The organism is Roseateles saccharophilus (assembly GCF_031458095.1).
Classification (GTDB): Bacteria; Pseudomonadota; Gammaproteobacteria; order Burkholderiales; family Burkholderiaceae_C; genus Pelomonas; species Pelomonas saccharophila_A.
Genome location: NZ_JAVDXU010000001.1, coordinates 1,517,380 through 1,572,064 on the forward strand (window position 1 = coordinate 1,517,380; position 54,685 = coordinate 1,572,064).

Below are 54,685 nucleotides of genomic sequence, written 5' to 3' on the forward strand. Positions count from 1 at the left end.
CTGGGCGGCTGTGCTGGCCGAGGTGCCCAGCCTCGAAGGCGCATAGACCCTTTCCGAGCAAGCAAATGCCCACCAGGCATCCGCTTCGTTCCTATCATCACCCCCTGCCCCCAAGCCACTCAAGGAGACCCACCATGTCCCTGCGCATCAACGACATCGCCCCCGACTTCACCGCCCAGACCACGCAAGGAACGATCAAGTTCCATGACTGGATCGGCGACAGCTGGGCCATCCTGTTCTCGCATCCCAAGGACTTCACGCCGGTGTGCACGACCGAGCTGGGCTATATGGCCAAGATCGAGCCCGAGTTCACCAAGCGCAATGCCAAGCTGATCGGCCTCTCCGTCGACCCCGTGGACAACCACCACCGCTGGGCCGCCGACATCGAGGAGACCCAGGGCCATCTGCCCAAGTACCCCATGATCGGCGACCATGACCTGGCCGTCGCCAAGCTCTACAACATGCTGCCCGCCGACATCGAGGGCACGTCGGAAGGCCGCACCGCCGCCACCAACGCCACCGTGCGCTCGGTCTTCATCGTCGGCCCGGACAAGCGCATCAAGCTGATGCTGACCTACCCGATGACGACGGGCCGCAATTTCGACGAGATCCTGCGCGTGCTGGACAGCATGCAGCTGACCGCCAAGCACAAGGTGGCCACGCCGGTGAACTGGAAGCAGGGCGAGGACGTCATCATCGCCGGCTCGGTCTCCGACGAAGACGCCAAGACCCTGTTCCCGCAGGGCTGGAAGGCGCCCAAGCCCTATCTGCGCATCACCAAGCAGCCGAGCTGAGCGCGGCAAGGTCTGTTACCAACAGGGGGTGATGCCGGCGGACATCGCGGTTAGGCTTTTCCGGCAGACCGGAGAACGCCCATGGCCCAGCTCACCCCCGCCGCCCAGTTCGCCGAGAAGGCCAACATCCCCTTCCCCGGCGCCTCGGCCGAGTATCTGCAGGCCCGCAAGGCCCTGCTGGCCGAGGAGATCGAGTTCCGCCGCCACATGACGCGGCTGGGCGAGCAGCGCCGCGCGCTGCCGCCCGGCCCCGTCATTGCCAGGGACTACCGTTTCAAGGACGAGCAGGGCTTTGACGCCAGGTTGCTCGACCTGTTCGGCGACCAGGACACCCTGGTCACGTATTTCTGGATGTACGGCCCGCAGCGCGAGCGGCCCTGTCCCATGTGCACCAACTGGCTGGGCGCAGTGAATGGCAATGCCGCCGACATCAAGCAGCGCGTGGCGCTGAAGATCCTCGGCCGCTCACCCGTTGAACGCCAGTACGCCTTCGCCCAGCAGCGCGGCTGGCGCGACCTGAACTTCGTGCAGACCGTGGGCGATGACTACGCCAGGGATCTCGGCCTGCTGAACCCCGACGGCAGCGAGAACCCGGCCCTGGTCGTCTACCGCCGCGATGGCGACCAGGTGCGGCTGTTCTGGTCGAGCGCGATGACGCGCGACATGGCCGACCCCGGCCAGGACCCGCGCGACGCGCCGGACATCGCCTCGCTGTGGTCCGTCCTGGACCTGACGCCCGCGGGGCGCGGCACGGACTGGTATCCCAGGCTGCAGTACTAGGCGAAGAGCCGCGCGGCCAGCTCATCCGCCGCATTGACGGTGCGCAACTCCGCATAGGCGGCATCAGCCTCCGGGTAGGCGCGCTTCAGATAGTGCAGCCACTGCTTGAGTCGCCCGCCCTGGTGGCGGGCTGCGACGGTGGTCCGCACCTGGTCGAAGAAGACCTGCATCAGCGGCAGCAGCTCGCGCCAGGGCAAGGGGTCGGCGCGCTGGCCAGCCACGCGCAGCGCCAGGCCGGGGTCGGCCACCATGCCGCGGCCCAGCATCAGATGCTCGCAGCCGCTGCGCTCGCGCGCCAGCTTCGCATGTTCGACGGTCCAGATCTCGCCGTTGGCGATCAGGGTCAGCGGCACGGCCTCGCGCACCTCGGCGATGCGCTCCCAGTAGGCCGGCGGCTTGTAGCCATCGGCCTTGGTGCGGGCATGCACGACGATCTCGCTGGCGCCGGCGGCATGGATGGCGCGGGCAACGTCCAGGGTCTTGCTGCTGTCCATATAGCCCAGGCGCATCTTGGCCGACACCATCACGTCCATCGGCACCGCGCGGCGTACGGCGGACACGATCTCGTGGATGAGCTCGGGCTCGTCCAGCAACACGGCCCCACCGCGGTGGCGGTTGACGCATTTGGCCGGGCAGCCGAAGTTCAGGTCGATGCCCTCGGGCTTGAGCTCTGCCAGGCGGGCCGCGTTCTCGGCCAGGCAGTTGACGTCCGAGCCCAGCAATTGGGGATGCACCGGCACGCCGGCCAGCGTGCGGCCGCCGTTCTTCAGCTCCGGCACGATGCGCGTGAAGACGCGCTTGGGCAGCAGTTGGTCGGTCACGCGGATGAACTCGGACACGCAGCGGTCCACGCCGCCGACGCGGGTCAGCACATCGCGCAGGATGTGGTCGAGCAGGCCTTCCATCGGCGCCAGCAGGATCACGACGGGTTCTCCTGGTTCATCAGGTAGAGCCGCAGATCGAACTCGAGCTGGAAGTAGTCCGGCTCCATGTGCTGGCAGAGCTGGTAGAAGGCCTTGTTGTGGTCCAACTCGCGCAGATGCGCCAGCTCGTGCACGACGATCATGTGCAGCAGGGCGGCCGGCGCTTCCTTGAACAGCGTGGCGACGCGGATCTCGCGGCGGGTCTTGAGCTTGGCGCCCTGCACCTGGGTGCGGCGGGTGTGGGTGCCCAGGGCTTGCTGCAGCACGCGCAGCTTGGCGTCGAAGCCCACGTACTGCAGGGGGCCGGCATTGCGCATATGGCGGTTCTTCAACTCCTGCACATAGTCGAACAGGGCCGAGTCGCTGCGCACCTCGTGCGCTTCAGGCAGGCGGCGGGCCAGGTGGTCGGCCAGGCGGCCTTCCAGGCGCAGCGCTTCGGCTTGAGCAATCAGTTCCGGTGGATAGCCGGCAAGGTAACGGGCGGCGAGCATGGGGCAATTCAAGGGGCGCGGCCCGCTCCGGGGAGAGAGCCGCGCCGGAGTCATCGGCTTAGGCGGTCAGCGCATCCAGGCTGTCCAGGCTCGCTATTGTCGCGAGGCAGGCGCGCGCCACCTCCAGGCCCTTGGTGGAGAAATGCTCGGCGAAGAAGCGCTTGTGCTCGCCGTGCTCGTGGAAGTGATGCGGCGTCAGCACGCAGGAGAACACCGGCACATCAGTCTCCAGCTGCACGTCCATCAGCGCCTGGATGACCGTCTGGGCGACGAAGTCATGCCGGTAGATGCCACCGTCGACGACGAGGCCACAGGCGATCACGGCGTCGAAGCGGCCCGTGCGCGCCAGGCGCTTGGCATGCAGCGGGATCTCGAAGGCGCCGGGCACGTCGACGACCGTGACCTGCTCAGCCGGGATTCGACATCGGCCGAACTCGCTGCGGATGGCCGCCACGGCCACGCCGACGATGTCCTTGTGCCAGCTCGCGGCCAGGATGGCCACGCGCGGCAGGCGGGTCAGATTGAAGCTGGGGTTGAGAGTCTGATTCATGGTGTCCTCTTGAAAGACGGTTTTTCCAGAATCAGGGCAAGCGCACGCGGCAGCGGCGCCTCCGCCAAGGCAGAAGCACCGACACAACGCGATCTCTTTCATCCGGACTGTGACCGTCGGCCCTGGCATCGCACCAGGTCTGCTGACCCTTCGCCGCTTTCGCGGTGAAGGCGCTCGCGGGCTCGCGCTCAACTTCTTTTCATCGAGCGCATACCGCCGGTGGGGAATTCCGCCCCGCCCTGAGAACGCTGCCGGCCTTGCGGACCGGCACAGTCATGCTAGCCGTTGAACGGCATGATGGCGGTCATGTCCGAGACATTCAGAGTGACGCTACTCCCCGGCGGTGAACAGTTCAGCGCCACGGCCGACCAGACCCTGCTGCTGGCCGGCCTGGCCGCGGGCCTCCAGCTGCCCTGGTCCTGCCGCACGGGCACCTGCCGCACCTGCATCTCTCATCTGGTCGAGGGGCGCATCGAATACCGCGTCGAATGGCCGGGGCTGTCCTACGAGGAGAAGGCCGAAGGCTTCATCCTGCCCTGCGTGGCCGAGCCGCGCAGCGATGTGACATTGGAAATCAGCGTCTGAACCCCCGCGGGCCGAGCGCCGGGCCGCTCCCTAGCCGGCCCGCACTGGCGATGTGCTTGCGGCTAAACGCCGCAAGCACCGCCGTCCCCTCGGGGGCTGAGGCCGGACACGGCAAGTCCAGTGGACTTGTCGTGCCTGCCGAAGCGCTGCGGGCAATGGCCGCAGCGCGGTCCCGGCCAAGGTACTCCTTGGACGAGGGGCTCACTACTTGCGGGCCATGACCAGGGTATTGCCGCCCTGCAGCAGCGTCACCGAAGCGGCCTGGCCCTCTTCGGCGCTGAAGTCGAGCTGGGCGTCGACCTGGGGAACGTGGACGCGGCGCGGCGTGCTGGCCTTCAGCTCGAAGGCGGGCTGCCCCGGCGCCTGGCCCTGCAGCCGGCCCTGCTCGTCGACAAAGACGCGCACCGAGAACTGCGGCGAGACGTAGCTGCCGACGAGCGCCTGCATTTGCGCCGCGCTCAGCGGGATGAAGACGAGTTCGGACGGCAGCTCGCCACTGCGCACCCAGCGCTCGGCGTCGTCCTTCTCGCCGTTGTTGAAAACGCGCGCCGCCACGGCCTTGCCATCGGCACCGCGCTCGATCTGCATTTCGGTCAGCGAGTCGGGGAAGGCGAAGCGATCACCGCCCAGGGCGATCAGCGCCGTGCTGCCGCCGCTGCTGCGTTGGCTGTGCAGCACGCCGTCCTTCACGCGCAGCATGCGGCTCTGCTTGTCCTCGCGGGCGTAGACGCCCTCGGCACTCTTCAGCTGCTCGGCCGGCACGGCCACCGCCTGGGCTGGCGCAAACGGCTCGCCGACGGCAAAGGCTGCCAGCTTGCGGGCCACCGTCTCCATCGCAAGGCCGGGGCCATCGCTGTTGCGCAGGATGACCACGGTGGTCCGGCTCTGCGGCAGATAGTCCAGCACCGACACGAAGCCATGGATGCCGCCGCCATGCGTCAGCATCGGCTGGCCGCGCAGCGTGGCCGTCGCAATGCCGAAGCCGTAGTGGACGGGCTGGGCCGGACCTTCCGGCGTCGTCATGCGCTGGTAGCTGGCGGCGCTGATCAGCTTGCCGCCATGCAAGGCCTGGTTCCAGTGCCACAGGCCTTCGGCATTGGCGATCAGCGCACCGGCCGCGTGGGGCTGGGTCATGCTCAGATAGCCGGCGGGCGCCACCTGGGCCTGGGCGTTCAGCGTATAGCCCTGGGCCATGCCCTTGAAGAGCCTGTCGCCGGCCTGGTAATGCACGCCGGTGATACGGACCGGTTGGAGCAGCAATTCGTCGATGGATTGGTGCCAGCTCTTGCCCGAGATGGCCTCGACGACGGCGCCGAGCAGCACATAGCCCGAATTGTTGTAGGCCCACTTCTCACCGGGCTGGAAATCGACCGGCAGGTCCTTGAACTCCTTGATCAGTTCGGCCGTGCCGAGGTCGCGTCGCACGGGGTTGCCCATATAGCCGGGAATGCCGGTGTAGCTCTTGACGCCCGAGGTGTGGTTGAGCAGGTGCAGCAGCGTGATCTTGCTGCCGTTGGGATAGTCGGGCAGGAACCTGGAGATGGGGTCGTCGAGCCTGGCCTTGCCCTCGTCGATCTGCTTGAGCAGGGCCGCGGCGGCGAATTGCTTGGTGACGGAGCCGATGCGCAGCAGATGGTCTGGCTGCATGGGCACGCCCAGTTCGATGCTGGCCATGCCGCGCGCGCCCTTGTAGAGAAGCTGGTCGCCGCGTGCCACCAGCACAGTGACGCCGGGGCCGTCGCTGGCGATCTTCTGCGCATCGAGCAGTTGATTGGCATAGGCCGTCATGGCCGCAGGTGTGGCGGGCTGCCCCGCCTGGGCCGAGGCGACCACGAGCGAGAGCAGGACTGCGGCAGAGATCGGTGTGTGGCGCATGGATGCAAGCGGATGGGTTGAACGGTGCGCAGCATCGCGGTCTGCCGCGTTGGCGGCAAGCCGCGCTGCGACGGACTGCACAAATAGCGGCATGGATGGCAGGCGCCATCCACAGCCGCTGTGGACAACACCGTGCACAGCCTGCGGGCTGCAAGCCCAAGTCCTTGGCACAACAGCACTTTTCTTGCGTTGCCTCAGATTGAGGCAGGCACCGGGGCCGGACAATCGCGGCCATGCATCGCACCATCTTCACGACGCCCGGACTCAGCACCCTGCTGCGCGGCGTCTCCCTGGCCTGGCTCAGGCTGGCCGGCTGGACCGTCCAGGGCAGCCTGGCGCCCGAGGCGCGCAAGAGCGTCTTCATCGCCGCCCCCCACACCAGCAACTGGGACCTGCCCTACACGCTGTTCGCCTCTTTCGCGCTGCGCCTGACGCCCTACTGGATGGGCAAGGCCTCGATCTTCAGGTTCCCCTTCGGCGGGCTGATGCGCTGGCTGGGCGGCATCCCGGTGGACCGCAGCCAGTCCAACAACCTCGTGGCCGCCTCGGCCGAGGCCCTGGTGAACGCCGACGGCCCGGTGCAGCTCATCGTGCCACCCGAGGGCACACGCAGCAAGACCATCTACTGGAAGACCGGCTTCTACTGGATCGCCGTCACGGCCAGGCTGCCCATCGTGATGGCACACATGGACTATCCGCGCAAGCTGGTCGGCCTCGGGCCCATCTTCAGGCCCACGGGGGATGTCGACGCCGACATGGCCGAGATCAAACGCCACTATGCCCAGTACAAGGGCAAAAACGCGAGTCAATTCACCCACGAATGAACGGCAGCAACGATCCTCTTCACGGCCTCACCCTCGAGGCCATCGTGACCGAACTGGTCGCCTACTTCGGCTGGCGCGAGCTGGGCCAGCGCATCGAGATCAAATGCTTTCGCATCGATCCCAGCGTGACGTCCAGCCTGAAGTTCCTGCGCAAGACGCCGTGGGCGCGCGCCAAGGTCGAGAGCCTGTACCTCTTCATGCGCCGCGAGCAGGCGCGCGCTTCCCGCTGATCAGGTTCAGCGGCCTGCGGCCGCCTCGGGCAACTCGATCTTGACTTCCAAGACCTCGAGGTCACCCTGGCGCTCCATGTGGACCTTGATGTCGTCGGGGTTGATCGACACGTATTTGCTGATGACCGCGACCAGCTCCTTCTGCAGCTGCGGCAGATAGTCGGGGCTGGAACTGCGGCCGTTGCGCTCGTGCGCGAGGATGAGCTGCAGCCGCTCCTTGGCGACGCTGGCCGAGCTCTTCTTCTCGCCGAGGAAAAAGTTCAGGAATCCCATTGCGCGGCTCCCATCACTTGGCGCCGAAGACGCGCTTGAACCAGCCCTGCTTCACGGCTTCCGTGAAGCGCATGGGCTTGTCCTCGCCGAGGAAGCGCGCAACGACGTCCTTGTAGGCCTCGGCCACGTCGGTGCCCTGCAGATGGATGGCCGGCGTGCCCTGGTTGGAAGCCTGCAGCACGCTCTCGCTCTCGGGGATGACGCCGATCAGCGGCGTGCGCAGGATCTCGTGGATGTCGTCCAGGCTCAGCATCTGGCCGCCCTCGACCCGGTTCGGGTTGTAGCGCGTGATGAGCAGATGCTCCTTGACGGGCTCCTTGCCTTCGATGGCGCGCTTGGTCTTGCTGGACAGCATGCCGAGGATGCGGTCGCTGTCGCGCACCGAGGAGACCTCGGGGTTGGTCACGACCAGGGCCTCGTCGGCGTAATGCATGGCCATCAGCGCGCCGGTCTCGATGCCGGCGGGCGAGTCGCAGACGATGAAGTCGAACTCCATGGCCTTCAACTCGTCCAGCACGCGCTCGACGCCCTCCTGCTTCAGCGCATCCTTGTCGCGCGTCTGCGAGGCGGCCAGGATGAAGAGCTTGTCGAGCTGCTTGTCCTTGATCAGGGCCTGCGTGAGCTTGATCTCGTCGTTGATGACGTTGATCAGGTCGTAGACGACGCGGCGCTCGACGCCCATGATGAGGTCGAGGTTGCGCAGGCCGACGTCGAAGTCGATGACGCAGGTCTTGTGGCCCCGCATCGCGAGGCCGGTGGCAAAGCTCGCGCTGGTGGTGGTCTTGCCGACCCCGCCCTTGCCGGAGGTGACGACGACGATCTTGGTCATCTGGGTATTTCCTTGCGTTTCGATTCAGGACTGCAGCGGTTGCAGCAGCAGTTTTTCGCCCTGGAGGTAGACCTGGGCCGGCTTGCCCGCCACGTCGGCGGGCAGCGCGTTTTCGGCGGTGCGGTAGATGCCGGCAATGGCCAGCAGCTCGGCCTCCAGGCTTTGCGTGTAGATGCGCGCCGAGGTGTCGCCGCGCGCACCGGCAATGGCCTTGCCGCGCAGCGGCGCATAGATGTGGATGCTGCCGTCGGCGATGACTTCGGCACCATGGCTGACGACGGCCAGCACGACGAGATCGCCGCCCTTGGCATAGACCTGCTGGCCGGAGCGCAGCGGCTTGTCGATGACCAGGGTCGGCGCCGGCACGGCGGGCTTCTCGATGATCTTCTCGACGGTGATCTCGCGCACCACCTCGCGCACGACTTCGGTCGGTGCCGCTTGAACGGCGCGTTCGGCCACCGGTTCGTCGGCCGCATCGGCCAGGCCCAGCTCATGGGCCAGGGCCAGTTCCTCGGCCGTTGCGCCGGCCACGGCCACGGGCTGCAGCTGGCTCTTGCGCAGCAACTCGACGATGGCTCGCAGGTCGACGGGCGCCGGTCCATCCAGGGCCAACGGCGCCTGGCCTTCGATCGGGTCGGTTGCAGCAGCCGGCGACACGCGCTCCAGCTGGCTCAGGTCGATGACGACCGGCTCATGCTCGAAACCGCCGGCACCCGCGCGCTGGGCCCAGTCGGCGCTCAGCTCGGCCATGTCGACGCTGTGCAGCACCAGGCCCAGCAGGCTGAAGCGGCGCGACTTCAATTCGAAAGTGCCGGCGCGCGATGCGCTCTTGCCGCGCCCGCCACTTTCCCTCGTCAGATCCGCCATTGCCCCGCTGTCGCCCCGCTCAAAAGGCCGCGAGTTTAGCCGCCGGCCTCGGGACCACTTCTTGGGGACTGCCCCCAGACCGCCGCCTCAAAAGCAGGCAGACCAGGCTGCACGATGGCCGATCAAGCACTTAGCGCCGCTGTCGTCAGCCGGCCCACAGACTTGTCCACAGCGGACGGGGACAAAGCGCATCGAAATGTCATCCAGAGTCGTGACATCCGCACTCCGCAGCTTGACTTATCCCCAAATCTGGAAGGCGTCAAGCCCTGCCGGGCGCCCTGCCCCCTGCCCCATGGGCTCGCTGGCGCATGAGGCTAAGTTATTGATTCATATAGCCGCTCGGCAACTGCCTAGAAATGAGGCAAGCTAAGACAACCCGCATTCCATAAGGGCTTGGCCGCGATGGAGGGGGGTTCTCCACAAAGTTTTCCACAGACTCGGTGGATAGCTTTCAGAAGCGTTACAAATCAGTGACTTAAGCGCGGTCCTTGATGCGGCGTGGAGCTTTCGGCTGCAACTTGGGAGCGCTCCGGGGCCCATCGCAAGCTACATTGGGCCGGCCACCTCAAGGAGAGTCCATTTTGGCTACCCCGAACTACAGCTATGAAAAGCGCCAGCGTGAGCTGGCCAAGAAGCGCAAGGCCGAAGAGAAGCGCCAGCGCAAGCTCAGCGGCAAGCCTGACGATCCCGCCGCACCGGATGAGCCCCAGGCCGATGGCGAGGCCGCCGCCGATCCCACCGCCCCTGCCGACCCGCAAACCTAGAATCCGCAGTTCCGTCCGCCAGCCCCGCCATCCGCGCCCATGTCCCGCCAGCTCTTCGTCACCACCGCCCTGCCCTATGCGAACGCCGGTTTCCACATCGGCCACATCATGGAGTACACCCAGGCCGACATCTGGGTTCGCTACCAGCGCATGGCGGGCTCGCAGGTGCACTTCGTCTGCGCGGACGACGCCCACGGCGCGCCCATCATGATCGCGGCCGAGAAGGCCGGTAAGAGCCCCCAGGACTTCGTCGCGGCAATAGCGGCCGGCCGCAAGCAATACCTGGACGGCTTTCACATCAGCTTCGACAACTGGCACTCGACCGACGGCCCGGAGAACCACGAGCTGTCCAAGGCCGTGTATCTCGCGCTGCGCCACAACGAGCTGATCTCGACCAAGACCATCGAGCAGTTCTTCGATCCGGCCAAATCCATGTTCCTGCCGGACCGCTTCATCAAGGGCGAGTGCCCCAAGTGCGGCGCCAAGGACCAGTACGGCGACTCCTGCGAGGTCTGCGGCGCCGTCTATGCGCCGACCGAGCTGAAGAACCCCTACTCGGTGCTGTCCGGCGCGACGCCGGTGCTCAAGACCAGCGAGCACTACTTCTTCAAGTTGAGCGATCCGCGCTGCGTCGATTTCCTGACCCAGTGGACCCAGGAGCCGGGCCGCCTGCAGCCCGAAGTGCTGAACAAGATCCGCGAATGGTTCGAGCCCGACGAGGACGGCAACAACCGCCTCAGCGACTGGGACATCAGCCGCGACGCGCCTTATTTCGGCATCGAGATCCCCGACGCGCCGGGCAAGTATTTCTACGTCTGGCTGGACGCGCCCATCGGCTATCTCGCCTCGCTGAAGAACTACTTCGGCAAGCTGGGCCAGGACTTCGACGCCTTCATGGCGAATCCCGATGTGGAGCAGATCCACTTCATCGGCAAGGACATCACCTATTTCCACACGCTGTTCTGGCCGGCCATGCTGCATTTCAGCGGCCGCAAGACGCCCAACCACGTCTTCGTGCACGGCTTCATGACCGTCAACGGCGGCGAGAAGATGAGCAAGAGCCGCGGCACCGGTCTGGACCCGCTGAAGTACCTCGGCCTGGGCCTGAACGCCGAATGGCTGCGCTACTACATCGCCGCCAAGCTCAATGCCAAGGTCGAGGACATCGACTTCAACCCCGAGGACTTCGCGGCCCGCGTCAACAGCGACCTGGTCGGCAAGTTCATCAACATCGCCTCGCGTGCCGCCGGCTTCCTGAGCAAGCGCTTCGGCGGCAAGTTGAGCGGCGATCTCGGCGTCGAGGGCCGCACGCTGCTGGACGCGCTGCGCGCCCAGAGCGGCGCCATCGCCGAGTTGTACGAAACCCGCGAGTTCGGCAAGGCCCTGCGCGAGATCATGGCCCTGGCCGATAAGGTCAACGAGTTCGTCGACCAGCACAAGCCCTGGGAACTGGCCAAGCAGGAAGGCATGGACGCGGCCCTGCACGATGTCTGCAGCGTCTGCATCGAGGCCTTCCGCCTGCTGACGATCTATCTCAAGCCCGTGCTGCCAGCCCTGGCCGCCCAGGTCGAGGCCTTCCTGAAGGTCGAGCCCCTGCAGTGGCGCCACAGCGCCCGGGCCCTGGGTGCCCACACCATCGGCACCTACCAGCACCTGATGCAGCGCGTCGACCTCGCCAAGGTCGAGCAGCTTTTCGAAGCCCCGCCGGCGCCCCAGGTCCAACCCGGCGGCGAGGACATCGCCGCCGAGATCAAGATCGACGATTTCGCCAAGGTCGACCTGCGCATCGCCAGGATCGTCAAGGCCGAGCTGGTCGAAGGCTCGGACAAGCTGCTGCGCCTGACGCTGGACGCCGGCGAAGGTCGCATGCGCAATGTCTTCAGCGGCATCCGCGCCGCCTACAAGCCCGAGGACCTGGAAGGCAAGCTGACCGTGCTGGTCGCCAACCTCGCGCCGCGCAAGATGAAGTTCGGCATCAGCGAGGGCATGGTGCTGGCCGCCGGCCACGCCGACGAGAAAGCCCACCCCGGCATCTTCGTGCTGGAGCCCCACGCCGGCGCCCAGCCAGGCATGCGGGTGCGCTGAACGCCATGCGCCGAGCGACTCCCAGCGCGCTGCTCGGCCCCTCCAGGCGCCGGCGTTTCATCGCCGAGCGCTATCACTGCGGACCTCCGGCCGCGACCACGCTTGTTGCGTCGTCGCCCTTCCGGAGGTCATATGTCACTGCCCCAGCTGCACCCCTTCCGCCCCCGCGCGCTCGCGCTGCGGTCGGGCTACTCGCGTGAACGCTTCCTCGCCGACCTCGGCGCCGGCCTGACGGTCGGCATCGTCGCGCTGCCGCTCGCGCTGGCCTTCGCCATCGCCTCCGGACTGCGACCGGAACAAGGCCTGGCCACGGCCATCGTCGGGGGCTTGCTGGTCTCGCTGCTGGGCGGCTCCAGCGTGCAGATCGGCGGCCCGGCGGGCGCCTTCATCGTCGTCGTCTACGGCATCCTGCAGCGCCACGGCCTGGCCAACCTGCTGCTGGCCACGATGGGCGCGGGCCTGCTGCTGCTGGCCATGGGCGCGCTGCGCCTGGGCGTGCTGGTGCGCTACATCCCGGTGGCCATCGTCACCGGCTTCACCAACGGCATCGCCGTGCTGATCGCACTGGCCCAGCTGAAGGATTTCCTGGGCCTGCGCATCGACAAGATGCCGGCCGACTTCTTCGGCCAGATCGCCGCACTGCGCGAGCACCTGGGCGGCCTCAACCCGGTGGCGCCGGCCCTGGCATCGGCCTGCATGGCCGTGGTGCTGCTCTGGCCCAAGAACATCGCGCAGGACCGGCCACTCACCGGCCTGCGGCGCTGGATGGCCCTGTTGCCCTCCACGGTCATCGCCCTCGTCGGCGCGACAGCCGCGACGGCCTTGCTGCAACTGCCGCTGGACACCATCGGCAGCCGCTTCGGTGGCATTCCGCAGGCCCTGCCCGCCCTGGCCTGGCCGACGATGGACTGGGCCGGCATGCAGCAGCTGGTCATTCCGACGCTGACGCTGGCGCTGCTGGGCGCGATCGAGTCCTTGCTGTGCGCCCGCGTGGCCGACAAGCTCACGCCCGGGCTGCCCCGCCACGACCCCAACCAGGAGCTGATGGCCCAGGGCCTGGCCAACATCGCCGCCCCGCTGTTCGGCGGCCTGCCGGCCACCGGCACCATTGCGCGCACCGTCACCAACATCCGCGCCGGCGCCACCAGCCCCGTCGCCGGCATCGTGCATGCGCTGAGCCTGCTGCTCATCCTGCTCGTCGCGGCACCGCTGGCGGTGCATGTGCCGCTGGCGGCCCTGGCCGGCATCCTGCTCGTCGTGGCCTGGAACATGGGCGAGTGGCACGAGTTCGCGCGGCTGCGGCGTTTCAACCTGACCTACCGGACCCTGCTGCTCGGCACCTTCGTGCTGACCGTCGTCGCCGACCTGACCGTGGCCGTGGAGGTCGGGCTGATCACGTCCTGCGTCTTCTTCGTCTGGCGCATGGGCCAGCTGTTCACGCTCAAGCGTGTCGAGGAGCCGCAGCTACCACCCGGCGTCGTCGCCTACGAACTCTATGGCGCCCTCTTCTTCGGCGCCGTCGGCAAGCTGGAATCGCTGCCGGAGCAACTGCCGCCGGACACCCGGACCGTCGCCCTGGAGATGCACCGCCTCATCGTCATGGACACCTCGGGCCTCGAGGCCCTGCGCGAACTGCACCGGACGCTGCTGCGGCGCGGCGTCGCCCTGGTGCTGGCCCAGGTCAACGCCCAGCCCCTGGACCTGCTGCACCGCGCCGGGCTGGCAGCCGAGTTGGGCGAGGCCGCCATCGTCCCCGGCATCGCCGATCTAAAATCCGCCCTTCAGCCCTAGAGACCCGCCATGCCCCTGTTCTGGAAGCCCTACAAGTCCGAAGTCACCAGCTTCATCGAGCAACTGAAGGCCCAGCGCCCGACGCTGGAAGCCGAGCAGCGCGCCGGCCGCGCCCTGCTGTGGGACAAGGAGCAGGATCGCACGGCCCAGGCCGGCTTCAACGAAGCCCGCGTACCCCAGCAGCCCTACGTCTACCAGACCTCTGGCAAGTAAACCTTGACCGCCGTGGCTGAGGAATCCAGCCAGGCCGAGTCCGACCTGCCCGAGGTCGTCGACGCGGTGGCCGTGGCTCGCCTGTATGGCGAGCCGCTGTTCCAGATGCCGCTGGACCTCTACATCCCACCGGATGCGCTGGAGGTCTTCCTGGAGGCCTTCCAGGGCCCGCTGGACCTGCTGCTCTACCTGATCCGCAAGCAGAACTTCAACATCCTCGACATCCCGCTGGCCGACGTGACGCGCCAGTACCTCAGCTATGTCGAGCAGATCCGCAAGCACAACCTCGAGCTGGCCAGCGAATACCTGTTGATGGCGGCCATGCTGATCGAGATCAAGTCGCGCATGCTGCTGCCGCCCAAGAAGAGCGAGGACGGCAAGGAGGTCGAGGATCCGCGCGCCGAGCTGGTGCGCCGCCTGCTGGAGTACGAGCAGATGAAGCTCGCCGCGGCCCGCCTGGACCGCCTGCCGCTGCTGGGCCGCGACTTCCTGCGCGCCCAGATCCACATCGAGCAGTCCCTCACGCCGCGCTTTCCCGACGTCAACACCGACGACCTGCGCGAGGCCTGGCTGGACATCCTCAAGCGCGCCAAGCTCAACCAGCACCACAAGATCAGCCGCGAGCAGCTGTCGGTGCGCGAGCACATGAGCATCGTGCTGCGCCGGCTCCAGGGCCAGCGCTTCGTCGAGTTCGAGGCCCTGTTCGACGTCACGCGCGGCCAGGCCGTCCTCGTCGTCACCTTCATTGCGATGCTGGAGCTGGCCAAGGAGCGCCTGCTCGAGATCACCCAGGCCGAGGCGTTTGCGCCTATCTACGTGCGGCTGGCCTACACGCCGGTCTAGCGGCCACGCAGCTTCTGCACCGCCATCACGCCGGCCAGCACCAGGGCGCCGGCGATGACGCCCACCAGCGCATTCGCGCCGTTCTCCAGCAGCGCCGCCACAACCCAAGCCTGGCCCAAGGCCAGATGCTCGATGGCGTGATGCAGCGGCGCAATGCCGTGCACGAGGATGCCACCGCCGACCAGGAACATCGCCGCCGTGCCCAGCACGGTCAGCAGCTTCATCAATCGCGGTGCCGCGGCCAGCAGAAAGCGGCCGACGGCCTGGGCCGCAGCACCCGCCTTGCGCGATAGCCACAGGCCCACATCGTCCATCTTCACGATACCGGCCACAAAGCCATAGACGCCCACCGTCATCGCGATGGACACGGCCACCAGCACTGCGAGCTGGGTCTGCAGCGGCGCGGTGGCCACCGTGCCCAGGGCGATGACGATGATCTCGGCGGACAGGATGAAGTCGGTGCGGATGGCGCCCTTGACCTTGTCGCGCTCGAAGCTGGTCATGTCGACCTGGGGGTCGGCAATGGCCTTGACCAGCTCGTCGTGATGGGCCTGGTCTTCCTCGGCACTGTGCAGGAATTTGTGGGCCAGCTTCTCGAAGCCCTCGAAGCACAGATAGGCGCCGCCCACCATCAGCAGCGGCGTGATGGCCCAGGGCATGAAGGCCGAGATGGCCAGCGCCGCGGGCACCAGGATGGCCTTGTTCAGCAGCGAGCCGACCGCCACGGCCCAGACGACGGGCAGCTCGCGATCGGCATTGACGCCGCTGACCTGCTGGGCGTTCAGCGCCAGGTCATCGCCCAGCACACCGGCGGTCTTCTTGGCGGCGACCTTGGTCATGGTCGCCACGTCATCAAGGACGGTGGTGATGTCGTCGAGCAGAACTAGCAGGCTGGAGGCCATGGCGGCAGGCGAAAGCGGTCGTTGGAGAGGCCGCGATGCTATCTGCTCAGCGATAGTGGCGCGCCAGGCTCTCGGCCACACAGACGGGTTTGGCCGCACCTTCGGCTTCAATGGCCACTTCCACGGTCACCTGCACGGCGCCGCCCGCCACCTCCTCCATGGCCAGCAGCTTGAAAGCCGCCCTCAGCCGGCTGCCCACCGGCACCGGCTTGGTGAAGCGCACCTTGTTGAGGCCGTAGTTCAGCACCATGCGGCTCTCGCGCACCGCAAAGCCGGTCTCGAAGAAATAGGGGATCAGCGACAGCGTCAGGAAGCCATGCGCGATGGGCGCGCCGAAGGGCCCGGCCTTGGCGCGCTCGGGGTCGACATGGATCCACTGCCGGTCCTCGGTGGCCTCGGCAAAGGCATTCACGCGGGCCTGGTCCACGGTGATCCAGTCGCTGTGGCCCAGAGGCTGGCCGATGAGAGCCTGAAGATCGGCAAGGGTCTCGAAGATGCGCATTCGGGCTGACCTGGGTGGATGTGTCGTCCAGGGACGGTAACCTAGCTCGCCATGCCTGACAGTACCGCCCGCGACATCCTCGTCCTCGCCGCCCACCCCGACCTGGCCCGCTCCCATGCGACCCGCACCGTGCTCGACGCACTGCGCGCCTCGCCGGCGGCCGCCCGTGTGGAGCTGCGCGACCTCTACCGCCTCTACCCCGACTTCCACATCCACATCGACGCCGAACAGCGCGCCCTCGAGGCGGCCAAGCTCGTCGTCATGTTGCATCCCATCTACTGGTACAGCATGCCGGCCCTGCAGAAGCTCTGGCTGGACGAGGTGGCACGCCTGGGCTGGGCCTATGGCCCGGGCGGCACGGCCCTGCATGGCAAGGACTTCTGGCTGGTGGCCTCCACCGGCGGCGGTGCCGAGGCCTATGCGCCGGGCGGCCACAACCACCACGCCATCGAGGAGTTCCTGCTGCCCTATCAACAGTCGGCCAAGACCTGCGGCATGCACTATCTGCCGCCGCAGATCCTGCACGCGGCTCACCGCGCCACCGATGAGGAGATCACCGCCCACGCCGAACTGTTTGTGAAGCGGCTGACGCACTACCCCGAGTGGTGCCACGACCTCGCGGCGCCGGAGGTCGGCGACGAGGAAGCGGTAGCACTGGACGAAAGGCCGCCGCTGTTCTCGACGCTGGGTGGGGGGGACGCGCCATGAGCCATGGCAACTGGCTGCAACTGCCCCTCGTCTTCCTGGCTGCCGCCGTGCTGGCGGTGCCGCTGGCGCGCTATCTCAGGCTGGGATCCATCCTGGGTTATCTCGTCGCCGGCCTGCTGATCGGTCCCGGTGTGCTGGCGCTGATTCCCGAAACGACGGCCATCCCCGAGGTCGCCGAACTCGGCGTCGTGCTGATGCTCTTCCTGGTCGGCCTGGAGCTGGAGCCCAAGCGGCTGTGGTCCATGCGCCGGCCCATCTTCGGCTGGGGCAGCGTGCAACTGCTGGGCTGCGCGGCCGTGCTGACGGCCGTCGGCCTCGCCCTGGGCTACCCCTGGCGCCTGGCTGTCGTCGTCAGCCTGGGCCTGGCCATGTCGTCCACCGCCGTCGCCCTGGCGGTGCTGGCCGAGCGCAACCTCGGCCGCACGACGGCGGGCGAGAGCATCCTGTCGGTCGCCCTGCTGCAGGACATCGCCGCAATTCCCGTGCTGGCCCTGGTGCCGGTGCTGGCCCTGAGCGGTGCGCATGACGACGGCGACGGCAAGACCTGGCTGGCAGGCGCCAAGGCCGTGGGCGCCATCGTCGTCATCATCTTCGGCGGCCGCCTGGCGCTGCGCCCGGCGCTGCGCTGGATCGCCCACAGCAAGACGCCCGAGATTTTCACGGCGGCGGCGCTGCTGCTGGTGCTGGGCACGGCGGCGCTGATGCAACTCGTGGGGCTCTCGATGGCCCTGGGCGCCTTCCTGGCCGGCGTGCTGCTGGCCGAAAGCGAATACCGGCGCGAGCTGGAGACCGACCTGGAGCCCTTCAAGGGGCTGCTGCTGGGCCTGTTCTTCATCGCTGTCGGCATGGGGTTGGACCTCAAGGCCGTGGCCGGCCAGCCCGGCTTCGTGCTGGCCGTGCTGGCGGCACTGCTGGTGTGCAAGATCTTCGTGCTGGTGCTGATGTCCAAGGCCATGAAGATCCCCCTGGTCGAGCGCCCGGCCTTCGTGATCCTGCTGGCCCAGGGCGGCGAGTTCGGCTTCGTCGTCTTCCAGCTCGCGCAGAGCGAGGGCATGATCAACGCGGCCCAGAACTCGGCCCTGGTCGCCGCCGTGGCGCTGTCGCTGGCGCTGACGCCGCTGCTGCTGACCGGCGGCGACCGGTTGATGTCGCAGAAGCTCGCCCGCCGCGGCCTCAAGAAGCGCGCCGAAGCCGTGCCGCCGCCGCCCTCGCCCATCATCATTGCCGGCAGCGGCCGCTATGGCCAGGTCGTGGCCCGCATGCTGCGCGCCAATGGGCTGGAGGCCACCGTGCTGGACCACGACTCCGAGGCCATCGAAAGCCTGCGCCGCTTCGACTGGACGGTCTATTACGGCGACGCCACGCGCCTGGACATGCTGAAGACCGCCGGCGCCGCCACGGCCCGCATCCTCGTCATCGCCATCGACGACATCGCCCAGAGCGTCGAGCTGGCCGAGCTGGTGCGCGAACATTTCCCGCAGATCACCGTCGTCGCCCGCGCCCGCAACGTGCAGCACTACTACCAGCTGCACGAGGCCGGCGTGCGCCACATCGAACGCGAGACCTTCGACGCCGCGCTGATGAGCGCGCGCAGCGTGCTGGAGCTCAGCGGCATGGAGCCGCACGCCGCACGCCGCCAGGCCATGCGCTTCCGGCGCCACAACATCGACGTGCTCAACACCATGGTGCCGCTGCAGGGCGACGAGAACGCGCTGATCGCCGCCGCCCGACTGGGCCGTCAGCAGTTCGAGCAGCTGATGGCCGCCGAGCGCGAGGCCGAGGACGCGCACCGCAAGGCCCAGCGTGGCGGCTGGGACAAGCACGACACCGACGCTGCCTCATGAGCGAAGCGGCGCTGGACCAAGCCGCCGCGCTGATCGCCCAGGCCGATGCGCTGATCATTGCGGCCGGCGCTGGCATGGGCGTGGACTCCGGCCTGCCGGATTTCCGCGGCCGCGAGGGCTTCTGGCGCGCCTATCCGGCCCTGGGCCGGGCGGGGCTGGACTTCACGACGGTTGCGTCGCCCCGGACCTTCGAGCGCGACCCGCGCCTGGCTTGGGGCTTCTACGGCCATCGCCTCGCCCTGTACCGCCGCACCGTGCCGCATGAGGGCTTTGCGCTGTTGAGGACGTGGGGCGAGCGCATGCCGCAAGGCCTGGCAGTGTTCACCAGCAATGTCGATGGTCAGTTCCAGCGCGCCGGCTTCGACGAGGCCTTGATCCACGAATGCCATGGCTCCCTGCACTGGCTGCAATGCCTGTGTGGCTGCGGCCAGGCGCCCTGGCCGGCCGATGCCATCCAGCCCGATATCGACGAGCTTGAGTGCCGCTGGCTGGGCGAGTTGCCCACCTGCCCCGGCTGCGCCGGCCTGGCGCGCCCCAACCTGTTGATGTTTGGCGACTGGGGCTGGGTGGGCGACCGCTACGACGCCCAGGAGACCCGCCTCGCCCGTTGGCTGGCGCGCGTGGAGCGGCCCGTCGTCATCGAGATCGGCGCCGGCACGGCTGTGCCTTCGGTGCGCCACTTCAGCCAGCAGGTCGTGGCCCGCCACGGCGGCCAGATGCTGCGCCTGAACCCGCGCGAGCCGGCCGTCGCCACGTCGCTGGGCATGAGCCTGGCCCTGGGCGCGCTGCAAGGCTTGCAAGCCCTGGCAGACCGGCTGGATTGAGGCCGGCGGCGACAATCGCCCCATGTTCGCCCCGTCCCAACTCGAAGTCCGGCGCTTCTTCTGCGCCACCTACCGCAAATGGCGCGATGGCGCGCCGCTGATCCCCATGGAGGCGCTGGCGGCGGACTGGATTGCCGAGCATCCCGAGTACCACGACGAGCTGGACGACGAGGCGGCCGCGCTGGACAAGGTCTACACGGTCGAGGAAGGCCGCACCAACCCCTTCCTGCATCTGTCCATGCATCTGACCATCACGGAGCAGCACGCCATCGACCAGCCCTCCGGCATCCGCCAGGCCATTGACCTGCTGGCCGCCAAGCGCAATTCCCGGCATGAGGCCCATCATGTCGCCATGGACGCCCTGGGCGAAATGATCTGGGCCTCGCAGCGCAGCGGCCTGCCGCCGGATGGCCACGTCTATCTGGACAAGGTGCGCCAGGCCGCCACTCGCTGATGAATTCGCTCGAATTTCGGCATGACGATTTATTGAAAGCGTAGATTGTTTTCCTTTTAAGAACGCCGCATTGCTCCAGTACTGGTGTTTCTACTGAGCTTCACTGCCTAGAGTTCAGCCCATGGACACCGCGGTCGCGATGCCCAAGCCAACCAGGCGGAACAACCGCCACGGAACTTGAAGGAAATCATCATGAGCAAGCTGTCTACCGTCTTCGCCGCCGCCACCCTGCTGATCGCCGCCGGCGCCGCCTCCGCCCAGACCACCCGCGAAGCCGTCATCGCCGACCTCGTGGCCGCCCGCAACAGCGGTGAACTGGCCGTCCTGCAAGGCGAGAAGGGCGTCGAGCCCTCGACGCCGGCCGCCGCCAAGGCTTCAGCCGTCGTGACGGCCAAGCTGCCCCGTCAAGCCGTGCTGACGGTCAAGGCCACCGAGCTGCGTAGCGAGACCACGGCCGCCCTGGCCGCCGACCATGGCGAGAACGCCGCCCGCGAACTGGGCGACTTCCCGGCTCCGGTTGTGCGCCGCACCACCGCCCTGGCCGCCAAGTAATCAGCGCCTCGCGCCATGACAAGCGGCGCCGCGGGGCCGCTTTTCTTTTGCCATCGCCCGGCGATCGGGCGCAAAAAAGCCACCTCGCGAGGTGGCGTTCTTCGTTGCGGAACTGATCAGGCCTGGTAGCTGCCGCCGCCGACGCTGCGGCGCTCAGCCTTGCCGCCGGCGCCGTAGAGGCCGGTCGGTTCGCTGGGGATCAGCACATCCAGGGCGCGATCCAGCGACGCATTGCCGCGGGCCAGGGCCTCGCGCTGGGCGGCCAGCAGGCCGCCGGCACGCACCAGACGGTTGCGCAGGGCGCTCGGGACGCTGCCGGTGCGGGCGGCTTCGGTAAAGCTCTGCACGGCTCGGGCCAGATGCTGGTGCAGCTCGGCCGCGTGCTGTTCGATGGCTGCCGCGTCGCGGCGGGCCAGCGCATCGCCGAGCTGGTTCAGCGCCGCCTCGACGGCCAGCAGGGGCTGCTCGAGTTCGGTGCTGAGGGTGGACGAAGCGGTGGCGGTCATGTTGTCAGTGCTGCTTGTTGACGCGGCTGTCCAGCAATTCTTGCGCATTCGAGACCAGCTTGTCCGCGATGGCGTTCGCGTTGACCGTGAACTTACCCTCACTGATGGCCTTGGAGATGCGGGCGACCTTGGCAGCGTCGAAGCTGCCGTCGTCTGCACCGGCGCTGGCGGCGAGCTTGGCGGCGCTGGAAATATCGACCTGGGCGCTGGGCGCCGACGTGGCGGCCTGGGCGGTCTGGCGGACGATGTCGGTGGTGGACGCAGCCTCGGGCTTGCGAGCGGCGGGGCGCTCGGCCTTGGGCGGGCTGGCGCTGCCGTCTGGGCTGTTACCGATCTTCATGAGCTTCTCCAGGGTGCGGGGCGGGCCCCGCAGAGGGCATTGCAGGGGAGTTTCCCCCTGTATCGGCCCCAGGCCTAGGAACTTGAGCCGGAACTGGCCGGTTTTTCCGGCCAGTTGTAGCGAATCGTGGCAGTTTGCTCACAGCAGTACATCCACGCGGCGTTCGCCGACGGCCCGGCCGCTGGCAATGCGGCCACTTTCGAACCTCACCCTGACCTCCTGGCCCTCGATGCCGGCCGACAGGGCCTGGGCCTCGGAGGCAACGGCAAATCCCTCACCCGCCACCCGGACCTGGACGGTCTCTCCGGCGGCAAACCACTGGCGCGACTTCAGCGCCGGCGCGCGCACGGCTTCCGAGGCGCCCAGCGGCCGGGCCAGCGTGCGCCCGATCAGCAGGGCCGGGTCGGTGAACACAGCGCCGGGTTCGGCCGCGATGTCGATATCGGCCAGGGCCAGCTGTTCTTGAGACAAATTCACGCCCGCCGGCAGCGGGCCGTTGGCAACGACGGCGCGGCCGAAGACGGCGACGCGCACCGGCAGGGTCACATTCCAACGCGCCACGCCGTCGGTACAGCGCAGGCCGATGCGGCTCCTGCCCCAGACGGCCATGCCGGGCGGCAGATAGGGCTGGATCTGCTGGCAGGGCGCCAGGCGCAGGCGGGCGTCGAGGGCGCCGATCTCGACGGCGACGCGGGTATTGGGCGGCGCGGCTGCGCGGGCGGCCGTCTCGGCCAGCACGCGGACCCGCTCCAGCAGTGCCGGGTCGAGCACGGTCTGCGCCCGCCCCGGCAGGGCGGCGAGCAGGCAGACGAGGAGCAGGGTGGCACGCAGCATGGCCGCCACTCTAGAGAAGGAGTCGCCAGCTCTAGGTCGGAATTGAGCGGCTTTGGCCCCGCTAATCCCGCTCATGTTTTCGGGCCTGCTTCAGACAATTTGCGAGAAGAGCCATCCCGGCCCTGCACCTCGAAAGAGGCCCCAAGATGTTGAACCGACTCACCGACACGCTGAACTTCCAGACCCAGGCGCTGACGCTCCGGGCAGAGCGCCAGCGCCAGCTCGCCAGCAACATCGCCAATGCCGACACGCCGGGCTACCAGGCCCGTGACATGGATTTCTCCAAGGCCCTGCGCGAGGCCACCGGCGAGATCGCGACCAACGGCGCCCTGCAGACGACCCAGCGCGGCCATATCGCCCCGCTGGCCGGTGCGCGCGGTGAGAGCGGCAAGGAATACGCGCTGCAATCCCAGACCAGCCTGGACAGCAATGGCGTGGACATGGACCGCGAGCGCGCCAGCTTCGCCGACAACTCGGTGAAGTACGAGGCCACGCTGCGCTTCATCAACGGCTCGGTGCGCACGACGCTGGACGCGATGAAGTCGCACAACCAGAGCTGATGGAGGACTAGGCCATGTCGATGTTCCAGATCTTCCACGTCGCCGGCAGCGCGGTCAGCGCGCAGAGCCAGCGCCTCAACGTGGTGGCCAGCAACCTGGCCAATGCCGACACCGTCGCCGGCCCGGACGGCCAGGCCTACAAGGCCCGTCAGGTCGTGTTCCAGACCCAGCTGATGGGCGCCGGCAACGACAGCGGCAGCGCCGGCGTGCGCGTGACCAACGTGACCGAGGACCAGACCCCCGGCCGCCGCGTGCACGACCCCAAGCACCCGCAGGCCGACGCCGATGGCTATGTGACCTATTCCAACGTGAACCCGGTGGAAGAGATGGTCAACATGATCTCGGCCTCGCGTTCCTACCAGAACAACATCGAAGTCATGAGCACGGCCAAGAGCCTGCTGCTCAAGACCTTGCAACTCGGCCAGTCCTGACCGCTGAAGGCCCGCCATGGACATCACCGCACTCAACGGCAGCAGCACCCAGACGCCGACCACCTCGGCCAAGAACGCCGCCGAGACCCAGGACCGTTTCCTGAAGTTGCTCGTCGCACAGATGAACAACCAGGATCCGCTCAACCCCATGGACAACGCCCAGGTGACGAGCCAGATGGCGCAGATCCAGCAGGTGACGAGCCTGTCCACGCTGGACACCAGCATCAAGGGCCTGGGCTCACAGCTCGGCCAGATGCAGGCCCTGCAGTCCATCTCCCTGGTCGGCCGCGAGGTCAGCGTGCCCAGCGACAAGCTGCACGTCGAGAACGGCGTCGCCGAGGCCAGCTACGAGCTCGACGGCGCGGCCCAAGCCGTCAAGCTGGAGATCCTCGGTGCGGCCGGCAATGTCATCGACACCGTCCAGCTGGGCGCCCAGGGCTCGGGTCGCCAGACCTTCTCCTGGCCCGCAGGCAGCAAGGCCGCCGAAGGCAGTGACCTGAAGTACCGCATCACGGCCACCAATGGCGCCAAGGCCGTCACGTCCACCCTCTACACCCATGACAAGGTGGACGCCGTCTACAGCGAGAACGGCAGCCTCAAGCTCAATCTCGAACACCTGGGCCCGGTCGACTACACGGCCGTCTCCTCGGTCAACTGACCCCACCGTCCCATTTCTCCCGCACGACAGCAAGGACTCCCCCATGAGCTTCCAGCAAGGCCTCTCCGGGCTCAACGCCGCCTCCAAGAACCTGGACGTCATCGGCAACAACATCGCCAACTCCGGCACCTTTGGCGCCAAGGGCTCGCGGGCCGAATTCTCCGACGTCTACGCCGCCGCGCTGAACGGCGCCGGCGCCAACCAGATCGGCATCGGCACCTCGCTGCAGTCGGTGGCCCAGCAGTTCACGCAGGGCAATATCACGACGACCGAGAACCCCATGGACCTCGCCATCAATGGCGGCGGCTTCTTCCAGGTCAGCGACGGCGTCAACCCGACGCGCTACACCCGCAACGGTCAGTTCAAGGTCAGCAAGGACGGCTTCATCGTCAACAACGACGGCCTCAAGCTGATGGGCTACCCGGCCAATGGTGCCGGCGTCATCCAGCCGGGCACGGCCCAGCCCCTGTCCCTGCCCACCGGCGGCATCCCGCCAGCCGTGACGACCAAGGTCTCGATGGAGTTCAACCTCGACTCCCGCCTGAAGACCACCGCCCCGGGCGGCGGTACCGGCACCGGCATGGACCTGAAGGACAGCACGACCTACAACAACGCGACATCCATGACCGTCTATGACGCCAAGGGGCAGGACGTCGCCGTGACCTTCTACTTCCAGCGCGCCACCGACCCCAGCGGCGCCGTGCCGCCCAACGACGTGTGGAACGTCTACGCGACGGCCAACGGCACGCCGTTTGACACCGACGCCTCCGGCAACGCCATCCCGCTGGACGCCAACGGCAACCCGACCATCCCCTACACCACCGTCACCTTCCCGCCCACCGGCGGCGCGCCGTCCACCATCGCCGGCAGCGCGACGACGCCGCCCGGCACCATCCCCATGCCCGTGCCGTCCGGCACCAGCTCGCGCGGCAATCCGACGCTGGCCATCCCCGGCATCCAGCTCGACCTGACCGGCGCGACCGAGAACGGCAGCAGCTTCGCCGTGACCAACCTGACCCAGGACGGCTACGCCCCCGGCCAGCTGACCGGCATCCAGGTCGGCAACGACGGCATCGTCCAGGCCCGCTACTCCAATGGCCAGAGCAAGCCCGCGGGCCAGGTCGAGCTGGCCAGCTTCCGCAACCCGCAAGGCCTGCAGACCATGGGCGGCAACGTCTGGATCCGCACGGTGGCCTCCGGTGACGCGGTCGTCGGCGTGCCGGGCGACGGCAATATGGGCGCGCTGCAGTCCGGCGCGCTGGAGGAGAGCAATGTCGACCTGACCGCCGAGCTCGTCAACATGGTGACGGCCCAGCGTGCCTACCAGGCCAATGCGCAGACGATCAAGACGCAGGACCAGGTCCTGCAGACCATCGTCAACCTGCGCTGATCAAGACCACGGCTGAGGACGCGCGATGGACCGCATGATCTACCTCTCGATGGCCGGCGCCAAGGCGGCCATGCAGCGGCAGGACGTGCTCTCGCACAACCTCGCCAATGTCACCACCAACGGCTTTCGCGCCGAGCTGCAGGCCTTCCGCGCCGTGCCGGTGCGCGGCGACGGTGCGTCCACGCGCGCCTTCGCGCTGGAAACCACCATCGGCTACAACGACGCCCAGGGCCCGCTGACGCCCACCGGCCGCAACCTCGACGTCGCCATGCAGGGCAACGCCTGGCTGGCCGTGCAGTCCAACGACGGCACCGAGGCCTATACCCGTGCCGGCTCGCTGGACGTCAACGCCGAAGGCCTCCTCGTCATGCGCAACGGCATGCCGGTGCTGGGTGACGGCGGCCCCATCAATGTGCCGCCCAACAGCGAGGTGTCCATCGGCAGCGACGGCACCGTCAGCGCCAAGGCGCCCAACCAGAAGCCGACGACGGTGGGCCGGCTCAAGCTGGTCACGCCCGAGGCCACCAACCAATTGACCCGTGGCGACGACGGCCTGTTCCGCGCCGCCGACGGGGACCTGCCCGCCAACGCCGCCGCCCGCCTGCAGGACGGTGCGCTGGAAGGCAGCAATGTCAGCCCGGTGGAGACCATGGTCGCCATGATCGCCGCCGGCCGCCAGTTCGAGCAGCAGATGAAGCTGCTGCAGATTGCACAGACCCAAGGCCAGCAATCGGCCAAGCTCCTCGGGAGTACCTGACCATGATGCGCTCGCTCTGGATCGCCAAGACCGGCATGGAAGCCCAGCAGACCCAGCTGGACAACATCTCGCACAACCTCGCCAACGTCGCCACCAATGGCTACAAGCGTTCGCACGCGGTGTTCGAGGACTTGATCTACCAGAACATGCGCCAGGCCGGCGCCAACAGCACCGACCAGACCACGCTGCCCACCGGTCTGCAAGTCGGCCTGGGCGTGCGCCCGGTGGCCACGGCCCGCATCTATACCCAGGGCAATCTGCAGCAGACCAGCAACAACCTGGACCTCGCCATCAAGGGCGACGGCTTCTTCCAGATCCAGCAGCCCGACGGCACGACCGCCTACACCCGCGACGGCTCCTTCCAGCTCAACGCCAACGGCCAGATGGTCACCAACAACGGCTACACGCTGCTGCCCGGCATCACCATTCCCGCCAACGCGCAGAGCCTGACCATCGGCAACGACGGCACGGTCAGCGTCACCCTGCCCGGCCAGGCCGCCGCGCAGACCGTGGGCCAGCTGCAGCTGGCCACCTTCGTCAATCCGGCCGGCCTCGATCCCAAGGGCCAGAACCTGTTCACCGAGACGGCCGCCAGCGGCACGCCCAACACCGGCGCCCCCAACAACAACGGCATCGGCGCGGTGCAGCAGGGCTTTGTCGAGACCTCCAACGTCAACGTCGTCGAGGAGCTGGTGCAGATGATCCAGACCCAGCGCGCCTACGAGCTGAACTCCAAGGCCGTGCAGACCTCCGACCAGATGCTGCAGAAGCTGGCCCAGATTTGATCCGCCTCGCCATGAAGAAGTACCTCGCCCTCATCGCCATTCCCGCCCTGCTCGCCGGCTGCGCCACGCCCTACCCCGAGCCGCATGTGGAGATGGCCGCGACGCCGGTCGTCAACCTGCCGCCGGTGCAGCCCATGGCTGCCAGCAACGGCTCGATCTACCAGGCCGCGAGCTACCGCCCGCTGTTCGAGGATCACCGCGCCCGCCTCGTCGGCGACACGCTGACCATCAACATCACGGAGCGCGTCTCGGCCTCCCAGACCAGCACCAGCGAACTGAGCAAGACGGGCAGCCTGTCGGCCGGCATCACCGCCGTGCCCGGCATCTCGCCCAAGGCTTTTGGCCGCGCCAGCGCGGAGGCCACGTCGGCCAACGACAACAAGGGCAAGGGCAGCAACCAGAACACCAACGAGTTCACGGGCGCCATCACGGCCGTCGTGACCGGTGTGCTGCCCAACGGCCACCTGATGATCAGCGGCGAGAAGCAGATCGGCGTGAACCGCAATGTCGACGTGCTGCGCTTTTCCGGCCAGGTGGACCCGCGCATGATCGGCCAGGGCAATGCCGTGGCATCGACCTCGGTGGCCAATGTGCGCATCGAGCAGCGTGGCCGTGGCGCCACCGCCGATGCTCACGCGGTGGGCTGGCTGTCGCGCTTCTTCCTCAACCTCGCACCGAGCTGATCACTCCGCCTTGCTGACAAGGTAGTCGACCGCCAGGTTGGCCAGGGCCCTGACGCCCACTTCCAGGCCGCGCTCATCGACGATGAAGCGTGGCGAATGGTTGGAATAGGCCTTGCTCGGCTCGATCTCCGGCGGCGTCACGCCGACGAAGAAGAACAGACCCGGGATCAGGCGCTGGAAGAAGGAGAAGTCCTCCGCCCCCGTCGCCTTGGGCACGACCTCGATGCCCATGGGCCGCGGGCCGGTGCTGGCCACGCGGGTCAGCGTCGGCACCATCTGCTCCGTCAGCACCGGGTCATTGCGCGTGACCGGGTAGTTGCGCGTGATGCAGACCTTGCAACTCGCGCGCGACGCCGCCGAGATGCCCTCGGCCAGCTGCGTGACGCGCTCGTGGATGGCCTCGCGCATGCCCTCGTCGAAGCTGCGGATGGTGCCGCGCATCTCCACGGTGTCCGGGATGATGTTCTCGCGCACGCCGCCCTTGATGGCGCCGATGGTCACGACGGCCGGCTCGCGGTTCAGGTCCAGGGTACGGCTGACGATGGTCTGCAGGCCGAGCACGATCTGCGCCGAGGTGACGATGGGGTCGATGCCCAGCCAGGGCGCGGCGCCATGGGTCTGCTTGCCCTGCACGGTGATCTTGAGCTTGTCCGAGCTCGCCATCGTCGGCCCGGGCCGGTAGCCGATGACGCCGGCCTGCTGACGCGAGGTGACATGCAGGCCGAAGATGGCGCTGGGCGTCGGGTTCTCCAGCACGCCTTCCTTGATCATCAGCGCCGCCCCGCCCTCCTCGCCCTCCGGCGGCATCTCTTCGGCCGGCTGGAAGATGAACTTGACGGTGCCGGGGATCTCCTCGCGCAGGCTCGCGAGGATGCTGGCCACGCCCATCAGGATGGCGACATGGCAGTCGTGGCCGCAGGCATGCATGACGCCGACCTCCTCGCCGTTCCAGACCGCGCGGGCCTTCGAGGCGAAGGGCAGCTCCACCTCTTCGGTGACGGGCAGGGCATCCATGTCGGCGCGCAGCGCGACGACGCCGCCGGGCTTGCCGCCCTTCAACAGGCCGACGACGCCGGTGTGGGCGACGCCCGTCCTGACCTCGTCAAACCCCAGGCTGCGCAGGTGCTCGGCGACGACGGACGCGGTGCGGAACTCGCGGTTGCCGAGTTCGGGGTGTTGGTGAAGATCGCGCCGCCAGGCGATGACCTGGGACTCCAGGGCCGCCGTCAGCGCGGCGATGCGCTCGCTAAAAGGGGGCTGGGGGCTCATGAAGAGCCATGGTAGGCCCGCCGGGCCGGGCTGTGTGCCCGAGGCGTCTCAGCGACCCAACAGGCGTCGTAACCGACGTTTCAAGTCCAGCCACTGCTTGCCGCGCGAACGGTCGATGCGCTTCACGTCGATGAGGGTCAACTCACCGCAGCCGGTCAGCGTGTGCAGGCCGGCGGTGTGGCTGTCGCTGGCCAGGTCGCCCGTCAGGCGCTCGGCGCCGGCTTCGATCTCGACATGCTCGGGCGTCAGCGTCGGCAAGCGCAGCAGGCGTGTTGCGCTGCCGTAGCCGGTGGAGCTGTCCTGCACCGGCAGGGTCAGCACGCCGTCACGGCCGACGAAGGGGCGACCCGCCGGGCGCGCGCCTTCACGGTTGACGCGCACCGGGTTGGTGGCCAGCGGCTTCCAGGGCCCGACCAGGGCGGGGGCATGAGCGATATGCAGCTCGCGCTGGTCGCGCGCGCCGGGGCCGACCAGGGTGTAGAACATCCACCAGCGCCCGCCGTGCTCGACCAGGGAGGCGTCGGCGCCGGGCAGGCCGCCCAGCAGGGCGCATTCGCGTTCCCAATGGTTGAGCGAGGCGTCGGTGGCGCGGTAGAGGGCGATTTCGCCGGCCTGGTAGCTCTCCGGCACCATCCAGGTCTCGCCTTCGTGCTCGAAGACCTGGGGGTAGGACAGGTGGAAGGGCTTGTCCAGCACCGTCGCGCTGCGCCGCCAGCTCAGGTCGGCCAGGCCGAATTCGTGGCGCTCGATGTTGGCGCGCTTGACGCGGTAGTCGAAGGCCTCGACGAAGACATGCAGGGCGTCGCCACGCACCAGGCCGAAGGGATCGGCCAGATAGCGCCACCGGCCCGCCTCGGGCAGCCAGGTGATGCTGCCACGCGCCGCGCTCAGGCGGCGCGCGTCGATGTCTTCAACCGGAACGGGGACGATGCCGACCCGCCAGAAGTCGGTACGCGGCGACTTGAACATCAAACGTGCCAGGCGGCGTAGGCCTCTTCCTCGCTGTCGAAGCCCTTGGCCTGGGCAGCCTGGTGAAGCATCACGTCGCGATAGAAGCCCAGGGTGCGGGCGACCGCATTGGAGCGATCGTAGGCTGCCGTCGCATAGGCCACGCTGCGCTGCTGCGGCAGCAGGGGGCGCAGGCGCCCCAGTTCTTCGGCGATGGCATGACCCAGGGCGTGGGCGTCGCCCACCGGCACCAGGCGCGCCGGCTGGCCGGCCAGCATTTCCTGCGGACCCTGGGTGGCGCTGGACAGCACCGGCCGGCCGGCGCGCATGGCCTCCAGGATGGCCAGCGGGAAGGCTTCCTCGCGCGACGGCGACACGAAGAGGTCAAAGGATTTCAGGCACTGGTCGACGTCGCCGCGGAAACCCAGCAGGCGCACGCGCGCATCGCCGGCCGCCAGCTCCTTCAGCGCGGCCTCGTCTGGACCTTCGCCCAGGATGGCCAGCACCGCGTCGGCCGGTGCATGGGCCTTGAAGCCGGCAATCAGCAGGTCCATGCCCTTGCTGCGGTGCAAGCGTCCGACGCTGCCGACCAGCAATTGCTGCGGCGCCAGGCCGAGTTCGGCGCGCAGGTCGGTGTGACGGGCCGCGGCCGCGGCGTCGCGCTCGGGCGCCCAGTTGTAGATGACGCTGGCCAGGGCGCCGCCCTGCGGCAGGCTCTCATGCTGGGCGCGGTTCACGCAGACCAGGCCGTCCAGGCGGGCATGGTGGTGGGCCTTATAGCCCACGTGCAGGGTGCCGATGCGCGCCGCGGACCGGGCATGGGCCACCGCCTTGCAGGCCGGGCCGAGATGGCCGTGGCAGATGTCGGCGCCCAGGCGACGCGCGAGGGCGGCGACACGCCAGCCACGCAGCAGCGGCAGCTTCAAGCCATGAAAACCAACACCCGACGCGAGAGCGCCAGACACGGCCGAACCGGCCGAGCCGATGACGTGGACGCGATGGCCCAACGCAGCCTGGGCGTTGGCGAGATCGATGCAATGCCGCTCACCGCCCGCGATACGGGACGAAAACACGACATGAACCAGGGTCAACGGTTCGAAGGGCGGAGGCATGGCAGGTCTTGCAAACGGATGCAGCTCGGATCAGTACGCAAAACTTTACCGAGAGACACATTCAGAAACCTGTCATGAACCCCTCCGATTCGGGGTCTGAGTGCACCGAAAATTCCGTCAAACGCCCTCAAACGCCGTGAAATTCGGGAATACGTGAACTACTTCCGTCCACATCGCCGATCCGCAGTGCGATCGACGCGTCGATGACTTTCAGGGATCGGGATTGACAGGATGTCACGTCAGCGAGGCCGAAGCTGAGCACGAGCTTGCAGGAGGCTCAAAGCAAGATGCCCGATCCATCGGTCGGGCATGGGCGGCGGCGGCTGGCCGCCGGCGATGTCGCGGGTTCAGCGCATCTTGCTGATCCACTCGTTCCGCTGCTCGTCGTAGCGGTACATCATCAGGAAGCGCAGCGTCTCCATATTGACCTGCTCGCGCGTCAGCGTGCTCATGTCGCGGGGCGCCTTGACCGGCACCCAGGTGCCGACGGTGTCGTCGTAGACGTTCATGCGCAGGAACTGGTCGCGCATGGCGATGACCTCGGCGCGCGACATGACGCCCTTGGGCGGCTCCATGCCGGACTTCAGCACCCACATGCCGGTCAGTTCGTCCCAGCGCATCAGGGCCAGGAAGGCGTCGCGCTCCATCTTGACCTGTTCGCGGGTCAGGCTCTGGGCCTGGGCGGGCACGGTGAAGGCGACGAGGGTGACGGACAGCAATACGGGCAGCAGGGAAAGACGGTTCATTTCGGTCTCCAAAAATAGAAGGATGGGCAAAGTTCGCTGTGCTGCCTGGGCGCCTCAGTCCTCACAGGTGCTCTGTGGTCGGGCGAGGCGGCCCCGCCTTACAGCGTGAAAAATCCCCGCCCGGCAGCGCGGCACGACCGGTGGTTGGGAAAAGCAGGGCCGTCCGCGTCCTTTTCGGTGGCTTCGCGGGCTCAAGCGTCCGCAGAATCTGCCGAGTGAAGTACCTGAAAGTCCTCCTTCTGAGCCTGGCCGTCGTGCTGGCGCCCTTCTCCCATGCCACGCGCATCAAGGAAGTGGCGTCGGTGGCCGGGGTGCGTTCCAACCCGCTGACGGGCTATGGCCTGGTCGTCGGCCTGGACGGCACGGGTGACCAGACCACGCAGGCCCCCTTCACCGGCCAGAGCCTGACGGCCATGCTGCAGCAGTTCGGCGTGCTGCTGCCCCAGGGCGTGACCATGCAGCCGCGCAACATCGCCGCCGTCATGGTGACGGCCTCGCTGCCGCCCTTCGCCCAGCCCGGCCAGCAGCTGGACATCAATGTCTCCTCCATCGGCAACGCCAAGAGCCTGCGCGGCGGCACGCTGATCGCGACGCCCCTGCGCGGCGCCGATGGCCAGATCTATGCGATCGCCCAGGGCAACCTGGTCGTCGGTGGCGCCGGCGCCTCGGCCGGCGGCTCCAAGGTGCAGATCAACCACCTCAGCGCCGGCCGCATCCCGGCGGGCGCCCTCGTCGAGCGCTCGGTGCCGACGCCCCTCTCGCAGGGATCGGACAGCCTGCAATTCGACCTCAACAGCAGCGACTTCGCCACCGCCCGCGCCGTCGCCCAGGCCATCAACAAGGCCAAGGGCGCCGGCACCGCACAGGCCCTGGATGGCCGCGTCGTGCGCGTGAAGGCCCCCAGCACCCCGGACGAGCGCGTCGCCTTCCTGGCCGATGTCGAGAACCTCGACGTCAGCATGGCCGCGCCGGCCGCCCGCATCGTCATCAACGCCCGCACCGGCTCCGTCGTCATGAACCAGGCCGTCACGCTGCAAGCCTGCGCCGTGGCCCATGGCAGCCTGTCGGTGACCATCAGCTCCACGCCCATCATCAGCCAGCCCAATGCGCTGTCTGGCGGCCAGACGACGGTGGCCGAGAAGGCCGACATCTCCATCCGCCAGGAACCCGGCAGCCTCATCCAGCTGGCCGCCGGTGCGCGCCTGTCGGACGTCGTCAAGGCGCTGAACTCCCTTGGCGCCACGCCCCAGGATCTGCTCGCCATCCTGCAGGCCATGAAGAGTGCGGGCGCGCTGAATGCCGAGCTCGAGGTAATCTGATGGCCTCCACCTTCCAGTCCATATCCGGCCAGAGCCTCGGGGGCGCCGATGCCCTGAATTCGCTCAAGGCCCAGGCCTCGCGCGACCCCAAGGCCACGATCCGCGAGACGGCCAAGCAGTTCGAATCGCTCTTCATGCAGGAAGTCATGAAGAGCATGCGCGCTTCCACGCTGTCCAGCGGCATGCTGGACAACAACGCAACCCAGCTCGGCACCGAGATGCTGGACACCCAGTTCGCCGGCAAGATGAGCGGCCTGCCGGGCGGCCTGTCCGAGGCCATCACGCGCCAGCTGCAGCGCCAGATGGGCATCCAGGACCTGTCACCCGAGAACATCCGCAAGAACAGCCAGACGACGCTGGCCCAGGCCCTGCCGGCCCTGGCCACCAAAGGCATTCCCAACCACGTGCAGGGCTTCATCCAGAAGCACGACGCCGCCGCCCGTGCCGCTTCGGCCGCCACCGGCATCCCGGCCAGCTTCATGGTCGCCCAGGCCGCCCACGAGAGCGGCTGGGGCAAGCGCGAGATCACGGGTGCCGATGGCACGCCTTCGCACAATGTCTTCGGCATCAAGGCCACGCCCGGCTGGACCGGCAAGACCGTCGACGTGAAGACCACCGAGGTCATCAATGGCCAGGCCGTCAAGGTGACGGCCAAGTTTCGCGCCTACGGCAGCTATGACGAGGCCTTCAAGGACTACGCCAGGCTGATCAGCAGCAACGACCGCTATGCCAAGGTCGTGGCGCAGGCCCAGAACGGCAACGCCGCCGGCTTCGCCCGCGGCCTGCAGCAGGCCGGCTACGCCACCGACCCGGCCTATGCCGAGAAGCTGGCGAAGACCATCCACACCACCCAACGCGTGCAAAGCACGCTGATGGCCTGACATGAAGCCCCTCGCCCAAGAAGAATCTTGGTCGGTCCCCCGCGGGGACGGCGATGCTTGCCGGATCGACCGGCAAGCACATCGCCCGCGCGGGCCGGCTAGGGAGCGGCCCGGCGCTCGGCCCGCAAATCTGATGCACCGCAACTGCCGCGTGCGCGGAACGGAGAACTGAGATGGCTGGCTTGCTCACCCTCGGCGCCCGCGCAATGTTCGCCAACCAGGCGGCATTGCAGACCATTGGCCAGAACATCGCCAACGCCAACACGCCGGGCTATTCGCGCCAGTCCGTCGTGCTGACGACCTCGCCTGGCCAATACACCGGCGCCGGTTTCTTCGGCAAGGGCGTTGACGTGCAAACCGTCGTGCGCTCGCACAACGACTTTCTGACCAAGGAAGCCGCCAGCTCCAAGGCCACGGCCATGGCCGACTCCACCCGCGCCGAGCAGCTGGCGCGCATGGAAAAGATCTTCCCGCCCGGCACCGAAGGCCTGGGCTATGCGGCCAGCCAGTTCCTGAACTCCATGGTCGACGTGGCCAGCCGCCCCAACGATCCCTCGGCCCGCCAGGTGGCCCTGGGCCGCGCCAACGAGCTGGCGGTGCGCTTCTCCAATGCCGGCCAGCAGATCACCGACCTGCAGTCCGGCGTCGTCAGCGACCTCAAGGCCCATGTCGTCGTCGTCAACCAGCTGGCCCAGCAGATCGCCAACATCAACGACCAGATCTCCAAGACGCGCGGCAGCGGCCACACACCCAACGACCTGCTCGACCAGCGCGAGCGCCTGATCTCCCAGCTCGGCGAGCACGTGGCCGTCACGACCCTGGCGGCCGACGACGACACCGTCGGCGTCTTCATCGGCGGCGGCCAGCGCCTGGTGCTCGGCAACCAGGCCTCGACGCTGCAGATCGCCCAGGACGCCTACGACCCGTCGCGCGCGGTGATCTCCCTCAACGAAGGCGGCATCAACCGGCCGCTGGACGAGAGCGTGCTGACCGGCGGCTCCATGACCGCCCTGCTGAGCTTCCAGAACAAGGACCTGCAGGACGCCAAGAACATGCTGGGCCAGCTCGCGGCGGCCATCGGCACACGGGTCAATGACCAGAACGCCCTCGGCCTGGATCTGTCCAACCCGCCCGGCAAGGGCGCCGCCATCTTCAGCGTCGCCCCGCCCAATGTGCTGCCGGCGGCCACCAACCAGCGCAACCCCGGCGGCGGCTTCACCAATGGCGTCGCCGCCACCATCGTCGACGCCGGCCAGCTGCAGGCCAGCGGCTACAAGCTGACGTCGAGCACGCCGGGCGTCTATGAGATGACGCGGCTGTCCGACGGCCTGGTGCGCACCGTCAACGACGGCGACACCATCGATGGCTTTCGCATCAACTTCACGCCCGCCCCCCCCGCCGCTGGCGAGAGCTTCCTCATCGAGCCCGTCGGCTCCGCCGCCGTCAACATGAAGCGCGTGCTGGACAGCCCGAACGGCATCGCCGCCGCTTCGCCGCTGACCGCCTCCGCGGCCATCACCAACAAGGGCACCCTCAGCGTCGACAGCATCTATGCGGTCAACCAGAACTTCGATCCGACCACGGCGCCGATGACGCTGGACTTCGGCGGCCCCGACCCGGCCAATGCGAGCAATGTGCTGTACACGCTGACGCTGGCCAACGGCACGGTGCTGTCCGGCAGCTGGAGCTCCGGCCAGCCCATCGGCAACCAGCCGGCCGCCGGCATCGACCTCGGCTTCGAGCTGCGCACCAACGGCGTGCCGCGCCAGGGCGACCGCGTCACCATCGACCCGACCATCTACACGGCCACCAACAACGGCAACGCCAAGGCCTTCCTGAACATCCAGAGCGAGACCTTCGTCGGGCGCCAGTCGCTGGCCGGCGGCGGCCTGACACCCGGTGCGACCATCAACGACAGCTATGCCGCGGCCATGAGCGACATCGGCGCCCGCGTGCAGAGCGCCAACTATCTGTCCGACGTCTCGACCAGCGTCGCCGGCGACGCCGAGAGCAGCCGCGCCGGCCAGGCCGGCGTCAACCTCGACGAAGAAGCCTCGCGCCTGATGCAGTTCCAGCAGGGCTACCAGGCGGCCGCCAAGGTGCTGCAGACGGCCCAGACCCTTTTCGACGAACTGATGCGCATTGCGCAGCGCTAGGCCCCGAGGTAAGCCATGAGACTCTCCACCGCCAACCTCTTCGACGCCTCCATCGCCAATCTGCAGCGCCGCCAGACGACGATGCAGAACCAGCAGGAGCAGCTGACCTCCGGCAAGCGCATCGCCCTGGCCAGCGACGACCCCACCGGCGCCGCGCGTGCCGAGCGGGCGCTGGCCTCCATCGGCCGCGTCGAGGCCAACCAGCGCGCGCTGGAAGCCAGCCGCAACAGCATGACGCTGGGCGAATCGGCCCTGGGCGACGCCAACGAACTGCTGCAGCAAGCCCGCGAAACCATGGTCGCGGCCGGCAACGCCAGCTATTCCGACTCCGAGCGCCAGGGCCTGGCCGCCAAGCTCAAGGGCATCCGCGACCAGCTGCTGGCCATCGCCAACCGGCCCGACGGCTCGGGCGGCTACATCTTCTCGGGCCAGGGCGCGTCGACGCCGCCCTTCCTGGACCAGGCCGGCGGCGTCTCCTATATCGGCGTGCCGGGCAACATCCAGACCGGCAACCTCGACAACTTCCAGCTCACCCTCGACGGCCGCTCCGCCTGGGAACAGGCCGGCAGCGGCAACGGCAGCTTCGAGACCGCACCGCGCATCCTGACGACCGACCCCACGACCGGCAAGCCCGTCGTGCAGCTGATCGACCCCGTCACCGGCGGCCCCCTGGTCAACGGCATCACCGGCCAGGCCGCCTCGGGCTGGATCGACAGCGGCCGCACCATCGACCCCAAGCTGCTGACCGGCCACAACTACCGCGTCGACATCGCCGGCACCACGCCCAGCCAGACCTACACGCTGACCGACACCGACCTCGGGGCACTCGTCTCCAGCGGCGCCTTCAAGCCCGGCCAGGCCATCACCGGCGACGGCATGGCCGTCACCATCTCCGGCGCCCCGGTCGATGGCGATGCCTTCGCCATCGCCGGCTCCAAGAATGGCCTCAAGGTCTTCGACGTCATCGACAAGGCCATCACCGACCTCAACACGACGCTGCGCACGCCCACCCAGGTCACCCAGGCCAACACGGCCAGCATCCGCGACATCGATGCCGTCATGGGCAATATGCAGAGCATGCGCAGCCAGGTCGGCGAGCGGCTGAACAATCTCGACGGCACCGAGGGCCGCCTCGCGGCCTTGAAGCAGTACAGCAAGGAAGAGCAGAGCGCCGCCGAGGACCTCGACATGGTCCAGGGCATCTCCGACTTCCAGAACCAGCAGACCGGCTACCAGACCGCCCTGCAGACCTATGCCATGGTCCAGCGCATGACGCTGTTCCAGTACATCCAAGGCTGAACTGGAGCCCCTCGCCCAGCCTTGCCTGCTGAACGCGGCAAGGCCAGTCGGTCCCCCGAGGGGACGGCCCAGCGCTCGGCCCGAAATACCCGGAAGCCGCACAAGCCTTCAAGACAGGCCAGACAGGCCTCGCTAGCGTCCTCTCGCCCGCGAACGGGCAGGAGAAGCGAATGGAACTCGGATTCATCGGACTTGGCGTCATGGGCCTGCCCATGGCGCGCCGACTGGCGGCCGCGGGCCGGCCGCTGCGGGTCTGGAGCCGCAGCGGCAATGCCGCCCTCGAAGGGGTGGCGGGCGTTCAGCACGCGGCCAGCGCCGCCGACGTCTTTGCGCAGGCCGACACCGTCGTGCTGATGCTGGCCAATGCAGCGGCCACCGACGCCGTCCTCATGCGCGGCACCACCCACTTCGGCCGCCTGGTCCATGACCGTACGGTCGTGCAGATGGGCACCACGGCGCCCGAATACTCCGCAGGCCTGGCCGCCGATGTGCGCGCCTCGGGCGGCCGTTATGTCGAGGCACCGGTCTCCGGCTCCCGCGTGCCGGCGGAGAACGGCCAGCTCGTCTGCATGCTGGCCGGCGACGCCGACGACGTCGCCCGCGTGCGCGAGCTGCTGGCGCCGCTGTACAAGGACTGCTTCGCCTGCGGCGCGCCACCCGCCGCGCTGCGCATGAAGCTGTCGGTCAACCTCTACCTGATCACCCTGGTGGCCGGCCTGGCCGAGGCGGTGCATTTCGCTGCGCGCCAAGGGGTCGACCTGGACCTGCTGAGGGCCGTGCTGGACGCGGGCCCCATGGCCAGCGCCGTGTCGCGCATCAAGCTGGACAAGCTCGTCCGGCGCGATTTCGGCGTGCAGGCCGCCATCAGCGACGTGCTGATGAACGCCCGCCTCGTCGCCGACGCCGCCGCCCGAGCCGCTGCCGCCACACCGCTGCTGGACGACAGTCTGCAGCTCTTCGCCGCCACCGAAGCCCTCGGGTTGGGCCGCGAGGACATGGCCGCCGTCATCTGCGCGCTGGAAGCGCGAGCGCGGCCCGCCACTGGGCCGGCGTGAGGCCGACCGTGCGGCGGAACTGCCGCGTGAAGTGGCTCTGGTCGGCAAACCCCGCCTCCGCCGCGACAGCCGCCAGCGCCAGCCCGGCACGCATCAAGGCCTGGGCCCGAGCGACCTGACGCTGCACGCGATAGCCGCTGGGGCTGACCCCATAGGCCAGCCTGAACTGGCGCGCCAGGGTCCAGCGGTCCACGCCGGCGCAGGCCTCCAGCTCCGCCATGGCGGGCAGGCGCTGCGGCTCGGCGGCCAGCCGCTCCCGCACACGGGCCAGGGCGGCTTGCTCCAGGCGCCTGCCCGGGCCTGGCCGGCCGGCCGCCGCCGCCAACAGCCCGGCCAGGGCCAGCACCAGATCCTGGGCGGCCAGCGCGTCCAGTGGCGCCGCGAAGTCCCAGGGCGACAGATCGGCCCCGTCCAGCAGCGGCGTCGCCACGAAAGGCAGCGCACCGCCGCCCAAGGCTTCGCCCACGAGCGCCGGATCCAGATAGACCATGCGGTAGGCGAATCCGGCCGCCGTGCCCGGCTCGCCGTCGTGCAGTTCGTCCGGATGCAGCACATGCACCTGGCCCGGCAGGCCGTTCCACGTCGCGCCGCGGTAGCGGAAACGCTGCACGCCGCTCAGCGTCAGGCCCACGGCATAGCAGTCATGCCGATGCGGCGCAAAGCCCTGCCCGGCCAGGACTGCCTCAAAACGCTCCACGCCAGGCGCACTGCCCTGTGGGCGGATGCAGACGGAGGGTTCGGCCATGCCCCGAGTGTCGACCCGGCGAATGAATTCGGTCACGATTCATCCCCATGGCCTGGCGGCGCTCATGGCAGACTGCCGCATTCACCGCCAGCCCCGCGCCGCGCCATGTCTGACACCACCCCTGCTGCTCTCGACCACGCCCTCCTGCCCGGTGTCGCCCTGGGCTATGCCCCGGTCATCGATCGCCAGCGCGCCATCGCCGGCACGCGGCTGACGCTGGTGCCGCTGCGCGCCGACGCCCGAATCGACCATGCCGAGCTGCTGGCCGCCCTGAGCGCCACCTGGCCCAAGGGGGGCGCCGTCATCAGCGCCCAGGGCGAGGCACTGCTGGCCGCCCTGCTGGCCCAGCCGCCGGCCGAGCCGATGCAGATCGAGGTGCCGGCCTTCATCGCCGCCGATGCCGCCCATGCCGACGCTATCGCCGCACTGAAGGGAGCGGGTCATTCCGGCCTGCTCAAGGGCCTGCCCAATGCGCCGCTGCCGGCCGCCGTGGCCGCCGTCTTCAAGCAGGTGGTGCTGGAGCCCGGCCAGGCCGGGCCGGCCGGCGTTGCCGTCGTGCATGCCGGCGTGCGCGGGGCCGATGCCATCGACGCCAGCTTCAAGGTCGGTGCCCAGATCGTCATCGGCTGGCCCATGGACGGCAGCTACGAAGCCCCTGCCGGCGCCACCAAGACCGAGATTGCCGCCGACCTGCAGGTCATCATGGAGCTGATGTCGCGCGTCGACGAGGGCGAGGACGTCGAGCGCCTGGAGCAGACCTTGAAGCGCGACCCCAGCCTGGCCTTCAAGCTGCTGCGCTACATGAACTCGGCGGCCTTCGGCCTGCCGGTCGAGGTGTCCAGTTTCCGCCACGCCATCATGCTGCTCGGCTACGCCCGGCTGAAGCGCTGGCTGGCCCTGCTGCTGACGACGGCCAGCAAGGACCACAGCATGCGCCCCATCATGTACGGCGCCGTACGCCGTGGCCTGTTGATGGAAGAACTGGCGGCCAGCATCGAAGACCGCGAGCAGCGCGACGAGATGTTCATCTGCGGCCTGTTCTCGCTGCTGGACCACATGCTCAAGCAGCCTTTCGAGAAGCTGCTGACGTCCATCCCCGTGCCCGAGCGCGTGCGCCAGGCCCTGGTGGACGAGAGCGGCCCCTTCCTGCCCTATCTGCAGCTGGTGCAGGCCATCGAGTCCGAAAGCGTCTTCGACTATCGCGAGCGGGCCGACGCGCTGATGCTGGGCGCCGGCGAGATCAATGCCTGCGTGCTGAGGGCCCTTCACAAGGCCGCCCAGCTCGAATGAGCTGCGGCCCCTCGCCCGGTCTTGCCGCGGCTGAACGCCGGCAAGCCCAGTCGGTCCCCCGCAGGGACGGCGATGCTTGCAGCATTGAGCCGCAAGCACATCGCCCGCTGGCCGGCTTGGGAGCGGCCCGGCGCTCGGCCAGCGCTCCAGGCCCGACGGAACATCCGCACGCACGCTGAACCATGTTCGGCCCGCCTGCCTCCGCTGCGCTGCTAGACCTTGTCGGCGACCCGGTGCTGACGCTGCGGGCCGACCTGTCCGCGCTGCGCGCCAACCCGGCCGCACGCGAATGGCTGGGCGCCGACGCCGCCGAGGGCTGGCGCCTGCTGCGCCAGGCCGCCGGCACCCGCCTGGAGAGCTGGCTGCGCGAGGCCTGCCATGCCATCGATGCCGGCCGCGCGCCGCCCTCCGCGCCGCCGCTCAAGCTCGCCGACGGCCAGCGCGCCACCCTGCACCTGCTGCGCGACCGCCCCAACTGGCTGCTGCATGCCCACCTCAGCGCGGCCGATCCCAGCGAGCCGCCGCTGGCCGAATGGCTGGCCCTGCTGCCTCTGCCGGCCCTGCTGGCCGACGCCGCCAGCGGCTCGCTGCTGCGCCACAACGCTGCCTTCGCCGCCCTCTACGCCGGCACGCCGCGTCATCTGAACGATCTGCCCGACCTGCTGCAGGCCCTGCTGGGCTGGCACCGCGGCATGCCGCTGCCGGCGCTGACGGCCCAGCGCCCGCAGGATGGTCCCCTGATCACCGAGGCCGAGTTCGTCGATCCCCAGGGCCAGCAGCGCTGGCTGCAGGCCCGGCTGCGGCTGTGGCGCCACAACGGCCGGGCCCTGCTGCTGGCCGTGCTGGAAGACCACAGCACCCTGCATGAGCGCGACCTCGCCCACCAGCAGCTGGACGCGCTGATGGACACCGCCGCCGTCGGCCTGGCCACCTTCCAGCCCGAGGCCGGCTGGCTCAAGGCCCACCGCAAGGGCTCGCCCTTCAAGACCGGGGCCAAGCAGGCCGTGAACTCACTGCAGGGCATCAACCGCGACATCGTCGAGCCCAGCTCCCTGCCCGAATTCGAACGCCTGCAGCGTGCGCTGAAGAAGGGCGACGCGGTCGAGGTGCGCTATGCCGTGCGCCACCCCGAACTCGGCCGGCGCTGGCTGCTGACGCGCGTGGCGCCGGGGCTGCTGGCCGGCGGGCGGCGCTCCACCTCGGTCGTCACGCTGGACGTGACGGCCCAGGCGCAGGCCGAGAACGCCCTGCTGCTGCGCGCCGAAAGCGAGCGCGCCGTGCTGGACTCGGTGCTGGTGGGCATCGTCACCGTCGGCCCCGAGGGCATCGAGTGGATGAACCGCTCCGCCCGGCGCATGTTCGGCTGCGAGCTCGAAGACGTGCTGGGCCAGCCCATGGGCGTGCTGGCGCCGGAAGACGACGAGCATGCCTTCCACGCCGAGCCCGGCAGCGACGTCTTCGAATGCCGGCTGCGCGGCCGCGACGGGCGCGAGTTCTGGGTCATCGGCAACGCGGTGCAGACGCCCCGCGAGGACGGCCCGGGCGTCACGAGTTGGCAGACCACCTATGCGCTGCTGGACATCGACCGCCGCCGCCAGGCCGAGGCCCAGAGCCGGCTGGCCCAGGCCTCGCTGGCCCGCATCATCGAAGGCGCGCCGCTGGCCATCACCCTGCACGAGGCCCAAAGCCTGCGCATCGTCAAGCTCAACCACGCCGCGGCGACGCTGGCCGGCCGGCCCGAGGCGGCCATGCTGGGCGGCACGCCGGCCCAGCTCTTCGGCGACGAACAGGGCGCCCAGGTGGTGGCCGACATGCGCGAGGCGCTGGAATCCCAGACCGTCGTGCAGCGCGAATACCACGTGCCGGCAGGCGGCTCGACCCGCATCTGGGACGCCCGGCTGCTGCACCTCGCCGGCGTCGGCGGCGACGACACGCCCGAACTGCTGCTGCTCGTCGCCAGCGACGTGACCGAGCAGCGCGCCGCCGAGCAGGCCCGGCTGCAGGCCGCCATCTCGCAGCGCGAGCTGCTGGTGCGCGAGGTGCACCACCGCATCAAGAACAACCTGCAGGGCGTGGCCGGCCTGCTGCAGCAGATCGCCGCGCGCCGCCCCGAGGTGGCGGGGGTGCTGAAGGAGGCTGTCGGCCAGGTGCAGGCCATCGCCCAGGTCTACGGCCTGCAGGTGGGCGCCGCGGGGCCACTGGTGCTCAAGCGCGTGTTCGACGCCATCGTCGGCTCGGTGCAGCGAATGCAGGGCCGCGTCCTGACCACGACGGCTGAGGGCGGCGCGCTGCTGAACGACTGGTGCCTGCCCGAAGCCGAGGCCATCCCCATCGCACTGAGCCTCAACGAGCTGCTGGGCAACGCGCTCAAGCACAGCAACGAAGCCCAGGTGCGCTGCCAGTTGATCTGCGACACGACCGGCGTCACCGTCGAGATCGCCAACCCCGGCCACCTGCCCCAAGGTTTCCTGCTGCAGAACGTCAGGAGCGGCGTATCGGGCCTGGGCCTGGTGCGCGCCCTGCTACCCCGGCGCAGCGCCATCCTGAGCCTGGAACAGCAGGGCGAAGACGTGGTCTGCCGCCTGGAACTGATTCCGCCCAGCGTGGTTCACAATCCGGCCACAAAACCAAGTTCTGGATAGAGGGGCACGGTGAGCAAGGGCAAGATCCTGGTCGTCGATGACGACAGATTGGTGCTGGCGACGCTGAGCTATGGGCTCACGCAGGCCGGCTTCGAGGTCATCGACGCCGACAACGGCGACGACGCCATCCTGCTGGCCCGTGAACACCGGCCCGAACTGGCCCTGCTCGACATCCGCATGGAAGGCCTGACCGGCTTCGACGTGGCCGCCTATCTGCGCGAATACCTGCAGACACCCTTCATGTTCCTTTCCGCCTTCGCCGATGAAGCGACGGTGGCCAAGGTCAAGGAGCTGGGCGCCGTCGCCTACCTCGTCAAACCGCTGGACATCTCGCAGATCGTGCCCGCCGTCGAAGCCGCCTTTGCGCGCTCGACGACGCCAGTCCCTACGGCCCCGGCGGCCGCCCCGGCGGCAATGGCCGAAGCCTTCGAGGCCCCGTCCGAGCTGCCCGCACTGGACATGACGGCGCTGGCCGTCGGCGTGCTGATGCACCGCTACTCGCTGCCGCGCGACGAGGCCCTGGCGCGGCTGATGAGCCTGGCTTCGGCCGATGGCCACAGCCTGCCCGAGCAGGCGCGGCGCATCGTCGATGCGCTCGAGCTGCTGGCGCGCCCCGGCGCGCGCTGACGCACTGCGCGGCCGTAGTGCCCGTCCGCGGGCCGAGCGCCGGGCCTGCCATGGGCCAGAGGCCCATGGCCTTGCGTAGGCACAAGCAGTCCGCAGGGACTGCTGGTGTCCGACTCCAGTTCACCTAGCCGGCCCGCTCTGGCGATGTGCTTGCCAGCGTTCAGCAGGCAAGCCTGGGCGAGGGGCCGACTCAGCCCAAGGTGAAATAGAAGCGCGAGCCTTCGCCGACGGCAGACTCGGCCCAGATGTCGCCGCCATGGCGGCGGATGATGCGGCGCACCAGGGCCAGGCCGACGCCGGTGCCCTGGAAGTCGCTGGCGCTGTGCAGGCGCTGGAAGACGCCGAACAGGCGCTCGGCAAAGCGCATGTCAAAGCCCGCGCCGTTGTCCGAGACGACGAAGACGCGCCGGCCGCCTTGCTGCACACTGCCGAAGCTGATCTCGGTCTGCGGCACCTTGCCGCTGTACTTCCAGGCGTTGCCCAGCAGGTTCTCCAGCACCATGCGCAGCAGCGTCGGGTCGCCCTGCACCGTCATGCCCGGCTCGATGTCCAGCACCAGCTCGCGCTGCGGCGCGCTGCGGCGGATCTCTTCCATCACATAGCCGGCCTGCTGCGACAGGTTGACGGGCTGGCAGGCCAGCGGCCGGGTGGACAGCTGGCTCAGCGACAGCAGCGCGTCGATCATGCTGTTCATGCGCGCAGCGGCACTCATGACGCGGTCGAGGTGGTCGTTGCCGACGCGATCCAGGCGGGCGCCGTAGTCTTCCTTGAGGATGCGCGCAAAGCCCTCGACGACGCGCAGCGGTGCGCGCAGGTCGTGGGAGACCGTGTAGCTGAAGGATTCGTGCTCGGCAGTCAGGTCGGCGGCCTGAGCCGGCTGCGGCGCCGGCGTCGCAGCCTCCGGCTCCCCAGGCTGGGCCGTGCCCAGATAGCCGGCGAAATGGCCCTGGGAATCGATGCAGGGCAGACCACGCAGCCGCCATTTCGCGGCGCCGTCCGCCGCCGTCAGCAGCAGGTCGGCGAAGGGCTGGTGGACGGCGAGGCGCTCGCGCAGCTGGGCGGTGGGTTCGGCGGCCTCGAAGCGGTCCCAGAGCTGCTGGGTGCTGAAGCCAGCGCCTACCCAGCTCGACGACGGCGCACCCTGAGGCGCCTGCCAGCGCACCAAGCGGTGCTCGGCGTCCGTCGCCCATTGCCAGTCGCGCTGCAGCTGGGCCTGCATCAGGATCTGCTGGCGCGCCTCGCGCAGCGGTTCGGACAGGCGCTGGCGCGTCAGCCGCACGCCGGCATGCCAGCCCAGGGCCGCCGCGACGAGGACCAGGACTCCGGTGAAGAAAGCCGTCAGGACCAGGGCGGCATGCACGAGGCCGACCTCGCCCCCCCACACCCGCATCAGGGCCAGCACCACCAGGCCGCCCAGCACCAGCATCAGGATGGAGGCCGTGGCCAGCGCCAGCATCAGCAGCCGCATCGGCAGTCGTCGCTCCTGGCGGCGCGACGGGAGCGCGCTGTCGTCGCTGAGGCTGTTCATGCGCTTCATTGTAGGCAGCGCTTCCACGGCCCCAGGCCCTGGGCAAGCCCTGTGTGGCCCGATGTCAATAACCACAGCGTGCGCGGCTGAATGTGTGCATTTCTTCGCGTTTGGTACCCCTCCCACCCGAGATACATTTAGGCATGCCGAGTCCTTGACCCGCAGACCTGTTCATGACCGCCCCAGAACCCGCAGCCCTGCTCGACCCCGAGGCGATCCGTCGCCTGCGGGAACTCGACCCGAGTGGTGGCAACAAGCTGCTGGAGCGCGTTGTGGCCGCCTTCTCCAACTCACTGGATCGTTTGCTGCCCGACCTCGCCCGCGCCCGTGAAGGCGCCACGCCCGACCTGGCCGTCGTGCGCCATGTCAGCCACACCTTGAAGTCCTCGTCGGCCAGCCTCGGTGCGATGGCGCTGTCGGCCCGTTGCGCCGACATCGAGACCATGGCCCGCGACGGCCGCGTGGAAGGCCTTTCCGAGCAGTTGGACGCTATGCTCCAAGACATCCAACAGGTACGCACGGCTCTGGCCGCGCTGCTTTGACACCCAGCCCCATGCTGCCCACCGGTCAAGCCCTCGACGATCTGCCGCCGCGCCCGCGCGTGCTGCTGGTGGACGATGACGAGGTCAACCTGCTGTTGACCGCCGCCGCGCTGCGGGAGCGCGGCTTTGAAGTCACCGAAGCCCCCAGCGGCAGCGAGGCCCTGGGTCTGCTGTCCACGCGCACGCCCGACGTCGTCGTGCTGGACGCGCTGATGCCCGAACTCGACGGCTTCGAGACCTGCTCGCTGCTGCGCGCCACGCCCGGTTTCGAATCCCTGCCCGTGCTGATGCTGACCGGCCTGGACGACGAGGCATCCATCAACCGCGCCTACCAGGCCGGCGCGACCGACTTCTTCGTCAAGTCGCCGCAATGGAGCCTGCTGGACGGCCGGCTGCGCTATCTGCTGCGCAGCTCGCGCACGCGGCTGGAACTGGAGCGCAGCAAGGCCAAGCTGGCCCGCGCCCAGGATCTGGCCCGCATGGGCAGCTTCGAATGGTGGCGCGACACCGCCGCCAGCTTCGCCATCTCCGCCGAGGGCCTGCGCGTCTTCGGTCGCGGCCCGCAGGACCGCCTGGACTTCATCGGTGTCATGCGCATGGTGCCGTCCGACGACCGCCATGTCTTCCTGCGCCTGCTGCGCGACGTCATCGCCCACACCTCGGTGCTGGTCACCGACCTGCCGCTGATCCTGCCCGATGGCCGCCAGCGCGTCGTCCACATCGAGGCCGAGCCCGAGTTCAGCGAGCAGGGCGCCGTCAGCGGCTATACCGGCATCCTGCAGGACGTGACCGACCGCCGCCAGGCCGAGGACCGCATCCGCCAGCTGGCCCATTTCGACGCGCTGACCGGCCTGCCGAACCGCCGCCAGCTGATCTACCGCGTCGAGCGCGCCATTGAAAGCGCTCGCCGCGGCGGGCACGAGGTCGGCCTGCTGCTGATCGACCTGGACCGCTTCAAGGTCATCAACGACACCCTGGGCCATGCGGCCGGCGACGAGCTCCTCGTCGAGGTCGGCCGGCGCCTGCGCAGCTGCGTGCGCCATTCCGACCAGATCCTGGAAGGCGTGCTGGACGGCATGGGCAACCGCAGCCACCGCGGCCTGGAGGCCGTGGGCCGCCTGGGCGGCGACGAATTCGTCGCCCTGCTGCCTGAGGTGGCCGACGAGCGCGATGCCGAGCGCGTCGCCCAGCGTGTGCTGGATGCCCTGCGCGAGCCCATCTTCGTCGGCGGGCAGGAATGCTTCGTCACGGCCAGCGTCGGCATTGCGCTGTACCCGCGCGACGGCCAGACCATGGCCGACCTGCTGCGCAATTCCGACGTGGCCATGTATGCGGTCAAGAGCCAGGGCCGCAATGCCTCGGCCGTCTACTCGCCGCAGCTGGCCGGTCACGGCAAGCAGAAGCTGGAACTGGAGTCGGCCCTGCACAAGGCGCTGGAGCGCAACGAGATCGTGCTGCACTACCAGCCCAAGATCGACGTGCGTGCCGCCCGCATGGTGGGCGCCGAGGCGCTGATGCGCTGGCAGCGCGGCAATGTGCTGGTGCCGCCGGCCGACTTCATCCCGCTGGCCGAGGAAACCGGCCTCATCGTGCCACTGTCCGAGTGGGCGCTGAAGGAAGCGGCCCGCCAAGCCAAGCTGTGGTCGCTGCAGTTCGGCTTCAGCGACTCCATCGCCGTCAACCTGCCCAGCCGGCTGTTCGAGCGCACCGATCTCGTCGAGCACATCCACCAATGCGTCAGCGCCTATGGCGTGCCGCACCGCTCCATCCAGCTCGAGATCACCGAAAACAACCTGATGAAGGACCTGCAGAACGTCATCCCGTCCCTGCACCGTCTGAACGAGGTCGGCGTCGAGATCTCCATCGATGACTTCGGCACCGGCTATTCGTCCCTCGCCTACCTGACCACGCTGCCGATCTCGGAAGTCAAGGTCGACCGCACCTTCGTGCGCGACCTCGGCATCACGCCGCAGAGCTCGGCCGTCGTCACGGCCATCATCGCCTTGGCACGGGCCCTGGGCCTGCGCGTCATCGCCGAGGGTGTCGAGACGCTGCGCCAGATGGAAGTGCTGCACCGCCTGGGCTGCTCGCTGATGCAGGGCTTTCTGTTCAGCAAGCCGCTGCCGGCCGACGAGCTGGAGCGCTGGATCGCCCAGACCGTGCTGCCGCGCAAGGCGCCGTGGATCACGCAGGCCGACGGCGCCTCCGACATCGCTTCGCGCGGACAACGCTAAATGCGCAGCCAGCTCCCGCCGGCTCAGATCGCCAAGGCGGCGTTGCAACGTCTGGCCCAGGCCCGCCTGGAACCCACGCCCGAGAACTACGCCCGCGCCTACGCCATCGAAGGCGGTGGCGAGCCGGCCCCGGCGGCCGCCAACAGCGCCGTGCCCGAGCGCCTGCAGCAGCTGATGTCCAAGCTCATCAGCCTGGCCCTGCCCAGCGGCAGCACGCGCCAGGACCTGCAGACGGCCCTGCGCGATCAGAAGCTGGACGAGCTGCAACGCCAGGTTGACAAGCTGCTGGACGTGGCCGGCCCCGCGGCCCAGGCCGAGGCCCTGGCCCAGGCCATCGAGCGCCTGGTGCGTGGCCTGGAGCGCGGTGGCAAGCATTGGACGCTGGCGCGCAAGAAGGACGGCGTCAGCCGCGTGCTGGAGCTGGGCCGCAGCGACAGCGGCAAGCTCGTCAAGCGCCTCGGCCAGCTTGTCGCCAGCTGGGACAAGGACGGCGACGGCAGTGGCGTCGAGACCGACGAGGAAGGCGGCACGCCCAGCCAGTTCTTCTCCGAGAGCACTTTCACCGAAACCGGCTTCAGGGAGAGCACGGGATTCGGCGAACTCAGCCGCACCGGCCTGCGCGACTCGCCCGCGCCGGCGCCTGTGGTCGACACCAGTCCGCACTGGGCCGATGTCAGCAGCGAGTTGAACGGCACCGTGCGCCATGCGCTGCGCTCGCCACAGACCGAGGCGACGCCGGCCGACGCGCTGATGCGCGAACTGGACGCCGCCCAGGCGGAGCTGAAGGCCCAGGGTGCCAGCCCCGAACGCGCCACCCAGATGGCGGCCCTTTGCCTGCGCGCCCGCCACCTGCTGGACCACCGCCGCCATCTCTTCGACGAACTCGGCGGCCTGTGCCGCGAGCTGAGCGCCAGCCTGGTCGACCTCGCCGAGGACGACTCCTGGGCCCGCGGCCAGGCCGAGGCCATGAACAACACCCTGGCCCAGGGCCTGTCCGGCCGCGGCGTGCGCACGGTGTCGGAGCTGCTGACCGGCACGCGCGAGCGCCAGCGCGCCCTGCGCGACGAGCGCTCCAAGGCCCGCGATGCGCTCAAGGGGCTGATCCAGCGCATGCTCAACGAGCTGGGTGAACTGGGCCAGCACACCGACCGCTTCCAGAACAATGTCGGGCGCTATGCCGAGGCCATCGAGCACGCCGATTCGCTGGAAAGCCTGGCCGGCACCGTGCGTGAGATGGTCGAGGAAAGCCGCAGCGTGCAGGGCTTGGTGGCGCAGACCCAGCAGCGGCTGACGCTCGAGCATGACAAGGCCAGCGCCCTGACCCAGCGCGTCGACGAGCTGGAGACCGAGCTGCGCCGCCTGTCCAACGAGGTCCATACCGACCAGCTGACCCAGGTCGCCAACCGCCGCGGCCTCATCCAGGCCTTCGGCATCGAGCAGGCCAAGGCCGAGCGGGAGTCCACCCGCGTCGCCCTGGCCCTGCTGGACATCGACAACTTCAAGAAGCTCAACGACAGCCTGGGCCACCATGCCGGCGACATCGCGCTGAAGTCGCTGGCCGAGCGCACCCAGGCCTCGCTGCGCCCCGGCGACATGGTGGCGCGCTATGGCGGCGAGGAGTTCGTGCTGATGCTGCCCAACACGCCGCTGGACGAGGCCCAGCAGGTGCTGGTGCGGCTGCAGCGTTCGCTGTCGTCCGCCCTCTTCAACCATGAAGGCAAGGACGTGTTCGTGACCTTCTCAGCCGGCGTGACGCTGTATCGCCCCGGCGAGACGTTGGAGGCGGCGCTGGACCGCGCCGACGTGGCCCTCTACGAGGCCAAGCACACCGGCAAGAACAGGGCCTGCATCGCCGAGTGAGGTGGCGCGGCAAAACACACGGCAGCCAACGTTCTCTCGCATTGCCGGATGCTGGCGGGCTGACTAGGCAGTTCTGAGCGCCATCCCGCATGAATCGCCAGCCCCTCGCCTCCACCCTCCGTCTGGCTGCCGCCATCGCCTGTCTGGCCCTGTCAGTGACAGCGGCACAGGCGCAGACGGTGTCGCTGTGCATGACCGATTTCCCGCCCTATGTCAGCGTCGAACTGCCCGATGGTGGCAGCCTGACCGCCCTCGCCCGCCGGGCCTTCACGGCCGCCGGCCTCACCGTGCAGACCCAGCACGTCCCCTGGGTACGCGCTTTTGCGCTGGCCAAGAACGGCGACTGCATGCTGATGACGATGTGGCGCAACGAGGAGCGCGACGCCTTGTTCCGCTACTCGCTGCCGGTGGCGCGCATGCAGCTCGGCTTCTTCGTGCGCAGTGAGCGCAAGGCGCCGCTGCCGCTGGATGCCACCGTGGCCTACCAGCGCGGCTCCTACCTGCCGCCACAGCTGACCACCGGCCGCTACAAGCTGCACGAACTGATCGATCCGCGCCCGGGGCTGGAAATGCTCAGCCTGGGCCGCGTCGACGCGGTGTTCTCGGAGCGTGCCACGTTCGAATACCAGCTCGCCCGCCAGCCCGGACTGGCCGGGACCATCCGCTGGCAGACGGCGCTGGAGGTCAAGCCGACCTTCATGGCCATCAGCAAGAACCATCCCCAGGCGGATGCCTGGCTGGAGCTGCTGAATCAGGAGATCAAGTCCTCGATCAGAAATTGAACGCCAGGCGCAGGCCGCCCCAGTGTTTGCCCTTGACCATGATGGGGGCCGTCGCCTCCTTCAGGATGACGAAGCGGCCGCCGCCCATGTCGCGGCGGTAGGTCTGCAGCAGAAATGGCCGGCTGTTGCGCGCCGAGGCCAGGCCGGTGCGGTCGTTGAAGATGCGGCGGTAGCGGCTGTTGGCCGTGTTCCAGACCGTGTCGCCGGGCCGTTGCGGCTGGCAGTACTTGCGGTTGTGCGTCGCGATATAGCCGTTGCGATCGGCGGCGATGCAGAACACCACCTTGTCGCTGAATCCCAGCGCCTTCTCCTGCACGGCGGGGAAGAGGCGGTCGGTCAGCTGGCAGAAGCGCGTGGTGTGCTGCTGCGGCAAGGTGCCCTCGATGGGACGATAGTTCTGATCGAAAAGGTCGGCCTCGCTGATCTGGCCGCTCTTCAACGCGTCCTCCAGCAGGCCGGCGATCTCGTCGGCGGCGGCCTGGGCGGCGCGGATGAAGGGCATGTCGTCGACCTCGACGCCGCTCTCGGCGATCTGCTCGACCAGCTCCTCCGACATGCGCAGGAAACGGTCGCTGCCGTCGAAAGCCACCTTGAGGCCATGCGTGGCCTCGGATACCTCGCGCTCGAGTTCATGGGCGCGCTCGTTGAGCAGGCTCATCTGCTGGCCGCTCTCGCCGGCCGACACCGAGATGCGCTGCACGTCCTGCTCGACCTCATGGAAGGCGGCGTGGATCTGGCTGGGCTTGGCCGGGTTCTCCGTCAGCTCGGCGCTGAAGCGGTCAATGCGTTCCTGCAGGCTGGCGATGGCGCTGACGATGGCCTTGGAAGAGGCCTCCACTTGACCGGCGAGTGCCTTGACGGCTTCGGCGACGACGGCAAAGCCGCGACCGGCATCGCCGGCGTGCTTGGCCTCGACGGCCGCATTGAAGGCGACCAGGCGGGTCTGCAGGGAAATCTTGGTGATCTCGGCAGCCGCGTCGGAGACCTGGGCCAGCGTGGTCGCCATGCCGACGACCTCACCGCCGACGACGCCCAGGGCGCCACGGGCGCGCTGCACGGCCGAGGCGCTTTGCGCCGTGGCGTTGGCGATGGCGGCCTGGGCCTGACCGATCTGGTTGAGTTGCTGGGCCAGGGCCTGCATGGCCTGGCTCTGAGCCTGCACGATGCGCTGGGTGTCTTCCAGGGCGCCGCGCACTTCAGCGGCATCCTTGCCCACGGTCGAAATGGAGCGGGCCAGCCGCTTGACGACATTCAGCGCCGCGCTGTCCTCACGCCGGTAGGGCTCGTCGTGAGGGATGGCGGTGGACGAGCCACCGCGCTTGGGCCACTTGAACATGCATTTGTCCCCGCTGATTGGCCGGGGCTCGGCAAGAAGTGGCCCCGTGGATTACCAATCGCGCAGCTTAACGCGCAACCTTGCAATCGACTGACTGTGCAACTGACAGACGCGCGACTCCGTGACCTTGAGCACGGCCGCAATCTCCTTGAGATTCATGTCGTGCTCGTAGTACATGCTCATCACGAACTGCTCGCGCTCGGGCAGGTTCTTGATCGCTTCGACCAGGGCCTCGCGCATGCGGTGGTCCTGCAGCATGGCCACGGGGTTGGCGCTCTCGTCGGCCACGTGGCGGTCGAGGTAATCGTGGTCGCCGTCGTCGCCCGACATGTCTTCCAGATAGACCAGCTGGGTGCCGCGCACCTTGCCGAGCAGTTCCTGGTATTCGGCCAGCGGCAGGCCCATCTCGGCGGCGATCTCATCCTCGCGCGGCGCACGCCCCAGGCGCTGCTCGACCTTGTGCACGGCAACCTCGATCTCGCGCTGCTGGCGGCGCGTGCCGCGGCTCATCCAGTCACCGCCGCGCAGCTCGTCGAGCATGGCGCCACGGATGCGCTGGGTCGCAAACGTTTCGAACTGCACACCCTGCTCGGCATCAAAGCGCGACAGCGCGTCGGTCAGGCCGATCAGGCCGACCTGGATCAAATCATCCACCTCCACATTGGCCGGCAGCTTGGCGATCATCTGGTGCGCCAGGCGTCGGACCAGCGGGCTGTACTGCTTGATCAGCGTGCTGTTGTCGAGGCGGCCTTTGGGCGTGTACATGGTGGACTCCGGCGAGTTCAATGCGCTGCAACGAGGGGGCTAGACAGGCTGCGCGCCGGGCGCAGCGGAGTCGCGTCGGAGGCGGCGTCGACGGCCGCTCCCGGGGGAGCCGCAAGCAGCAGCTCGCGGGCGAGATGGCGCAGCTCGGGTGTGAGCGGTGCGTTCTGGGAAGCTCTCGGGTCCAGGCAGGCCCAGTCGCGCAGGACCGCGCCGAGGAAGCCGTCGGCGCAGGAGTGAAGCTGTTGCGCGATGCGGGTGGCCACGCGCAGCTGAGGGTGGCAGGCCATGAGCAGACTGTAGACCATCAGCCCGGCCCGTTGTGTGAGCCATTTCATGCCGGCATAGGCTTCCGTCACGCTGGCGGGCTCGGTATCGGCCAGCAGCAGCGGGCGCACCTCGCGCAGGGCCACGACGCGCGCCAGTTCGGCCGCCGGAGCGTGCAGCAGGATGACGTCGGCATCCGGCGCGGCATCGGCCACGGCCTCCAGGAAGGAAGCGGCCGAACCATGGGCATTGATGTGGCGCAGCGGCAGGCCGCGGGCCGCCAGGTAGGACACCTTGGGCGACAGCCGCTCGATGCAGTTGGAGAGGTCCACGCTGGCCAGCTCGGACGGCTTGGGCGAATGCTCGCCGGCATCCACCACCAGGGTGGTCAGGTTGAGCTCGGCGAAGGCCGTGCACAGGCCTTCCAGCAGCGCCCCGGCGCCCATGACGCGCGGGTTGCTGACGACCGGCACGAAGCGGGTCTTGGAGGCCGCGAACAGGCGGCGCAGGCCGTGGGCTTGGTCTTGCGGCATTTCGCGCGACATCAGTGGACGGCCCTCATGCCTTCGGTCAGCGGCGCGCCGGCGAAGATGAGGTTGACGTCGGTGTTGTCCATGCGCCAGGCGCCCGAGGCGGCGCCCTTGAGCGCGCGCTGCACCAGGGCGACGCTGGGCAGGCGGTGCCAGTCTTCCGGCACGCGCTGGCCATTGGCCACGCCCAGCACCTTGAGCTTGTGGCGGATCAGGGTGTCCAGGGCCGGGGCCAGCTTGACGGCTTCGTCGATCTTGCTGAGCACGACGCCTTCGCAGGCGGCGCCCTTCCAGGCGGTGACGACGTCTTCAATCGTCTCGCCCTGCTGGGCGGCGTTGATGACGAGCAGCTTCTTGATGCTGGGATGAGCCAGCATCTCCAGCAGCTCCTGGGTGCGGCTGTCACGCTGGGCCATGCCGGCGGTGTCGATCAGCACCAGCTTCTTGCTGGACAGCAGGTCCAGCAGGTCGTCCAGCGAGGCGCGGTCGTGGGCGGTATGCACGGGCACGCCGAGGATGCGGCCATAGGCGCGCAGCTGCTCGTGGGCGCCGATGCGGTAGGCATCCAGCGTGATCAGGCCGAGCTGGCTGGCGCCGAACTTGGTGGCGAAGTGGGCGGCCAGCTTGGCGGTCGTCGTCGTCTTGCCGACGCCGGTGGAGCCGATCAGCGCGAACACGCCGCCGCGGTCCTCGATGGCCGGGGCGGCCTCGTCGGTCTGCAGATTGCGCGACAGCACATGGGCGGCCCAGGCGGTCTCGTCGGCCGGTTCCTGAGCCGTGGTGCCGCGGAAGTCGGACGGGCAGCTCTCGGCCAGCTTGCGCACCAGGGCGGGCGAAAAGCCCAGCTCCAGAAGCTTCTGGGTCAGACGGGCCTGCACCGGCTGGCGCTGCAGCTTTTCCATGAAGGCCAGGGACGAGAAGCGTTCCTCGATGAGGCCGCGCATCTGGCGCAGCTCGGAGGCCATGTCCATCTGGTTGCGCTGGTTGGCCGTCGGCTGGCCCGGCAGGGGCATGGGCTCCACGCCACCGATGTCGCTCAGCTGCGGCACGGCGCGCGGCGAAGCGGCGGTCGGGATGCGGATCTCGTCACGCAGCACCGGCGGCATCGGGCGGGCCTGGGGCACAGTGGGCGGCGGCGCGGCACGCTTGGGCGCCAGGGCGGCCATGGCTTCGGCGGCGCGGCGCTCGCGCTGCAAGCGGGCGGCGTCCAGCGACACGGCAGCCGGCTGGGTCGGCGGCGGGGCGATCTGCGGTGCCGGTGCGATCGGATCGGGCTGGCCGCTGATCTCGGCCTGGCGGCGGCGCAGC

Annotated in this window: 57 protein-coding genes and 1 riboswitch (2 of these 58 running past the window's edge); of the genes, 35 read left to right on the plus strand and 22 right to left on the minus strand. The window is 68.6% G+C overall.

Features of this window, described 5'->3' with window-relative positions:
- The 3 genes from J2X20_RS07005 to J2X20_RS07015 all read left to right on the plus strand — a co-directional run.
- A protein-coding gene (locus tag J2X20_RS07005; protein ID WP_310262766.1) for a hemerythrin domain-containing protein crosses the window boundary here: on the plus strand, positions 1-46 show its 3' end. 650 nt of this gene lie to the left of the window's left edge; 46 of the gene's 696 nt are visible here — the last part of the coding sequence; the start codon falls outside the window, past its left edge; it ends in the stop codon at positions 44-46.
- An 88-nt stretch (positions 47-134) separates the two neighbouring features.
- Positions 135-794, plus strand: coding sequence for a peroxiredoxin (locus tag J2X20_RS07010; protein ID WP_310262769.1), 660 nt, complete (start codon positions 135-137; stop codon positions 792-794).
- Positions 795-875: 81 nt separating this feature from the next.
- Positions 876-1,574, plus strand: a complete 699-nt coding sequence (locus tag J2X20_RS07015) for a DUF899 family protein (protein WP_310262772.1) — start codon at positions 876-878, stop codon at positions 1,572-1,574.
- Here the strand turns inward: J2X20_RS07015 and J2X20_RS07020 are convergent.
- Genes J2X20_RS07020 through J2X20_RS07030 form a run of 3 tightly spaced genes read right to left on the minus strand, consistent with a single transcriptional unit; the run spans position 1,571 to position 3,538 of the window.
- A complete protein-coding gene (locus tag J2X20_RS07020; RefSeq protein WP_310265124.1) occupies positions 1,571-2,479 on the minus strand; it encodes a tRNA dihydrouridine synthase in 909 nt (302 codons plus the stop codon). The two genes, J2X20_RS07015 and J2X20_RS07020, sit on opposite strands and share 4 nt — an antisense overlap.
- 14 nt (positions 2,480-2,493) lie before the next feature.
- Positions 2,494-2,988: a M48 family metallopeptidase gene (locus tag J2X20_RS07025; RefSeq protein ID WP_310262773.1), complete on the minus strand. Its 495-nt coding sequence runs from the start codon at positions 2,986-2,988 to the stop codon at positions 2,494-2,496.
- A gap of 58 nt (positions 2,989-3,046) precedes the next feature.
- Positions 3,047-3,538: a 6,7-dimethyl-8-ribityllumazine synthase gene (locus tag J2X20_RS07030; protein WP_310262776.1), complete on the minus strand. Its 492-nt coding sequence runs from the start codon at positions 3,536-3,538 to the stop codon at positions 3,047-3,049.
- An 86-nt stretch (positions 3,539-3,624) separates the two neighbouring features.
- A riboswitch (FMN riboswitch) is annotated at positions 3,625-3,789 on the minus strand.
- Between the two features lie 73 nt (positions 3,790-3,862).
- On the opposite strand from J2X20_RS07030, the gene J2X20_RS07035 reads away from it, so the two are divergent.
- Entirely contained in the window at positions 3,863-4,123 is a 261-nt protein-coding gene (locus J2X20_RS07035; RefSeq protein ID WP_409034139.1) for a 2Fe-2S iron-sulfur cluster-binding protein, read from the plus strand.
- A 204-nt stretch (positions 4,124-4,327) separates the two neighbouring features.
- Here J2X20_RS07035 and J2X20_RS07040 read toward each other — a convergent pair whose 3' ends face one another.
- A complete protein-coding gene (locus J2X20_RS07040; RefSeq protein ID WP_310262782.1) occupies positions 4,328-5,998 on the minus strand; it encodes a serine hydrolase domain-containing protein in 1,671 nt (556 codons plus the stop codon).
- Between the two features lie 233 nt (positions 5,999-6,231).
- Between J2X20_RS07040 and J2X20_RS07045 the strand changes: the two genes are divergently transcribed.
- Both J2X20_RS07045 and J2X20_RS07050 read left to right on the plus strand, forming a co-directional pair.
- A complete protein-coding gene (locus J2X20_RS07045) occupies positions 6,232-6,822 on the plus strand; it encodes a 1-acyl-sn-glycerol-3-phosphate acyltransferase (RefSeq protein ID WP_310262786.1) in 591 nt (196 codons plus the stop codon).
- Entirely contained in the window at positions 6,819-7,052 is a 234-nt protein-coding gene (locus J2X20_RS07050; protein WP_310262790.1) for a VF530 family protein, read from the plus strand. Before J2X20_RS07045 ends, J2X20_RS07050 begins: the two co-directional genes overlap by 4 nt.
- Before the next feature lie 6 nt (positions 7,053-7,058).
- Here the strand turns inward: J2X20_RS07050 and minE are convergent, their stop codons facing one another.
- From minE to minC, 3 genes are read right to left on the minus strand one after another with little or no spacing between them, the layout of a single operon-like run.
- Positions 7,059-7,325 carry a cell division topological specificity factor MinE gene (gene minE, locus J2X20_RS07055; protein WP_119043242.1) on the minus strand — a complete coding sequence of 89 codons (267 nt, stop codon included), beginning with the start codon at positions 7,323-7,325 and terminating at the stop codon, positions 7,059-7,061.
- Positions 7,326-7,338: 13 nt separating this feature from the next.
- Positions 7,339-8,154: a septum site-determining protein MinD gene (minD, locus tag J2X20_RS07060; protein ID WP_310262794.1), complete on the minus strand. Its 816-nt coding sequence runs from the start codon at positions 8,152-8,154 to the stop codon at positions 7,339-7,341.
- Between the two features lie 24 nt (positions 8,155-8,178).
- On the minus strand, positions 8,179-8,955 hold the full coding sequence (minC, locus tag J2X20_RS07065; RefSeq protein WP_310262797.1) for a septum site-determining protein MinC: 777 nt from the start codon (positions 8,953-8,955) through the stop codon (positions 8,179-8,181).
- A gap of 647 nt (positions 8,956-9,602) precedes the next feature.
- Between minC and J2X20_RS07070 the strand changes: the two genes are divergently transcribed.
- The 5 genes from J2X20_RS07070 (at position 9,603) to J2X20_RS07090 (ending at position 14,717) form a co-directional block, all read left to right on the plus strand.
- Complete coding sequence (locus J2X20_RS07070; RefSeq protein WP_310262802.1) at positions 9,603-9,785, plus strand: hypothetical protein; 183 nt, start codon at positions 9,603-9,605, stop codon at positions 9,783-9,785.
- A gap of 39 nt (positions 9,786-9,824) precedes the next feature.
- The gene (gene metG / locus J2X20_RS07075) at positions 9,825-11,870 is read left to right on the plus strand and encodes a methionine--tRNA ligase (RefSeq protein ID WP_310262803.1); all 2,046 of its coding nucleotides are present in this window, start codon (positions 9,825-9,827) and stop codon (positions 11,868-11,870) included.
- A 132-nt stretch (positions 11,871-12,002) separates the two neighbouring features.
- Entirely contained in the window at positions 12,003-13,661 is a 1,659-nt protein-coding gene (locus J2X20_RS07080; protein WP_310262806.1) for a SulP family inorganic anion transporter, read from the plus strand.
- A 9-nt stretch (positions 13,662-13,670) separates the two neighbouring features.
- On the plus strand, positions 13,671-13,874 hold the full coding sequence (locus tag J2X20_RS07085; RefSeq protein ID WP_310262808.1) for a DUF3460 family protein: 204 nt from the start codon (positions 13,671-13,673) through the stop codon (positions 13,872-13,874).
- A gap of 3 nt (positions 13,875-13,877) precedes the next feature.
- Positions 13,878-14,717 (plus strand): segregation and condensation protein A, encoded by an 840-nt coding sequence (locus tag J2X20_RS07090; protein ID WP_310262811.1) that lies wholly within the window; start codon positions 13,878-13,880, stop codon positions 14,715-14,717.
- Here J2X20_RS07090 and J2X20_RS07095 read toward each other — a convergent pair.
- Complete coding sequence (locus tag J2X20_RS07095) at positions 14,714-15,619, minus strand: DUF808 domain-containing protein (protein WP_310262815.1); 906 nt, start codon at positions 15,617-15,619, stop codon at positions 14,714-14,716. The two genes, J2X20_RS07090 and J2X20_RS07095, sit on opposite strands and share 4 nt — an antisense overlap.
- Positions 15,620-15,665: 46 nt before the next feature.
- On the minus strand, positions 15,666-16,121 hold the full coding sequence (locus tag J2X20_RS07100; protein WP_310262818.1) for a MaoC family dehydratase: 456 nt from the start codon (positions 16,119-16,121) through the stop codon (positions 15,666-15,668).
- Positions 16,122-16,172: 51 nt separating this feature from the next.
- On the opposite strand from J2X20_RS07100, the gene kefF reads away from it, so the two are divergent.
- The 5 genes from kefF (at position 16,173) to J2X20_RS07125 (ending at position 20,503) form a co-directional block, all read left to right on the plus strand.
- On the plus strand, positions 16,173-16,829 hold the full coding sequence (gene kefF, locus J2X20_RS07105) for a glutathione-regulated potassium-efflux system oxidoreductase KefF (RefSeq protein ID WP_310262819.1): 657 nt from the start codon (positions 16,173-16,175) through the stop codon (positions 16,827-16,829).
- Positions 16,826-18,673 (plus strand): glutathione-regulated potassium-efflux system protein KefC, encoded by a 1,848-nt coding sequence (gene kefC / locus J2X20_RS07110; RefSeq protein WP_310262822.1) that lies wholly within the window; start codon positions 16,826-16,828, stop codon positions 18,671-18,673. Before kefF ends, kefC begins: the two co-directional genes overlap by 4 nt.
- Positions 18,670-19,497, plus strand: a complete 828-nt coding sequence (locus tag J2X20_RS07115) for an SIR2 family NAD-dependent protein deacylase (protein ID WP_310262825.1) — start codon at positions 18,670-18,672, stop codon at positions 19,495-19,497. The genes kefC and J2X20_RS07115 overlap by 4 nt, the downstream gene beginning before the upstream one ends.
- Positions 19,498-19,519: 22 nt before the next feature.
- A complete protein-coding gene (locus J2X20_RS07120) occupies positions 19,520-19,951 on the plus strand; it encodes a DUF1841 family protein (RefSeq protein WP_310262827.1) in 432 nt (143 codons plus the stop codon).
- Positions 19,952-20,143: 192 nt separating this feature from the next.
- Positions 20,144-20,503, plus strand: coding sequence for a hypothetical protein (locus tag J2X20_RS07125; protein ID WP_310262830.1), 360 nt, complete (start codon positions 20,144-20,146; stop codon positions 20,501-20,503).
- Between the two features lie 116 nt (positions 20,504-20,619).
- Here the strand turns inward: J2X20_RS07125 and J2X20_RS07130 are convergent, their stop codons facing one another.
- The 3 genes from J2X20_RS07130 to flgA all read right to left on the minus strand — a co-directional run bounded on the left by J2X20_RS07130 (position 20,620) and on the right by flgA (position 22,183).
- On the minus strand, positions 20,620-21,009 hold the full coding sequence (locus J2X20_RS07130; protein WP_310262833.1) for a hypothetical protein: 390 nt from the start codon (positions 21,007-21,009) through the stop codon (positions 20,620-20,622).
- A 4-nt stretch (positions 21,010-21,013) separates the two neighbouring features.
- Positions 21,014-21,349, minus strand: a complete 336-nt coding sequence (flgM, locus tag J2X20_RS07135; protein WP_310262835.1) for a flagellar biosynthesis anti-sigma factor FlgM — start codon at positions 21,347-21,349, stop codon at positions 21,014-21,016.
- 138 nt (positions 21,350-21,487) lie between these two features.
- Complete coding sequence (flgA, locus tag J2X20_RS07140) at positions 21,488-22,183, minus strand: flagellar basal body P-ring formation chaperone FlgA (protein ID WP_310262838.1); 696 nt, start codon at positions 22,181-22,183, stop codon at positions 21,488-21,490.
- 146 nt (positions 22,184-22,329) lie between these two features.
- Between flgA and flgB the strand changes: the two genes are divergently transcribed.
- Genes flgB through J2X20_RS07175 form a run of 7 tightly spaced genes read left to right on the plus strand, consistent with a single transcriptional unit; the run spans position 22,330 to position 27,447 of the window.
- Entirely contained in the window at positions 22,330-22,743 is a 414-nt protein-coding gene (flgB, locus tag J2X20_RS07145; RefSeq protein WP_310262841.1) for a flagellar basal body rod protein FlgB, read from the plus strand.
- 14 nt (positions 22,744-22,757) lie between these two features.
- Positions 22,758-23,174: a flagellar basal body rod protein FlgC gene (flgC, locus tag J2X20_RS07150; RefSeq protein WP_310262843.1), complete on the plus strand. Its 417-nt coding sequence runs from the start codon at positions 22,758-22,760 to the stop codon at positions 23,172-23,174.
- A 16-nt stretch (positions 23,175-23,190) separates the two neighbouring features.
- Positions 23,191-23,832, plus strand: a complete 642-nt coding sequence (locus J2X20_RS07155) for a flagellar hook assembly protein FlgD (RefSeq protein WP_310262845.1) — start codon at positions 23,191-23,193, stop codon at positions 23,830-23,832.
- Between the two features lie 43 nt (positions 23,833-23,875).
- The gene (gene flgE, locus J2X20_RS07160) at positions 23,876-25,222 is read left to right on the plus strand and encodes a flagellar hook protein FlgE (protein ID WP_310262847.1); all 1,347 of its coding nucleotides are present in this window, start codon (positions 23,876-23,878) and stop codon (positions 25,220-25,222) included.
- A 25-nt stretch (positions 25,223-25,247) separates the two neighbouring features.
- The gene (flgF, locus tag J2X20_RS07165) at positions 25,248-25,979 is read left to right on the plus strand and encodes a flagellar basal-body rod protein FlgF (protein WP_310262849.1); all 732 of its coding nucleotides are present in this window, start codon (positions 25,248-25,250) and stop codon (positions 25,977-25,979) included.
- Between the two features lie 2 nt (positions 25,980-25,981).
- Positions 25,982-26,764 carry a flagellar basal-body rod protein FlgG gene (gene flgG, locus J2X20_RS07170; protein WP_056199143.1) on the plus strand — a complete coding sequence of 261 codons (783 nt, stop codon included), beginning with the start codon at positions 25,982-25,984 and terminating at the stop codon, positions 26,762-26,764.
- An 11-nt stretch (positions 26,765-26,775) separates the two neighbouring features.
- The gene (locus J2X20_RS07175) at positions 26,776-27,447 is read left to right on the plus strand and encodes a flagellar basal body L-ring protein FlgH (protein WP_310262853.1); all 672 of its coding nucleotides are present in this window, start codon (positions 26,776-26,778) and stop codon (positions 27,445-27,447) included.
- Here the strand turns inward: J2X20_RS07175 and J2X20_RS07180 are convergent, their stop codons facing one another.
- The 4 genes from J2X20_RS07180 to J2X20_RS07195 form a co-directional block, all read right to left on the minus strand.
- Positions 27,448-28,716 (minus strand): amidohydrolase, encoded by a 1,269-nt coding sequence (locus J2X20_RS07180; RefSeq protein ID WP_310262856.1) that lies wholly within the window; start codon positions 28,714-28,716, stop codon positions 27,448-27,450.
- Positions 28,717-28,764: 48 nt separating this feature from the next.
- Positions 28,765-29,685, minus strand: a complete 921-nt coding sequence (locus tag J2X20_RS07185) for a glucosamine inositolphosphorylceramide transferase family protein (protein ID WP_310262859.1) — start codon at positions 29,683-29,685, stop codon at positions 28,765-28,767.
- Positions 29,685-30,776, minus strand: a complete 1,092-nt coding sequence (locus J2X20_RS07190; RefSeq protein WP_310262862.1) for a glycosyltransferase — start codon at positions 30,774-30,776, stop codon at positions 29,685-29,687. The genes J2X20_RS07185 and J2X20_RS07190 overlap by 1 nt, the downstream gene beginning before the upstream one ends.
- A gap of 347 nt (positions 30,777-31,123) precedes the next feature.
- Positions 31,124-31,522 carry a hypothetical protein gene (locus tag J2X20_RS07195; RefSeq protein WP_310262866.1) on the minus strand — a complete coding sequence of 133 codons (399 nt, stop codon included), beginning with the start codon at positions 31,520-31,522 and terminating at the stop codon, positions 31,124-31,126.
- 224 nt (positions 31,523-31,746) lie between these two features.
- Between J2X20_RS07195 and J2X20_RS07200 the strand changes: the two genes are divergently transcribed.
- The 5 genes from J2X20_RS07200 to J2X20_RS07220 all read left to right on the plus strand — a co-directional run bounded on the left by J2X20_RS07200 (position 31,747) and on the right by J2X20_RS07220 (position 38,232).
- Complete coding sequence (locus tag J2X20_RS07200) at positions 31,747-32,841, plus strand: flagellar basal body P-ring protein FlgI (RefSeq protein ID WP_409034157.1); 1,095 nt, start codon at positions 31,747-31,749, stop codon at positions 32,839-32,841.
- Positions 32,841-33,722 carry a flagellar assembly peptidoglycan hydrolase FlgJ gene (gene flgJ, locus J2X20_RS07205; RefSeq protein ID WP_310262872.1) on the plus strand — a complete coding sequence of 294 codons (882 nt, stop codon included), beginning with the start codon at positions 32,841-32,843 and terminating at the stop codon, positions 33,720-33,722. The genes J2X20_RS07200 and flgJ overlap by 1 nt, the downstream gene beginning before the upstream one ends.
- A 173-nt stretch (positions 33,723-33,895) precedes the next feature.
- Entirely contained in the window at positions 33,896-35,878 is a 1,983-nt protein-coding gene (gene flgK, locus J2X20_RS07210) for a flagellar hook-associated protein FlgK (RefSeq protein WP_310262874.1), read from the plus strand.
- Positions 35,879-35,893: 15 nt separating this feature from the next.
- Complete coding sequence (flgL, locus tag J2X20_RS07215) at positions 35,894-37,177, plus strand: flagellar hook-associated protein FlgL (protein ID WP_310262877.1); 1,284 nt, start codon at positions 35,894-35,896, stop codon at positions 37,175-37,177.
- Positions 37,178-37,347: 170 nt separating this feature from the next.
- Positions 37,348-38,232, plus strand: a complete 885-nt coding sequence (locus J2X20_RS07220) for an NAD(P)-dependent oxidoreductase (protein ID WP_310262880.1) — start codon at positions 37,348-37,350, stop codon at positions 38,230-38,232.
- On the opposite strand, the gene J2X20_RS07225 is transcribed toward J2X20_RS07220, so the two are convergent.
- Complete coding sequence (locus tag J2X20_RS07225; RefSeq protein WP_310262883.1) at positions 38,183-38,977, minus strand: AraC family transcriptional regulator; 795 nt, start codon at positions 38,975-38,977, stop codon at positions 38,183-38,185. The two genes, J2X20_RS07220 and J2X20_RS07225, sit on opposite strands and share 50 nt — an antisense overlap.
- A gap of 105 nt (positions 38,978-39,082) precedes the next feature.
- On the opposite strand from J2X20_RS07225, the gene J2X20_RS07230 reads away from it, so the two are divergent.
- From J2X20_RS07230 to J2X20_RS07240, 3 genes are all read left to right on the plus strand, one after another.
- Positions 39,083-40,267, plus strand: coding sequence for an EAL and HDOD domain-containing protein (locus J2X20_RS07230; protein WP_310262886.1), 1,185 nt, complete (start codon positions 39,083-39,085; stop codon positions 40,265-40,267).
- Positions 40,268-40,449: 182 nt separating this feature from the next.
- On the plus strand, positions 40,450-42,909 hold the full coding sequence (locus J2X20_RS07235; protein WP_310262890.1) for a PAS domain-containing sensor histidine kinase: 2,460 nt from the start codon (positions 40,450-40,452) through the stop codon (positions 42,907-42,909).
- Positions 42,910-42,918: 9 nt separating this feature from the next.
- Entirely contained in the window at positions 42,919-43,536 is a 618-nt protein-coding gene (locus J2X20_RS07240; protein WP_310262893.1) for a response regulator, read from the plus strand.
- Positions 43,537-43,726: 190 nt separating this feature from the next.
- On the opposite strand, the gene J2X20_RS07245 is transcribed toward J2X20_RS07240, so the two are convergent.
- Entirely contained in the window at positions 43,727-45,064 is a 1,338-nt protein-coding gene (locus tag J2X20_RS07245) for a sensor histidine kinase (protein WP_310262896.1), read from the minus strand.
- Positions 45,065-45,237: 173 nt separating this feature from the next.
- On the opposite strand from J2X20_RS07245, the gene J2X20_RS07250 reads away from it, so the two are divergent.
- The 4 genes from J2X20_RS07250 to J2X20_RS07265 all read left to right on the plus strand — a co-directional run bounded on the left by J2X20_RS07250 (position 45,238) and on the right by J2X20_RS07265 (position 50,482).
- Positions 45,238-45,606 (plus strand): Hpt domain-containing protein, encoded by a 369-nt coding sequence (locus J2X20_RS07250; protein WP_310262899.1) that lies wholly within the window; start codon positions 45,238-45,240, stop codon positions 45,604-45,606.
- An 11-nt stretch (positions 45,607-45,617) separates the two neighbouring features.
- Complete coding sequence (locus tag J2X20_RS07255) at positions 45,618-47,840, plus strand: putative bifunctional diguanylate cyclase/phosphodiesterase (RefSeq protein WP_310262902.1); 2,223 nt, start codon at positions 45,618-45,620, stop codon at positions 47,838-47,840.
- Positions 47,841-49,700, plus strand: coding sequence for a GGDEF domain-containing protein (locus tag J2X20_RS07260; RefSeq protein WP_310262905.1), 1,860 nt, complete (start codon positions 47,841-47,843; stop codon positions 49,698-49,700).
- A gap of 89 nt (positions 49,701-49,789) precedes the next feature.
- Complete coding sequence (locus J2X20_RS07265) at positions 49,790-50,482, plus strand: substrate-binding periplasmic protein (protein WP_310262908.1); 693 nt, start codon at positions 49,790-49,792, stop codon at positions 50,480-50,482.
- On the opposite strand, the gene J2X20_RS07270 is transcribed toward J2X20_RS07265, so the two are convergent.
- The 4 genes in view from J2X20_RS07270 to flhF are tightly spaced (at most 51 nt apart) and all read right to left on the minus strand, a layout consistent with a single transcriptional unit that may run on beyond the window.
- Entirely contained in the window at positions 50,472-51,818 is a 1,347-nt protein-coding gene (locus J2X20_RS07270; RefSeq protein WP_310262910.1) for a methyl-accepting chemotaxis protein, read from the minus strand. The genes J2X20_RS07265 and J2X20_RS07270 overlap by 11 nt on opposite strands.
- Before the next feature lie 51 nt (positions 51,819-51,869).
- On the minus strand, positions 51,870-52,583 hold the full coding sequence (locus tag J2X20_RS07275; protein ID WP_310262913.1) for an RNA polymerase sigma factor FliA: 714 nt from the start codon (positions 52,581-52,583) through the stop codon (positions 51,870-51,872).
- Between the two features lie 17 nt (positions 52,584-52,600).
- On the minus strand, positions 52,601-53,380 hold the full coding sequence (locus tag J2X20_RS07280) for a flagellar biosynthesis protein (RefSeq protein ID WP_310262916.1): 780 nt from the start codon (positions 53,378-53,380) through the stop codon (positions 52,601-52,603).
- An 11-nt stretch (positions 53,381-53,391) separates the two neighbouring features.
- Positions 53,392-54,685, minus strand: partial view of a flagellar biosynthesis GTPase FlhF gene (gene flhF / locus J2X20_RS07285; RefSeq protein WP_310262919.1) — the 3' portion only. It continues 362 nt past the right edge of the window; only the last 1,294 of its 1,656 coding nucleotides appear in the window; its start codon lies off the right edge, out of view — the gene reads right to left on this strand; the stop codon is at positions 53,392-53,394.

Excerpts from the sequence above, each read along its gene's own strand:
- J2X20_RS07010 (WP_310262769.1), top strand. The coding sequence starts at position 135 with ATGTCCCTGCGCATCAACGACATCGCCCCCGACTTCACCGCCCAGACC.
- J2X20_RS07015 (WP_310262772.1), top strand. The coding sequence starts at position 876 with ATGGCCCAGCTCACCCCCGCCGCCCAGTTCGCCGAGAAGGCCAACATC.
- J2X20_RS07020 (WP_310265124.1), bottom strand. The coding sequence starts at position 2,479 with ATGGAAGGCCTGCTCGACCACATCCTGCGCGATGTGCTGACCCGCGTC.
- J2X20_RS07025 (WP_310262773.1), bottom strand. The coding sequence starts at position 2,988 with ATGCTCGCCGCCCGTTACCTTGCCGGCTATCCACCGGAACTGATTGCT.
- J2X20_RS07030 (WP_310262776.1), bottom strand. The coding sequence starts at position 3,538 with ATGAATCAGACTCTCAACCCCAGCTTCAATCTGACCCGCCTGCCGCGC.
- J2X20_RS07040 (WP_310262782.1), bottom strand. The coding sequence starts at position 5,998 with ATGCGCCACACACCGATCTCTGCCGCAGTCCTGCTCTCGCTCGTGGTC.
- J2X20_RS07045 (WP_310262786.1), top strand. The coding sequence starts at position 6,232 with ATGCATCGCACCATCTTCACGACGCCCGGACTCAGCACCCTGCTGCGC.
- J2X20_RS07050 (WP_310262790.1), top strand. The coding sequence starts at position 6,819 with ATGAACGGCAGCAACGATCCTCTTCACGGCCTCACCCTCGAGGCCATC.
- minE (WP_119043242.1), bottom strand. The coding sequence starts at position 7,325 with ATGGGATTCCTGAACTTTTTCCTCGGCGAGAAGAAGAGCTCGGCCAGC.
- minD (WP_310262794.1), bottom strand. The coding sequence starts at position 8,154 with ATGACCAAGATCGTCGTCGTCACCTCCGGCAAGGGCGGGGTCGGCAAG.
- metG (WP_310262803.1), top strand. The coding sequence starts at position 9,825 with ATGTCCCGCCAGCTCTTCGTCACCACCGCCCTGCCCTATGCGAACGCC.
- J2X20_RS07080 (WP_310262806.1), top strand. The coding sequence starts at position 12,003 with ATGTCACTGCCCCAGCTGCACCCCTTCCGCCCCCGCGCGCTCGCGCTG.
- J2X20_RS07085 (WP_310262808.1), top strand. The coding sequence starts at position 13,671 with ATGCCCCTGTTCTGGAAGCCCTACAAGTCCGAAGTCACCAGCTTCATC.
- J2X20_RS07095 (WP_310262815.1), bottom strand. The coding sequence starts at position 15,619 with ATGGCCTCCAGCCTGCTAGTTCTGCTCGACGACATCACCACCGTCCTT.
- J2X20_RS07100 (WP_310262818.1), bottom strand. The coding sequence starts at position 16,121 with ATGCGCATCTTCGAGACCCTTGCCGATCTTCAGGCTCTCATCGGCCAG.
- kefF (WP_310262819.1), top strand. The coding sequence starts at position 16,173 with ATGCCTGACAGTACCGCCCGCGACATCCTCGTCCTCGCCGCCCACCCC.
- kefC (WP_310262822.1), top strand. The coding sequence starts at position 16,826 with ATGAGCCATGGCAACTGGCTGCAACTGCCCCTCGTCTTCCTGGCTGCC.
- J2X20_RS07115 (WP_310262825.1), top strand. The coding sequence starts at position 18,670 with ATGAGCGAAGCGGCGCTGGACCAAGCCGCCGCGCTGATCGCCCAGGCC.
- J2X20_RS07120 (WP_310262827.1), top strand. The coding sequence starts at position 19,520 with ATGTTCGCCCCGTCCCAACTCGAAGTCCGGCGCTTCTTCTGCGCCACC.
- J2X20_RS07125 (WP_310262830.1), top strand. The coding sequence starts at position 20,144 with ATGAGCAAGCTGTCTACCGTCTTCGCCGCCGCCACCCTGCTGATCGCC.
- J2X20_RS07130 (WP_310262833.1), bottom strand. The coding sequence starts at position 21,009 with ATGACCGCCACCGCTTCGTCCACCCTCAGCACCGAACTCGAGCAGCCC.
- flgM (WP_310262835.1), bottom strand. The coding sequence starts at position 21,349 with ATGAAGATCGGTAACAGCCCAGACGGCAGCGCCAGCCCGCCCAAGGCC.
- flgA (WP_310262838.1), bottom strand. The coding sequence starts at position 22,183 with ATGCTGCGTGCCACCCTGCTCCTCGTCTGCCTGCTCGCCGCCCTGCCG.
- flgB (WP_310262841.1), top strand. The coding sequence starts at position 22,330 with ATGTTGAACCGACTCACCGACACGCTGAACTTCCAGACCCAGGCGCTG.
- flgC (WP_310262843.1), top strand. The coding sequence starts at position 22,758 with ATGTCGATGTTCCAGATCTTCCACGTCGCCGGCAGCGCGGTCAGCGCG.
- J2X20_RS07155 (WP_310262845.1), top strand. The coding sequence starts at position 23,191 with ATGGACATCACCGCACTCAACGGCAGCAGCACCCAGACGCCGACCACC.
- flgE (WP_310262847.1), top strand. The coding sequence starts at position 23,876 with ATGAGCTTCCAGCAAGGCCTCTCCGGGCTCAACGCCGCCTCCAAGAAC.
- flgF (WP_310262849.1), top strand. The coding sequence starts at position 25,248 with ATGGACCGCATGATCTACCTCTCGATGGCCGGCGCCAAGGCGGCCATG.
- flgG (WP_056199143.1), top strand. The coding sequence starts at position 25,982 with ATGATGCGCTCGCTCTGGATCGCCAAGACCGGCATGGAAGCCCAGCAG.
- J2X20_RS07175 (WP_310262853.1), top strand. The coding sequence starts at position 26,776 with ATGAAGAAGTACCTCGCCCTCATCGCCATTCCCGCCCTGCTCGCCGGC.
- J2X20_RS07180 (WP_310262856.1), bottom strand. The coding sequence starts at position 28,716 with ATGAGCCCCCAGCCCCCTTTTAGCGAGCGCATCGCCGCGCTGACGGCG.
- J2X20_RS07185 (WP_310262859.1), bottom strand. The coding sequence starts at position 29,685 with ATGTTCAAGTCGCCGCGTACCGACTTCTGGCGGGTCGGCATCGTCCCC.
- J2X20_RS07190 (WP_310262862.1), bottom strand. The coding sequence starts at position 30,776 with ATGCCTCCGCCCTTCGAACCGTTGACCCTGGTTCATGTCGTGTTTTCG.
- J2X20_RS07195 (WP_310262866.1), bottom strand. The coding sequence starts at position 31,522 with ATGAACCGTCTTTCCCTGCTGCCCGTATTGCTGTCCGTCACCCTCGTC.
- flgJ (WP_310262872.1), top strand. The coding sequence starts at position 32,841 with ATGGCCTCCACCTTCCAGTCCATATCCGGCCAGAGCCTCGGGGGCGCC.
- flgK (WP_310262874.1), top strand. The coding sequence starts at position 33,896 with ATGGCTGGCTTGCTCACCCTCGGCGCCCGCGCAATGTTCGCCAACCAG.
- flgL (WP_310262877.1), top strand. The coding sequence starts at position 35,894 with ATGAGACTCTCCACCGCCAACCTCTTCGACGCCTCCATCGCCAATCTG.
- J2X20_RS07220 (WP_310262880.1), top strand. The coding sequence starts at position 37,348 with ATGGAACTCGGATTCATCGGACTTGGCGTCATGGGCCTGCCCATGGCG.
- J2X20_RS07225 (WP_310262883.1), bottom strand. The coding sequence starts at position 38,977 with ATGGCCGAACCCTCCGTCTGCATCCGCCCACAGGGCAGTGCGCCTGGC.
- J2X20_RS07230 (WP_310262886.1), top strand. The coding sequence starts at position 39,083 with ATGTCTGACACCACCCCTGCTGCTCTCGACCACGCCCTCCTGCCCGGT.
- J2X20_RS07235 (WP_310262890.1), top strand. The coding sequence starts at position 40,450 with ATGTTCGGCCCGCCTGCCTCCGCTGCGCTGCTAGACCTTGTCGGCGAC.
- J2X20_RS07245 (WP_310262896.1), bottom strand. The coding sequence starts at position 45,064 with ATGAACAGCCTCAGCGACGACAGCGCGCTCCCGTCGCGCCGCCAGGAG.
- J2X20_RS07250 (WP_310262899.1), top strand. The coding sequence starts at position 45,238 with ATGACCGCCCCAGAACCCGCAGCCCTGCTCGACCCCGAGGCGATCCGT.
- J2X20_RS07255 (WP_310262902.1), top strand. The coding sequence starts at position 45,618 with ATGCTGCCCACCGGTCAAGCCCTCGACGATCTGCCGCCGCGCCCGCGC.
- J2X20_RS07260 (WP_310262905.1), top strand. The coding sequence starts at position 47,841 with ATGCGCAGCCAGCTCCCGCCGGCTCAGATCGCCAAGGCGGCGTTGCAA.
- J2X20_RS07265 (WP_310262908.1), top strand. The coding sequence starts at position 49,790 with ATGAATCGCCAGCCCCTCGCCTCCACCCTCCGTCTGGCTGCCGCCATC.
- J2X20_RS07270 (WP_310262910.1), bottom strand. The coding sequence starts at position 51,818 with ATGTTCAAGTGGCCCAAGCGCGGTGGCTCGTCCACCGCCATCCCTCAC.
- J2X20_RS07275 (WP_310262913.1), bottom strand. The coding sequence starts at position 52,583 with ATGTACACGCCCAAAGGCCGCCTCGACAACAGCACGCTGATCAAGCAG.
- J2X20_RS07280 (WP_310262916.1), bottom strand. The coding sequence starts at position 53,380 with ATGCCGCAAGACCAAGCCCACGGCCTGCGCCGCCTGTTCGCGGCCTCC.